General features: G+C 63.8%; 55 protein-coding genes and 1 tRNA gene (1 of these 56 cut by a window edge). 38 read left to right on the plus strand and 18 right to left on the minus strand.

Features of this window, described 5'->3' with window-relative positions; translation table 11 throughout:
* Nucleotides 1–169: 169 nt before the first annotated feature.
* From J3481_RS05115 to aroA, 12 genes are all read left to right on the plus strand, one after another.
* Nucleotides 170–1,663 (plus strand): TIGR02677 family protein, encoded by a 1,494-nt coding sequence (locus J3481_RS05115; RefSeq protein WP_206830194.1) that lies wholly within the window; start codon nt 170–172, stop codon nt 1,661–1,663.
* Entirely contained in the window at nt 1,660–2,904 is a 1,245-nt protein-coding gene (locus J3481_RS05120; protein ID WP_206830195.1) for a TIGR02678 family protein, read from the plus strand. The genes J3481_RS05115 and J3481_RS05120 overlap by 4 nt, the downstream gene beginning before the upstream one ends.
* Entirely contained in the window at nt 2,864–6,955 is a 4,092-nt protein-coding gene (locus J3481_RS05125) for a TIGR02680 family protein (RefSeq protein ID WP_206830196.1), read from the plus strand. The genes J3481_RS05120 and J3481_RS05125 overlap by 41 nt, the downstream gene beginning before the upstream one ends.
* Complete coding sequence (locus J3481_RS05130; protein ID WP_206830197.1) at nt 6,952–8,247, plus strand: TIGR02679 family protein; 1,296 nt, start codon at nt 6,952–6,954, stop codon at nt 8,245–8,247. The genes J3481_RS05125 and J3481_RS05130 overlap by 4 nt, the downstream gene beginning before the upstream one ends.
* A gap of 72 nt (nt 8,248–8,319) precedes the next feature.
* Nucleotides 8,320–8,934, plus strand: coding sequence for a trimeric intracellular cation channel family protein (locus J3481_RS05135; RefSeq protein ID WP_206830198.1), 615 nt, complete (start codon nt 8,320–8,322; stop codon nt 8,932–8,934).
* A gap of 155 nt (nt 8,935–9,089) precedes the next feature.
* A complete protein-coding gene (locus J3481_RS05140) occupies nt 9,090–9,461 on the plus strand; it encodes a TIGR02328 family protein (protein WP_236011221.1) in 372 nt (123 codons plus the stop codon).
* A gap of 18 nt (nt 9,462–9,479) precedes the next feature.
* Nucleotides 9,480–9,629 carry a hypothetical protein gene (locus J3481_RS05145; protein WP_236011223.1) on the plus strand — a complete coding sequence of 50 codons (150 nt, stop codon included), beginning with the start codon at nt 9,480–9,482 and terminating at the stop codon, nt 9,627–9,629.
* Nucleotides 9,630–9,691: 62 nt separating this feature from the next.
* Entirely contained in the window at nt 9,692–10,909 is a 1,218-nt protein-coding gene (locus J3481_RS05150) for a glycosyltransferase (RefSeq protein ID WP_206830200.1), read from the plus strand.
* Between the two features lie 9 nt (nt 10,910–10,918).
* Nucleotides 10,919–11,554 carry an adenylyl-sulfate kinase gene (gene cysC / locus J3481_RS05155; RefSeq protein WP_206830201.1) on the plus strand — a complete coding sequence of 212 codons (636 nt, stop codon included), beginning with the start codon at nt 10,919–10,921 and terminating at the stop codon, nt 11,552–11,554.
* A gap of 3 nt (nt 11,555–11,557) precedes the next feature.
* On the plus strand, nt 11,558–12,484 hold the full coding sequence (locus J3481_RS05160) for a sulfotransferase family protein (protein WP_206830202.1): 927 nt from the start codon (nt 11,558–11,560) through the stop codon (nt 12,482–12,484).
* 31 nt (nt 12,485–12,515) lie between these two features.
* The gene (locus J3481_RS05165; RefSeq protein ID WP_206830203.1) at nt 12,516–13,001 is read left to right on the plus strand and encodes a nitroreductase family protein; all 486 of its coding nucleotides are present in this window, start codon (nt 12,516–12,518) and stop codon (nt 12,999–13,001) included.
* 17 nt (nt 13,002–13,018) lie between these two features.
* Complete coding sequence (gene aroA, locus J3481_RS05170) at nt 13,019–14,353, plus strand: 3-phosphoshikimate 1-carboxyvinyltransferase (RefSeq protein ID WP_407929318.1); 1,335 nt, start codon at nt 13,019–13,021, stop codon at nt 14,351–14,353.
* Between the two features lie 261 nt (nt 14,354–14,614).
* Here the strand turns inward: aroA and J3481_RS05175 are convergent, their stop codons facing one another.
* The 7 genes from J3481_RS05175 to J3481_RS05205 form a co-directional block, all read right to left on the minus strand.
* The gene (locus J3481_RS05175) at nt 14,615–15,682 is read right to left on the minus strand and encodes an ABC transporter permease subunit (RefSeq protein ID WP_206830205.1); all 1,068 of its coding nucleotides are present in this window, start codon (nt 15,680–15,682) and stop codon (nt 14,615–14,617) included.
* Nucleotides 15,679–16,593, minus strand: a complete 915-nt coding sequence (locus J3481_RS05180) for an ABC transporter ATP-binding protein (RefSeq protein WP_206830206.1) — start codon at nt 16,591–16,593, stop codon at nt 15,679–15,681. Before J3481_RS05180 ends, J3481_RS05175 begins: the two co-directional genes overlap by 4 nt.
* Complete coding sequence (locus J3481_RS05185) at nt 16,590–17,564, minus strand: hypothetical protein (RefSeq protein WP_328702007.1); 975 nt, start codon at nt 17,562–17,564, stop codon at nt 16,590–16,592. The genes J3481_RS05180 and J3481_RS05185 overlap by 4 nt, the downstream gene beginning before the upstream one ends.
* Nucleotides 17,542–18,462 (minus strand): ABC transporter ATP-binding protein, encoded by a 921-nt coding sequence (locus tag J3481_RS05190; protein ID WP_206830207.1) that lies wholly within the window; start codon nt 18,460–18,462, stop codon nt 17,542–17,544. The genes J3481_RS05185 and J3481_RS05190 overlap by 23 nt, the downstream gene beginning before the upstream one ends.
* Nucleotides 18,462–18,878 carry a GntR family transcriptional regulator gene (locus tag J3481_RS05195; RefSeq protein ID WP_206830208.1) on the minus strand — a complete coding sequence of 139 codons (417 nt, stop codon included), beginning with the start codon at nt 18,876–18,878 and terminating at the stop codon, nt 18,462–18,464. Before J3481_RS05195 ends, J3481_RS05190 begins: the two co-directional genes overlap by 1 nt.
* Nucleotides 18,879–19,003: 125 nt before the next feature.
* Nucleotides 19,004–19,945 carry a ribonuclease Z gene (rnz, locus tag J3481_RS05200; RefSeq protein ID WP_206830209.1) on the minus strand — a complete coding sequence of 314 codons (942 nt, stop codon included), beginning with the start codon at nt 19,943–19,945 and terminating at the stop codon, nt 19,004–19,006.
* A 20-nt stretch (nt 19,946–19,965) separates the two neighbouring features.
* On the minus strand, nt 19,966–21,174 hold the full coding sequence (locus tag J3481_RS05205) for an MFS transporter (RefSeq protein WP_206830210.1): 1,209 nt from the start codon (nt 21,172–21,174) through the stop codon (nt 19,966–19,968).
* Nucleotides 21,175–21,308: 134 nt separating this feature from the next.
* Here J3481_RS05205 and J3481_RS05210 point away from each other — a divergent pair, with 134 nt between their 5' ends.
* Both J3481_RS05210 and J3481_RS05215 read left to right on the plus strand, forming a co-directional pair.
* Nucleotides 21,309–21,767: a MarR family winged helix-turn-helix transcriptional regulator gene (locus tag J3481_RS05210; protein ID WP_206830211.1), complete on the plus strand. Its 459-nt coding sequence runs from the start codon at nt 21,309–21,311 to the stop codon at nt 21,765–21,767.
* Nucleotides 21,764–23,242 (plus strand): potassium/proton antiporter, encoded by a 1,479-nt coding sequence (locus J3481_RS05215; RefSeq protein ID WP_206830212.1) that lies wholly within the window; start codon nt 21,764–21,766, stop codon nt 23,240–23,242. Before J3481_RS05210 ends, J3481_RS05215 begins: the two co-directional genes overlap by 4 nt.
* Nucleotides 23,243–23,258: 16 nt before the next feature.
* On the opposite strand, the gene J3481_RS05220 is transcribed toward J3481_RS05215, so the two are convergent.
* The gene (locus J3481_RS05220; protein ID WP_206830213.1) at nt 23,259–23,408 is read right to left on the minus strand and encodes a hypothetical protein; all 150 of its coding nucleotides are present in this window, start codon (nt 23,406–23,408) and stop codon (nt 23,259–23,261) included.
* A gap of 191 nt (nt 23,409–23,599) precedes the next feature.
* Between J3481_RS05220 and J3481_RS05225 the strand changes: the two genes are divergently transcribed.
* From J3481_RS05225 to J3481_RS05245, 5 genes are read left to right on the plus strand one after another with little or no spacing between them, the layout of a single operon-like run.
* On the plus strand, nt 23,600–24,523 hold the full coding sequence (locus J3481_RS05225; protein WP_206830214.1) for an ABC transporter ATP-binding protein: 924 nt from the start codon (nt 23,600–23,602) through the stop codon (nt 24,521–24,523).
* A complete protein-coding gene (locus J3481_RS05230; protein ID WP_206830215.1) occupies nt 24,520–25,272 on the plus strand; it encodes an ABC transporter permease in 753 nt (250 codons plus the stop codon). The genes J3481_RS05225 and J3481_RS05230 overlap by 4 nt, the downstream gene beginning before the upstream one ends.
* Before the next feature lie 39 nt (nt 25,273–25,311).
* The gene (locus J3481_RS05235; protein ID WP_206830216.1) at nt 25,312–26,487 is read left to right on the plus strand and encodes a sensor histidine kinase; all 1,176 of its coding nucleotides are present in this window, start codon (nt 25,312–25,314) and stop codon (nt 26,485–26,487) included.
* The gene (locus tag J3481_RS05240; RefSeq protein WP_206830217.1) at nt 26,484–27,086 is read left to right on the plus strand and encodes a response regulator transcription factor; all 603 of its coding nucleotides are present in this window, start codon (nt 26,484–26,486) and stop codon (nt 27,084–27,086) included. The genes J3481_RS05235 and J3481_RS05240 overlap by 4 nt, the downstream gene beginning before the upstream one ends.
* Nucleotides 27,087–27,144: 58 nt before the next feature.
* On the plus strand, nt 27,145–27,867 hold the full coding sequence (locus tag J3481_RS05245; RefSeq protein WP_206830218.1) for a metallophosphoesterase family protein: 723 nt from the start codon (nt 27,145–27,147) through the stop codon (nt 27,865–27,867).
* On the opposite strand, the gene J3481_RS05250 is transcribed toward J3481_RS05245, so the two are convergent.
* Nucleotides 27,844–28,542, minus strand: coding sequence for a uracil-DNA glycosylase family protein (locus tag J3481_RS05250; protein ID WP_206830219.1), 699 nt, complete (start codon nt 28,540–28,542; stop codon nt 27,844–27,846). The two genes, J3481_RS05245 and J3481_RS05250, sit on opposite strands and share 24 nt — an antisense overlap.
* 415 nt (nt 28,543–28,957) lie before the next feature.
* Here J3481_RS05250 and J3481_RS05255 point away from each other — a divergent pair, with 415 nt between their 5' ends.
* The 6 genes from J3481_RS05255 (at nt 28,958) to J3481_RS05280 (ending at nt 35,349) form a co-directional block, all read left to right on the plus strand.
* The gene (locus J3481_RS05255; RefSeq protein ID WP_206830220.1) at nt 28,958–29,797 is read left to right on the plus strand and encodes a cytochrome c oxidase subunit II; all 840 of its coding nucleotides are present in this window, start codon (nt 28,958–28,960) and stop codon (nt 29,795–29,797) included.
* A gap of 45 nt (nt 29,798–29,842) precedes the next feature.
* On the plus strand, nt 29,843–31,807 hold the full coding sequence (gene qoxB / locus J3481_RS05260) for a cytochrome aa3 quinol oxidase subunit I (RefSeq protein ID WP_206830221.1): 1,965 nt from the start codon (nt 29,843–29,845) through the stop codon (nt 31,805–31,807).
* Nucleotides 31,808–31,810: 3 nt separating this feature from the next.
* Entirely contained in the window at nt 31,811–32,446 is a 636-nt protein-coding gene (qoxC, locus tag J3481_RS05265; RefSeq protein WP_206830222.1) for a cytochrome aa3 quinol oxidase subunit III, read from the plus strand.
* Nucleotide 32,447: 1 nt separating this feature from the next.
* Nucleotides 32,448–32,768 carry a cytochrome aa3 quinol oxidase subunit IV gene (qoxD, locus tag J3481_RS05270; RefSeq protein WP_206830223.1) on the plus strand — a complete coding sequence of 107 codons (321 nt, stop codon included), beginning with the start codon at nt 32,448–32,450 and terminating at the stop codon, nt 32,766–32,768.
* Nucleotides 32,769–32,796: 28 nt separating this feature from the next.
* A complete protein-coding gene (locus J3481_RS05275; protein ID WP_206830224.1) occupies nt 32,797–33,801 on the plus strand; it encodes a COX15/CtaA family protein in 1,005 nt (334 codons plus the stop codon).
* Between the two features lie 177 nt (nt 33,802–33,978).
* Nucleotides 33,979–35,349 carry a D-alanyl-D-alanine carboxypeptidase family protein gene (locus J3481_RS05280; protein WP_206830225.1) on the plus strand — a complete coding sequence of 457 codons (1,371 nt, stop codon included), beginning with the start codon at nt 33,979–33,981 and terminating at the stop codon, nt 35,347–35,349.
* A 12-nt stretch (nt 35,350–35,361) separates the two neighbouring features.
* Here the strand turns inward: J3481_RS05280 and J3481_RS05285 are convergent, their stop codons facing one another.
* On the minus strand, nt 35,362–35,991 hold the full coding sequence (locus J3481_RS05285) for an O-methyltransferase (protein ID WP_236011225.1): 630 nt from the start codon (nt 35,989–35,991) through the stop codon (nt 35,362–35,364).
* 205 nt (nt 35,992–36,196) lie between these two features.
* Here J3481_RS05285 and J3481_RS05290 point away from each other — a divergent pair, with 205 nt between their 5' ends.
* Together J3481_RS05290 and J3481_RS05295 are read left to right on the plus strand one after the other, a co-directional pair.
* Nucleotides 36,197–37,258, plus strand: a complete 1,062-nt coding sequence (locus tag J3481_RS05290) for a phosphodiester glycosidase family protein (RefSeq protein WP_206830227.1) — start codon at nt 36,197–36,199, stop codon at nt 37,256–37,258.
* Nucleotides 37,251–38,147 carry a TolB-like translocation protein gene (locus J3481_RS05295; protein WP_206830228.1) on the plus strand — a complete coding sequence of 299 codons (897 nt, stop codon included), beginning with the start codon at nt 37,251–37,253 and terminating at the stop codon, nt 38,145–38,147. Before J3481_RS05290 ends, J3481_RS05295 begins: the two co-directional genes overlap by 8 nt.
* Before the next feature lie 15 nt (nt 38,148–38,162).
* Here J3481_RS05295 and J3481_RS05300 read toward each other — a convergent pair whose 3' ends face one another.
* From J3481_RS05300 to J3481_RS05315, 4 genes are all read right to left on the minus strand, one after another.
* Nucleotides 38,163–39,071: an aldo/keto reductase gene (locus J3481_RS05300; protein ID WP_206830229.1), complete on the minus strand. Its 909-nt coding sequence runs from the start codon at nt 39,069–39,071 to the stop codon at nt 38,163–38,165.
* 32 nt (nt 39,072–39,103) lie between these two features.
* The gene (locus J3481_RS05305; protein ID WP_206830230.1) at nt 39,104–40,255 is read right to left on the minus strand and encodes an iron-containing alcohol dehydrogenase family protein; all 1,152 of its coding nucleotides are present in this window, start codon (nt 40,253–40,255) and stop codon (nt 39,104–39,106) included.
* Nucleotides 40,256–40,271: 16 nt separating this feature from the next.
* Nucleotides 40,272–41,039 (minus strand): glucose 1-dehydrogenase, encoded by a 768-nt coding sequence (locus J3481_RS05310; RefSeq protein ID WP_206830231.1) that lies wholly within the window; start codon nt 41,037–41,039, stop codon nt 40,272–40,274.
* Between the two features lie 171 nt (nt 41,040–41,210).
* On the minus strand, nt 41,211–41,672 hold the full coding sequence (locus J3481_RS05315; protein ID WP_206830232.1) for a DUF420 domain-containing protein: 462 nt from the start codon (nt 41,670–41,672) through the stop codon (nt 41,211–41,213).
* A gap of 201 nt (nt 41,673–41,873) precedes the next feature.
* Between J3481_RS05315 and J3481_RS05320 the strand changes: the two genes are divergently transcribed.
* Genes J3481_RS05320 through J3481_RS05335 form a run of 4 tightly spaced genes read left to right on the plus strand, consistent with a single transcriptional unit; the run spans nt 41,874 to nt 44,855 of the window.
* The gene (locus J3481_RS05320; RefSeq protein ID WP_206830233.1) at nt 41,874–42,332 is read left to right on the plus strand and encodes a GtrA family protein; all 459 of its coding nucleotides are present in this window, start codon (nt 41,874–41,876) and stop codon (nt 42,330–42,332) included.
* A complete protein-coding gene (locus tag J3481_RS05325; protein ID WP_206830234.1) occupies nt 42,268–42,975 on the plus strand; it encodes a response regulator transcription factor in 708 nt (235 codons plus the stop codon). Before J3481_RS05320 ends, J3481_RS05325 begins: the two co-directional genes overlap by 65 nt.
* The gene (locus tag J3481_RS05330) at nt 42,972–44,528 is read left to right on the plus strand and encodes a sensor histidine kinase (protein WP_206830235.1); all 1,557 of its coding nucleotides are present in this window, start codon (nt 42,972–42,974) and stop codon (nt 44,526–44,528) included. Before J3481_RS05325 ends, J3481_RS05330 begins: the two co-directional genes overlap by 4 nt.
* Nucleotides 44,529–44,540: 12 nt before the next feature.
* Nucleotides 44,541–44,855, plus strand: a complete 315-nt coding sequence (locus J3481_RS05335; protein WP_206830236.1) for an iron-sulfur cluster assembly accessory protein — start codon at nt 44,541–44,543, stop codon at nt 44,853–44,855.
* Between the two features lie 32 nt (nt 44,856–44,887).
* Here J3481_RS05335 and J3481_RS05340 read toward each other — a convergent pair whose 3' ends face one another.
* Together J3481_RS05340 and J3481_RS05345 are read right to left on the minus strand one after the other, a co-directional pair.
* Nucleotides 44,888–45,652 carry an SDR family oxidoreductase gene (locus J3481_RS05340; RefSeq protein WP_206830237.1) on the minus strand — a complete coding sequence of 255 codons (765 nt, stop codon included), beginning with the start codon at nt 45,650–45,652 and terminating at the stop codon, nt 44,888–44,890.
* 138 nt (nt 45,653–45,790) lie between these two features.
* Nucleotides 45,791–45,866, minus strand: a tRNA-Pro gene (locus J3481_RS05345).
* Nucleotides 45,867–46,031: 165 nt separating this feature from the next.
* Here J3481_RS05345 and J3481_RS05350 point away from each other — a divergent pair.
* Nucleotides 46,032–46,586 carry a GNAT family N-acetyltransferase gene (locus tag J3481_RS05350; protein WP_206830238.1) on the plus strand — a complete coding sequence of 185 codons (555 nt, stop codon included), beginning with the start codon at nt 46,032–46,034 and terminating at the stop codon, nt 46,584–46,586.
* A gap of 21 nt (nt 46,587–46,607) precedes the next feature.
* On the opposite strand, the gene J3481_RS05355 is transcribed toward J3481_RS05350, so the two are convergent.
* On the minus strand, nt 46,608–47,111 hold the full coding sequence (locus J3481_RS05355; protein WP_206830239.1) for a GNAT family N-acetyltransferase: 504 nt from the start codon (nt 47,109–47,111) through the stop codon (nt 46,608–46,610).
* 110 nt (nt 47,112–47,221) lie between these two features.
* Here J3481_RS05355 and pcrA point away from each other — a divergent pair, with 110 nt between their 5' ends.
* From pcrA to J3481_RS05370, 3 genes are all read left to right on the plus strand, one after another.
* Nucleotides 47,222–49,492, plus strand: a complete 2,271-nt coding sequence (gene pcrA / locus J3481_RS05360; protein ID WP_206830240.1) for a DNA helicase PcrA — start codon at nt 47,222–47,224, stop codon at nt 49,490–49,492.
* A 43-nt stretch (nt 49,493–49,535) separates the two neighbouring features.
* Nucleotides 49,536–51,590: an NAD-dependent DNA ligase LigA gene (gene ligA / locus J3481_RS05365; protein ID WP_206830241.1), complete on the plus strand. Its 2,055-nt coding sequence runs from the start codon at nt 49,536–49,538 to the stop codon at nt 51,588–51,590.
* A 396-nt stretch (nt 51,591–51,986) separates the two neighbouring features.
* The gene (locus J3481_RS05370; RefSeq protein ID WP_236011229.1) at nt 51,987–53,384 is read left to right on the plus strand and encodes a gluzincin family metallopeptidase; all 1,398 of its coding nucleotides are present in this window, start codon (nt 51,987–51,989) and stop codon (nt 53,382–53,384) included.
* A gap of 80 nt (nt 53,385–53,464) precedes the next feature.
* Here J3481_RS05370 and J3481_RS05375 read toward each other — a convergent pair whose 3' ends face one another.
* A complete protein-coding gene (locus J3481_RS05375; RefSeq protein ID WP_206830379.1) occupies nt 53,465–53,611 on the minus strand; it encodes a hypothetical protein in 147 nt (48 codons plus the stop codon).
* Nucleotides 53,612–53,816: 205 nt separating this feature from the next.
* Between J3481_RS05375 and gatC the strand changes: the two genes are divergently transcribed.
* The 3 genes in view from gatC to gatB are tightly spaced (each overlapping or abutting the next) and all read left to right on the plus strand, a layout consistent with a single transcriptional unit that may run on beyond the window.
* Nucleotides 53,817–54,119, plus strand: coding sequence for an Asp-tRNA(Asn)/Glu-tRNA(Gln) amidotransferase subunit GatC (gatC, locus tag J3481_RS05380; protein WP_206830242.1), 303 nt, complete (start codon nt 53,817–53,819; stop codon nt 54,117–54,119).
* Entirely contained in the window at nt 54,116–55,570 is a 1,455-nt protein-coding gene (gene gatA / locus J3481_RS05385) for an Asp-tRNA(Asn)/Glu-tRNA(Gln) amidotransferase subunit GatA (protein WP_206830243.1), read from the plus strand. Before gatC ends, gatA begins: the two co-directional genes overlap by 4 nt.
* Nucleotides 55,567–56,730: the 5' portion of an Asp-tRNA(Asn)/Glu-tRNA(Gln) amidotransferase subunit GatB gene (gene gatB, locus J3481_RS05390; RefSeq protein WP_206830244.1), read on the plus strand. Its footprint extends 270 nt past the window's final position; the window shows 1,164 of its 1,434 coding nt (coding positions 1–1,164); the start codon lies at nt 55,567–55,569; the stop codon falls past the right edge of the window. Before gatA ends, gatB begins: the two co-directional genes overlap by 4 nt.

A 56,730-nucleotide genomic window follows, 5' to 3' on the forward strand; every position in this document is an offset into this window, starting at 1 on the left:
TCCTCGCGTGGGGGCGGGATTTTTTTACGCCTGCGCCCGTTGTTACGGAGCCAAACGTTTTCTCATCCTCACCGCTTTCCGGACAACCCGTTCGCTCCATGTCCTCGGGAATGAGGTAAGATGTGAGGCAAGGATGGTGGATGGAGCCCGTCCCCTTGGGGGTGAGCGTTTGCCAAACATCGGCCCAGAACATCTGAAGCCCTTGTCCGAATTCAAATACCTCAACGCGGAGAACGTTTCGCGTTATCGTCTGATCATGCGCGTTTTCTATGAAAATCACATGAAGCTTCGCTACTGGCTTCGCCCCTTGGACGTTCACGGCGCCGTGCTCGAAACGGGCCTCATCCAGGACTACACCCTGGAGCAGTGCGAACAGGATCTCCAGGTGTTGCACGAGTGGGGCAACCTGGAGTGTCAACAAGACAAGGCCAAATCCACAAGCATCGAGGAATTCAAGAAAAGGCGATTTCGATATCAGATGACCGCGGCGGCGGTCGAGATCGAGCGACTGTTGGAATCGCTGAAACGGGTGCAGGGATATGGCGGCGAACTCGACGCCGGGCCGCTCGAAACCATTCTGCAACGCCTGCGAGACGTGCGCGATCGCGGCACACAGATGCCTCCCGCCGAGGCCTTCGCGCTGTGGAAGGAACTCCAGGACCGATTTCGGAAGCTGCACGAGAACGCCGTCGACTACTATGCGCAGATCTCAAGCACCAAGGCAGAAGCCCTCATGCAGACGGCGGCGTTTCTCACCTTCAAAGAGGACTTGCGCCGCTATCTTCAGCGGTTTGCGCTCGGGTTGCAACAGTTCGGCGCGCACATCGAAGGCATGCTTCGGGCGCTTCCTGCCGAAACGGTTGAGGCTTTTCTTGAGCGCGTCACACGCGGAGAAATGGAGATTCCGAATCTGGAGGATGCGCGCGATTTCGACGAGCGCATCGCCGCGCACCGGGAGGAGTGGGCTTCGTTTGTGGCCTGGTTCTTGGGTTCCGACAGCGACGAGAGCGAGGTCGTGAAACTGGAACGGGCGACGAAAGAGGCCATCGGCCGCGTGGTTCGGCAGGCGCTGGCGCTGCAAGAGCAGGCGCGCGCCGGGGTCAGCCGGAGACGCGATCTTGCTTACCTCGCGCAGTGGTTCATGCGCCTGGACTCCATAGAGGACGCCCACCGCCTAGGAGCGGTCGTCTTTGGCCTGTACGTGCCGCGCCACTTTCAGGGAGAACCGCCGCGATCGACGGACTCGGCCGATTGCTCCATGTGGGAGGAGACTCCCTTGTTTCGCGCGCTGTCGCCCAAAACGCGCGGGCCGCGGCAGCGACTGGCCATCTCGCCCGTCCGGGATCGCGCGGTTCAAAAGGCCAGGGCCATGGAGGCGTGGCGCGCGTCGCAGGCCAGCGCGCGCGACCTCGAGCGCAGGTGGCTCCGGGAAGGGACGTTTGCCATTTCGGATTATGAGCAGCTCGAGCTTGAAGATCGCCAGCTGTTGCTGCAGTGGATCAGCCGGGCGCTGGCGAGACCCAATCACCGATTCCGCCATGCGGAGGGTTTTCAAATTCGCGTCGAACTTCCGCCGAAGGGAGATCGTCACCGCATTTCCTTCCCGGACGGTGAGATGGAAATGCCCAATTTTCGCTTTCATATCTGGAGGGAAGGACCGTGAGGCGAACGCGTTTGCGCGATGAGCGCGCCGAACTCCAGGAGGCGGCCCGCATCCTCTTGTCGCGACCCTGGGTCACGAAACAGGGGCAACCGGAAGAGTATCGGCTGATCTATCGTCACCAGGACGCGTTGCGCCAATGGTTTCAACGGATGGCGGGCTGGGCTCTGGTCGTGACCACGGAGATGGCCAAACTCGAGAAGCAGCCGGCTGTGCATCAGCCGTGGATGCGGATCCCGGAGTTTCTTCACCCGCGCGACTATGCGCTGTTTGCCTATGCGCTCTGGTTCCTCGAGGGACTCCAGCGCGACGAACAGTTTCTATTGTCCGATCTCATCGACGCCATCGGTGAGGAGGCGCTGAGGAACGGCGTTCACTTCGACTGGACGAGCTATGAGCATCGCCTGTCCATGGTTCGCGCACTGAAAAAGTTGCGCGATCTCGGCGTGCTTCAGGCGGTCGACGGCGAAGAGATGGGGTGGGCGCGCGATGAGAACCAGAACGTGCTGTACGAGGCGACGCGCGTCTCTCGCTACGTGATGAACCGATTTCCGCGCGACTTTGCGTCCTATCAGACCATTGATGAGCTGTACGAGGCGGACACTTTCATCGGCGCGGACGGATCGACCGAGCTCGAATCGTGGGCCGCGGCGCACAGACGACACCGCGTGATTCGAAGGTTTCTCGTGGAGCCGGTCGTGTACGACGCGGATTTCTCGGACGATGAGCGGCGATACGTCCAGACGCAGCGGAGTTTCCTTGTGGACCGCATCGAGCAGGCGACGGGGCTCGTGGGCAGGCGGTTCCGCGAGGGCCTCCTTTTCACCTGGACCGAATCGACCAGCGAATTCGAGCTGTTCCCAGGGGACTCGACGCTGTCGGACGTATGCCTCTTGGTCGCCCATGCGCTGGTGCAACGCGTGCGCGCAGGGGATGCTTCCATCACGCCGGCTGACGACGGGCGATACCACATGCCGCTCACGGGGCTGGAGGCGGTCGTGATGGAACTTCGCGAGCGACACGCCGCCCGCTGGTCCAAGGAGCTCCGCGAGAAGGGCATTGCAGCCCTGACGCGCGATTTGCTCACGACGATGGCAGAATGGCGGTTCGTGCATTGGGACGGCGCGGACGTGTGGCTTCTTCCCGCGCTTTCGCGCTACGTCGGCGCGTACATGACCGATGGCCACGAAGAGGAGGGGGCTCATGCCGGAGCGATACCGATTGTCCCGAGCGGGACTGTTTAATTTCTGGTTGTACGATGACGAGGTGCTTGAGTTCGATCACGGCCGACTGTTGCTGCGCGGTCCGAACGGCGCCGGGAAGTCCGTCACCATGCAGTCGCTTCTGCCGCTCGTCCTGGATGGCGACAAGCGGCCGGTGCGGCTCGATCCATTCGGGTCGCGGGACCGCAAGATCGAGTTCTACTTGCTCGGGGACGATCAGAGCGGAGTGCAGGATCGGATTGGCTACCTGTGGCTCGAGTTTGTGCGCGGCGAGGGAGTTCAGGCGGCTTATGTGACCGTCGGGATCGGGCTGCGAGCGACCCGCGGGCGCGCCTCGGTGCAGTTCTGGGGGTTTGCCGTCACCGATGGACGCCGGGTGGGCAAGGATTTGGTCCTGTACGACGAATCGCTCTATCTCAAAGAGGGCCAGAAATACCCCCTGGATCAGGCAAGATTGAGCGAGGTGTTGGGACAGGGTGGCCAGGTGGTGCGGTCGCAAGAGGAGTATCAGGCCCTCGTCAACCGGCTGCTGTTCGGCTACCGCGACATCAGCGCATATGAGGATCTTCTGAACCTCATGATTCAGGTCCGATCGCCGAAGCTGTCCAAGGAATTCAAACCGTCCACCATGTACGAGACGCTGTACAGCGCGCTTCCTCCCGTCGGAGAAGAAGAGCTCGCGTCGCTCGCCAATATGCTCGAAGATTTGGATGAGCATGCGGCGAACCTGGAGGAGACGGTGCAACACCGCACGTACGCGGAACAGCTGCACCGCGCGTACGACCGCTACAATCGCGTCGTGCTGTTTCAGAGGGCGCGCGCCGCGCATGAGGCGCTGAAGGCGGAGGACGAAGCGCAGGATCAAGTGCAGGCGGCGCAAAACGACTTGGGCGATCTCGTCCGCCAGCTCGGCGATCTCGAGCGGGAGATGGCGGAGGTCCAAGAGGGTGAGCGCCGCGCCGAGGCTGAGCTCGAGGCACTCGAGCATTCCGAGGCGATGGGCATCCAAAAGGAGCTCGAGCGGATTCAGGAGCAGGTGGAAGATCTGGCGAAGCAGGAGGCCCGCGCCCAAGAAACGCTTCGCAAGGTCGAGCAGGAGATCCGGGACAAAGAGGAACGACTGGATGGCGTCGAGGCCGAACGGGCGGAGAGGGCTCGGCGTATCGCATCTCAGCGGGAGACGCTGGAGGAACTTGCGGATGCGGCGGAATTTGTGGGGCACGCCGTGTACGCAAGTGCCGATGGCGAAGTGTACCCCGACGAGATATTCAGGCAATGGCTCGCCGAAGTAAGCCGGCATGATGAGCGCCTGGAACGTGCCATCTCACTGGGGCAGGAGGAACTCAAAGCCCGCGAGCGGATGGTCGAGGTCGAGCGGGCCATGGGTGAGGCCGCCAAGCAGCGGGACGCGGAAGAGGCGAATCTGCGCGCGGCCGAAAGTCGGATGGAGGAAGCCATCCAAGCGCAAGAGGACGCCGTGTTTCGCTGGTATCAAGGGCTTGTCGCTCTTCCCGCGACGGATGAGGTATGGCGGGCGTCGTTGTACGCTTTGCGAGAGTATCCGGCGACGACCTACGAGGACGTGATGCGCCCGTTCCGCAGGGTGCACGAGGAAGCCGTGATGGCGGTGACCGAACGGCAGTCCGAACTCCGCGCGGCCATGGAACAGCGCGCTAAGGCGAAGCGCGAGCTGGAGCAGGAGCTCGCAGCGTGGCGCGATCGCAAAGATCCTGAGCCATTGCGAAGTGAGGCGCGGGCCGCTTCGCGCAAGCGCCGGCAGATGGCGGGCGGTGTAGGCGCGCCGCTCTACATGGCGTGCGAGTTCCACGACGGCGTGGATCCCAGGACGCAGGCGGCCTTGGAACGTGCGCTGGAAGCCGCTGGGCTCATCGATGCGTGGATCTCGCCCGTGCCGCCCGACGTGGAGCCGGGAGAAGAAGAGGTGTGGATTGCACCCCGGCCTGCGCTTTGGGGTTACACGCTCGCCGACTTTTTGCGGCCGATGGTTCCCGAGGGTTCTGGGCTCACGGCTGCCGATATCGAAGACGCCCTGCGCACCGTCGTGATCGGAGAGGAGATGGAGGTTGGCCAGGCCGCCGTTTCGCCGGACGGACGGTATCGCATCGGGCCGCTCGTGGGTCACGTCGACGAAAAGCCGCAGGCCGAATGGATTGGCTACGAGGCGAGGCGGCGCACCAAACGCGCGCGGATCGAGGCCCTTGAGGCGGCCATTGCGGATGTGGAGGCCGAGATCGCGCGCATCGCAGCAGACATCGACGCAGCGGGCCGCCATCGCACACAGCTCGACGAGGAGTGGAGGGCGTTTCCGCCTGAGGATCCCCTGCGCCGGGCACGGGACGAGGTCGATCGCGCCAAGCTGCGCCTGGACGAGGCGGTTCGGGCCCTTGCGCGGCAGACCGAGGTGTATCAGAATGCGCGCGCGGATTGGCGTCTTCGCGAAGAGGCCTGGCTGGCGGAGCGCTCTGGATGGACCAGATGTTCGCAGCTCGACGATTTTGTCGAAGCTCGGAGGCAATTGCGGACGTATCGGGACGAGCTGCATCTTTTTCGCAGCTTGCAAACGGAATATGTCGCCCTCAGCCGCGAAGCGGAACAACTGATGAACTTTCTCAAGGAGGCGCGAGGGCGGGCGGACGATGAGCGGCAGAACCGCCTGGAGATTCGGCAAAAGCGAGAACGCCTGGATCGGAGCGCCGCGGCGCTCAGGGAACAGCTGAAGGCGCTTGGCGTGATCGACCTGTACGAGCGCCAGCGAGCGCTGCGCGGGCGCAGAGAAGCGTTACGGAAGCGGGCCGAGGAACTCAGGAGGACGCGGCAGACGTTCGACGAGAAGAAGGGCATGGCGACCGAGCGGCTCGAGCAAGCGCAGCGCGCGCTCCGGGCCCAGGAGGAGGAAGTGCAGCGCGCGCTTCAGGCGCTCGCCCGAGAATGGGCGCTTGGACTTGTGGACGGCGTCGCGGAGGATCTGCGCGAACCCGCGGGTAGGCAGGCTCTGACCCGCTTGGCGCACGTGCTGTACCGCGAACTCCGGCATCCTTACGGCTCGGAGAACGAGGGAAGCGCGCTCAGCCGCATGAGCGACGAGATCGAAAAAGCGCGCAACGCGTTGGTGGACTACGCCATCGAGGGGATGTACGACGAGGAACTGGGCCGTTTGATTGTGCGCTCCGTGCGGGATCGCAACCGGCCCTTGACGCCGTTTTCGCTGTGGCAGGACCTGTTGCGCGTCGAGCAGGAACAGCGACTGTATATTGAGGATCGCGAGCGAGAGCTGTATGAAGAGATCTTCATGCGGAGTGTCGGCCGGGCCATCCGCGACAAGATCAACCGGGCGGAGGCGTGGGTGCGCCAGATCAACCGGTTTATGTCGCAGAGACAGACGTCAAACGGGTTCGTGCTGTCGCTCGAGTGGCGGCCGCGCCCGGCGCAGGACGAAGGCGAGATGGACGTCGATCGGCTGGTCAGCCTTCTTCGCAAGAGCCCTGAACTCATGCTGCCGGAAGAAACGGAGGATATCATCCGTCACTTCCGCGCTCGTATCGAGTACGCGCGGCAGCAGGCGGAAGGCGGGGGATCGTTCCGCGAATGGATTCACGATCTGCTTGACTATCGCCAGTGGTTTGAGTTTCGCCTTTATTACCGAAAGGCAGGCATGGTGTCCCGCCGAGAGCTGACGGACTCGCAGTTCAACGTCCTGAGCGGCGGCGAGAAGGCCATGGCGATGTACATTCCGCTGTTTGCCGCGGTGGATGCGCGACTGAGCGACGCGCGCGAGGACGCGCCGCGCATCGTTTGCCTGGACGAGGCGTTTGCCGGCGTGGACGACGACAACGTGCGCGACATGTTCGCGCTCATCGTGTCGCTGGACTACGACTTTGTCATGACAAGTCAACAGCTTTGGGGCTGTTACGACACGGTGCCGTCGCTGTCCATCGTCGAGGTGCATCGACCGCAGGACGCGGATGTCGTGACGCTCATTCGCTTCCGATGGAACGGCCAGACCCGCGTGCTTCTGGATCCCGAGGTCGAGGAGGCGGTACGTCTTTCATGATCGATGCGGAGAAGACGGAGGCCATTCGGGCCGCGCTGATGAAACCCGGACTCTCGAGGTTGTGGCAAGCCGTGCGGGAAAAATACGAGATCATCGGGCGCGCGGGAGGAAGTGTCACCCTCTCCGATGCGACGCCGGAGGAGCAAGAGGACATTGGGGCGCTTCTCGGTGTCAATCTGTTTGGGGAGACGCGTATCAAGGTCTCGCTCGCGAAGCTCGAGTCGGCACTCCTGCGGTCGAGGTTTGCCATCCCACTCTCCGACGCGCTTGCCGCCCTTTACGGCAGCGTTCCGACGCGGAATGATTTGCGGGAGATGCGAGCGCGCGCCGCACGCGCTTTTTGGTCGCATCTGGAGGCGGCGGCCAGCGACGTCCTTCCTTGGCTCCAGTCCATGCGGCAAGGGCGGGCGCCGGGGAAGGGACTCATCGCCGAGTGGAAGAAGCTGTTTACGGAAACGGGCCGGGTGAGGCCGCTTGAGGAACTTCTTCCCGTGCTTCGCGCGCTCGAATCGCCGCCAGATCCCCCCGTTCGCCTGGCGATTCTGTCCGCCCGCTATCTCGGCGATCCTCACGCGCTCGATCGCCCGAATCCCTCGGGCCGAGCCTTGTTCGCGTGGTTGTGCTGGCGGTATGGCGGGGCGGACGACGAGGCGGATCCCGCCGACATCGCGGATGGCGCGGTCCAGGACGAGGGCACGTCCGAAGCGGCCCGAGCCCTGTACCAGCGCGCAGGCATTCGCATCGACGACGTGAGTCCCGTGGTCCACGTCGCCCACTGGCCGGGGATGCGAGAAGGCCCGATGGCCTTCACGCTCGCGTCGCTCGAAGGTGTCTCTTTGGATTCGATGCCGCCGCGCGTGTGGGTCGTCGAAAATCCCGCGGTTTTTGCGGAGTTGGCCGAACGCTCCACGTCCCTCATCGTCTGTTCCTACGGATGGCCCAACGCGGCCGTCCTTCGCCTGCTCGATCTCGCCACGTCCGCGGGCTCCGAGCTCTGGTACAGTGGGGATTTCGATCTCGGCGGCCTGCGCATCGGACGGTCCCTATGGCAGCGCTATGGCCCGCGGTTCGTGCCCTGGCGGTTCGACGCCTCGACCTACCGAGCGCTCGCGTCATCCGGGCGAACGCCCATTTCGGAAGATGAGAAATCTCAGCTTGGCCGCCTCCAATCGACCCTGTGGGATCCCGAACTGGCGGCCATGATGCGGGCGCGTGGTGTGAAGTTGTTTCAGGAGCAGTTTGTCGACCTGCTTGTCGAGGATGCTGGCGCGGCGGCCATGTCTCCGCGTTGAGGGCGCCCGGGTTCATGCGCTCCCTGGCGCTTCAACAGCTTGCACAAGGAGGAATGCCCCATCGTATGGAGCGTGCTTAACGTCGTCGGCACGATCGCGTTCGCCTTGAGCGGTTCGATCGTCGCCATGGAAGAGCGGTACGACTGGCTCGGCGTGTATGTGCTTGGCTTTGTCGCCGCGTTCGGCGGCGGTATGATCCGCAACCTCATCGTCGGGCTGCCGGTTGCGCAGATTTGGCATCAGCCGGTGCTGTTTCTGACGGCCGCCCTGACGATCACGGCCGTGCTCATCCTGCCGTACGGGTTCGTGCATCGTTTTCGCCGGATCGTCAGCTTTTTCGATGCCATCGGCCTCGCCGCGTTTGCCGTCGAAGGGGCGATGTACGCGTACCGCGCCCACAGCACGTTTTTGACCACGGTCGTGGCGGCGCTGATGACGGGCATTGGCGGAGGATTGATCCGCGATCTCCTCGCGTCCAGAAAGCCCCTCGTCTTTCAGGCCGAGATTTACGCCATTTGGGCGATGCTCGCGGGCGCCGCGGTGGGGCTCGGGCTCATTCGCTCGGCCTGGCAGGAGTACCTGCTTTTTGCTCTGGTCGCGGCGTTGCGCATCATGTCGGTCCGTTGGAATTGGCACCTTCCCCGCACCGGGCCGCCCGAGGAGCCCATGACCGGCGTCGGGGCGTGAGTCCGCCGGACGACATCGCCCGATGCCCCCTGCCTCGACGGCGGGCCGCCGAAATCTCAAAAATTCCTCAAGAAAATTTCAAGGTTGGACAGGTAAGCTGTCGGAGAGGGCGATTGCCCCCCAACAGCGCCATGGCCGCCAGGCGAAGGGAAGTCATGGCCGTGCGCCTCTGGCATGAAGCGCTGATTCGCAGGCTGCCTCGCGCGCAGCTTTTGGGTCAACATCGCGAGTGCTGCGCCCTCCGCGGCCTCGGATGGAATCGGCCTCACGCGACGGTGAATTACGTGTTTCAGCATCCTTACGAGTATTTGGTTCAATACCATCAACTGGTGATGGACGAAATGGAGCGCCGGGGATATCAGGTCGATCCTGCATGGCGCGATCCGCGATATCGCGGGAAGCGGGCCCCGCTCGCGGACGTTGACCCGTCTCGCTATTCCTCGTCGTCACCGGTCTACCCGGAGCACGACGACAGGTATCTGGCCGATTGTCTCGAAAACCTACGGCGCAAGGGTATCGTGCTTTGATGCGCGGAGGTTTTCGGGATGTCGTGTCCTGGATGTGAAGTCTGGCAAGGCGGCGTCACGCTGAGGGTCCTCCTTGAACTCGGCTACACATGGCAACAGGGTTACCTGTACGCACGGCCTTCTCTCGAGGTGCCGGACGGGTCCATCGCGTGGCTGCCGCGGGCGTGAGTTCCGGCAGCGGAGCGTTTCGCTATACTACGGATGTATCTTTCGGACAGGGGGAACGTCCGTTGCCGACTGGAAAGCCGACTGTTGCGGTGATTTCGTATCACGCGCCGCCCGTCTTGAACGCTGAATCGATTCTGGTGTGGAAGACGCTCAAGGTGCTGAGAACCTGGTTTCATTTGCGTCTGGTCACGGCGAGCGTCCCGTCAACCGATACGACGCTTATGCTCCCGGACGACATCGAGGTCGAACGGCTTCCCACCTGGATGCCATCCGCGTACAAGCCGCGCCGCGCCGTGGAAAAGATCCTCGGGCGTTTTGCAGACGAGGCGTGGCTGTGGGCGAGACAAACGCCTTCGTGCATGGCCGCCCCTGTCGATCTCCTTTACAGCCGATCGCAGCCGGGTGCGAGTCACCTCCTGGCGTTGCGCTGGAAGCTTCGGACGGGCCGCCCGTGGATCGCGCAGTTCAGCGATCCTTGGGCGCACAACCCGTACCACGCGGGCCGCACGGCGAGGCGCAAGGCGTTTGACGAGGCGAACGAGCGCGCGGTCGTCGCGAAGGCGGACGCGTTGGTGTTTCCCACGCGGGAGATCCTCGAGCAGTACGTGCACCTGTATCCGCAGTTTGCCGTCGCGGAGAAGTCGATCGTCCTGCCTCACCACTTCATGCCAGACCTCTACCCGGAGCGCGTGGAGCGGCCGGCCGAGATCGCGGACAAGATGGTCTTCGCCTATCTCGGCGACTTCTACGGGCAGCGCTCGCCGGAACCGTTTCTCGTGGGGCTGGCGAAGGCGCTGGAGGTGCGCCCGGAGATGCGACAACGGGTGGCCGTGGAGTTTTATGGCAACGTCGAGTCGAAGTTCGAACCGCTTGTGGCGCGCGCGCCCGTGCCCATCCGCAAGGGGCGCGTGTCGTATCTCGACAGCCTCGCGCGCATGCGACAAGCGGACGTGCTGCTGCTCATCGACGCGCCATCCGCCACAGGGCGCAATCCTTTTTTGGCGTCGAAGCTCATCGATTATTTGGGTGCTGGAAGGAAAATATTAGGGATAACGGACACGGAAGGGACTGCCGCGGACATCCTCCGCCATCACGGCCATCCCGTGGTGAGCCCGCGGGATGCGGGCGGGATCGCCCAGGCCATCGTCGAGATGATGGACGCGTACGATCGCGGCGAGTCCTTTTCGGTGCCCGTGCCCATGGCGTATTCCAGCGAAGAGGTCGTCGGAAAACTCGCGGCTCACATGGAGCGTCTGTTGGGGGAGACACATGTGAAGTGAGGGTGAGCGATGAACACCATCGTGTGGCAGCCGACGCCGGTGACCAAGGCGGACAGGCGCCGACTGAACGGGCATTCGAGCTGTGTGGTGTGGCTGACGGGACTGTCGGGATCGGGCAAGTCGACCATCGCAGGGGCCCTGGAACTCGCCCTTCATGAGCGCGGCGTGCACACCTACCTGTTGGACGGGGACAACCTCCGCCACGGGCTCAATCGCGATCTCGGCTTCTCGACGCGGGATCGCGCCGAAAACATCCGCAGGACGGCCGAGGTGGCGAAGCTGTTTGTCGACGCCGGCCTCATCGCCATCTGTGGCCTCATCTCCCCGTATCGGCGGGAAAGGGAGGCGGCGCGGTCGTTGTTCGAACCGGGAGAGTTCATCGAGGTCTTCGTCGATTGTCCTGTCCAGGTGTGCAAGGCGCGCGATCCGAAGGGGCTGTACCGGCGAGCTCTGGCGGGGGAAATTCAGCATTTCACCGGGGTGGACGATCCGTACGAGCCTCCGCTTCACCCGGACGTGGTGGTGAAGACGGATCGGATGTCCGTCAAAGAATGCGTGGAGGCCATTCTCCATCACCTTCAGGCGAAGGGTTGCTTGGGCGCGCGGGCGGAAGCCCCGGGCGATCGGGCAGCCGCGGAAAGGTAGGGGATGGACGTGGCGCGGCCCAACTTTTTCATCGTCGGCGCGGCGAAGTCCGGCACGAGTTCGCTCGACCGGTATCTGAGCCAGCACCCGGACATCTACATACCGCCGAAGAAAGAGGCCCACTTCTTCTCCATCCCCGATTTTCCCGAACGATTCACAGGCCCGGGCGACGAGGGCATGAACCTGTACACCATCCGCGACGAGGACGCATACCTGCGCTTGTTCGACGGCGTCCGCGGCGAGCGGGCCGTGGGCGAGGCGTCTGTGTTTTACCTGTTCTATCCCGGCACGGCGCAGCGCATCTACCATCGGTATCCGGATGCGAAGATTCTCATCATGCTCCGGAATCCTGTCGATCGCGCCTTTTCGGCGTACCTGCACCTGGTGCGGGACGAACGGGAGACGCTGTCTTTCCGCGAGTCGCTCGCCAAAGAGGAGGAGCGGATCCGGCAACATTACGAGCCGCTGTGGTATTATCGTGCCGTCGGCCTGTATGCGGCGCAGGTCAAGCGGTATCTCGACGTGTTCGGGCGCAAGCAGGTGAAGGTGATCCTGTTTGAAGAGTTCGCGCGCGATCCGGTCCAGGCGGTCCGCGACTGTTGCGCGTTTCTCGGCGTGTCCACCGACTTTGTTCCGGACACCTCCATCCGCCACAACGAGTCCGGGGTGCCGAAGTCGAGATCGCTCTACAACTTCATCTCGAAACCCAACGCCTTGAAGGAACTGGTGAAGCCTTTCATTCCGGCCGCGGTCCGCGAGCGACTTGGCAACCGGGCGAAATCGATGGTGCTCGAGCGGGTGGAGATGGAGCCCGACATTCGCGAGGAGCTGACCGCGTTCTTCGCTCCGGATGTGGCGCGGCTCGAGGAGATCCTCGGGCGCGACCTCTCCGTGTGGCGGAAGCCGAAGCGGGCTGCGGGATCGCAGTGAAGCGGCAGTGAACGAAGGGGAGGAGAAACCGATGGACGTATTGGAGGCGATTCGCGGGCGCCGGCACATCAAGCAGTTCAAGCCGGATCCCATCGACGAAGCGACTTGGATGAGCTGGCTGCAAGAGGCGACCAACGCGCCGAACCACAAGATGACGGAACCTTGGGAGATCATCGTGGTGGGGGACGAGGCGCGCATGAATCTGCGCCACGGCGCCAATTTCGGCGACGCGCCGGTGGTGCTGGCGGTGCTTTGCAAGCGGGGCGCCTCGCAGATCGAGCGGGATGAAAACCTGATGGCCGTCGCGTGTTTTCTCGAGAATCTGAGCCTCATCGCGGAGGCGAACGGCGCGGGCATCCGCTGGACGTCCATCGGCTGGCAGGATCACGCCCGCCAGGTGCTCGGCGTGTCGGACGAGTACGAGATCGCCAACATCATCGGATTGGGCTATCCGGCCGAGGTGCCACCGGCAAAACCCCGCACGCCCATCGCCGAGAAGATCCGGCGGGTGCCGTGATGGCGGGGGAAAAGCGCATGGCGGATCTGGAGGCGAGATCGCCCTGGGCGCTTGAGGGCTACCGGCTCGCCAGGGTGGGGCCAGTGCGAGCACCGGTCGATGCGGACGTGCGCGTGCCGGGATCGAAGAGCGTGACCAACCGGGCGCTCGTCATCGCCGCGATCGCGGAGGGCGAGTCGGTGCTCTCGGGCATTCTGCGGAGCGATGACGCGTATTGGTGCATCGAGGCGCTTCGCTCGCTCGGCGTCGAGGTTGAGGTGGAGGGAGACCGCGTGCGCATCGCGGGCTGCGGCGGGCGGTTTCCGCGGCGCGAGGCGCACGTCTACACGGGTGCGGGCGGCACGACGGCGCGTTTTCTCACCGCGGCGCTCGCGGCGTCGCAGGGTGCGTACGAGATCCGCGGCAGCAGGCGGATGAACGAGCGCCCGATGGGCGAGTTGTTCCGTGCGCTCGGCGCGCTGGGGGCCGAGATCGAACCGCTGGAGCGGCCGGACACCCTGCCCATTCGCCTCAGGGCGCGGGGGCTTGCGGGCGGAGACGTGCCGATGTCTGGCGCGCAATCGTCGCAATTCGTGAGCGGCGTCCTCATCGCGGCCCCCTATGCCGAGAGGCCTGTTCGAGTGCAGATTGTCGATCACATCGTCCAGCACGCCTACGTGCACATCACGCTCGACATGATGCGGGCGTTCGGCGCGCGCGTCGAGGCCGACGAGTCGCTCCGTCTCATCTCCGTCGAGCCGGGGGGCTATCAAGGCCGCGCCTACGACATCGAGGCGGACGCGTCGACCGCCTGCTACTTCTTCGCCGCTGCGGCGGCGACCGGCGGGCGGGTGCGCGTGGCGAATCTGACGCGCGACACGCGCCAGCCCGACGTCCACTTCGTCGATGTGCTCGCCAAGATGGGGTGTACGGTGGACTCGTCGGATGCGGGCATCGAGGTAACAGGCCCCGCCAAGCTTCGCGGCGGCTTCTCCGTCAGCATGAAGGAGATGTCGGATCAGACGCTCACACTTGCGTTCCTCGCACCGTTCGCCGACGGGCCCATCGAGATCACCGAGGTGGGACACATCCGGCACCATGAGTCGGATCGGATCCGGGTCATCGTCGAGACCCTCGCCCGCGTGGGCGTCCGCGCGGAGGAGCGGGAGGACGGCGTGGTGATTCACCCCGGCGCGCCGCGCCCCGCGGTCCTGCCCTCTTACGACGATCACCGCGTGGCGATGGCGCTCTCGGTGCTCGCGATGCGCGCCGAAGGCATCGAGATTGAAGATCCGGGTTGCGTGTCGAAGACGTGCCCGACCTTCTTTGACCATGTTCGCGCGATGGGCGTTCCGGTCGATCTCGTCCCATAAAAAAGCTGCTCCTGCGCATGGCTGCGCGGGAGCAGCTTTTTTCTCAGGAGTCGGCGCGGTTTGACGCCTTCCGCCCTGACGGCGCGGCTCTGAGTCTATGCCTGACCGCGAGGCGAGCATGGGCGTGAACGTGCGTGCCACGAAGAGCGCGGCCACGTGCGAAAAGGACACGGTGAGCGATAGGGGTCTGAAGAATTGCCCCGCGATGCCTGGCACAAAGTTGGAAGAAGGGACGACAGACGGAGGAGGAGCGAGACGCCGTCACGCGTTCAGGATGTCCTGCCTGCCGAAGCGGACGAAGGCCGCGGCCAATAGCACCACAGACCACGCGATAAGCACCACGACGCCCCCGGTGAGCGAGACGGGAGAGCCGATGGTGAAGGCGGTTCCCCCGGCGAGATCGCCATACAGGCTGAGATGCGTCGTGAACAGCCACTTGACCCACGATTGGCCGCGAGCCATGGCGGAGACCACAAAGCCGATGATCACGGCGCCCATCGCGGCGGACGTTGCGACCATGGCGGACGGAAGCAGCACGGAACAGGTGAAGGCGATGGTGGCCATGGCCATCATGGCGCCGGCCACGAGCGCGCTCTGCAGGAGAAACGCCTGCCAGGCGGGCCAGACCAGGGCGTGATCGTACAAGGCGACGGGCACAGGTTGAAGTATGCCTGGCTGCGTGAAGAAGCGCACGCTGACATTCAGCCACTCGGGCTGCATCGCTCCCTGTGGGCCGTCGACGGCGAGGGCGACGCCCAAAAACGCGAAACAGAGCAGGAAGGCCAGCACGCCGGATGAGGCGACGGACACGAGCCATTTGCCAACAAGAAGCGTGCGGCGGCGCACGGGGCGCACCACGAGCAGCTTGATGGTGCCCTGGGTCATTTCGCCGGCGACGATGTCGCCCACCAAAATCACGACGAGGAGCGGGATGAAGGTTTTCGTCGCCTCGCCCACAAATTGACTCGTATTCGACCAGCCGTTCAGCAGATTCGGCGCGAGAGGCGCGACGTCGTGGGCCAGGCGATAACGATCTTCCTGAATGCGTTGTTCCAGTGACGATCTCGTCTGCGCCTCCATCACCGAACCGCTGGACGCGCCGCTCATCTGGTTCAACGCTCGCTGCGCGGCTTGTAAATCCGCCTGCGTGCTTGCCCGCCAATCGGCGGATTGGGCCTGTGTTGCCACTCGGGCGACGATCTGCTTCTCGTGATGCTCTCCCAATGCAAACATACCCACGAGGCACAGGGCGAGCGCCACGACGATGGTCAACCGCCTGCGCCGGACGAGCTTCATCCATTCGTTCTGCACAACGTTCCACAGTGTCATGGCGCGTTCCCTCCCGACTCTGCGCCCGTGAGGGCCAGAAACGATGCTTCCAGCCCGCCTGTGCGGGCGGCTTCGTAGACCTCGAACTCCGCTTCGACGAGTTCGCGAATCAACTTGGCGGCGGCGGGGTCGTCGAGATCGACAACCGTCAATCTCCCGTCCGCGGATTCGACCTGCCAGCCCCGCGCCCTGAGCCACGCCGCGGCTTCTTCCTGCCGCGACACGCGGAGGCGGAGCGATCCGGCACGCGTGCGCAGTTCGGCGACGCTCGCCTCGGCGATGACGCTGCCCTGCTGCAGGACCGCGACGCGATCGCACATCTGCTCGACCTCGGAGAGCAGGTGGCTGGAGACGAAGACGGCCAAACCCTCCGCGGCCAGGGCTCGGATGAGTTCGCGAAACTCGCGCATGCCTGCGGGATCCAGGCCGTTGGTGGGCTCGTCGAGTACGAGCAGTTTTGGGTCGCCGATGAGGGCTTGGGCGACGCCGAGGCGCTGGCGCATGCCGAGCGAATAACGCTTCACCTTGTCGTCCAGGCGATCCTCGAGGCCGACGCGCCTCGCGACCTGACGAATGCGTTCATCGACGTGATCGACCCCGGCGAGCCTCGCATAGTGGAGCAGGTTTTGCCGCCCCGTCAAGTAGCCGTACATTTCGGGGTTTTCGACAATGGCGCCGATGTGCCGCTTGGCGGCCACGGGCTCCTCGACCACATCGTGGCCGCAGATGTGGATGGCGCCGCGCGTCGGCCGGATGAGGCCGACGATCATGCGGATGGTGGTGGTCTTCCCGGCCCCGTTGGGCCCGAGGAAGCCGTACACCTCGCCCTCGCGGACGCTCATGTTCAACTGGCGGACGATCTCGCGCGCCCCGATGCGTTTCGTGACGTCAAACAGTTGTAACACGTTCAAAGGTTTCGCCTCCTTAAGCGGGATCGTTCACGCAGGGTCAGCGCTGCAACCAGGGCCGTACAGGATGCTATCCAGATGAGCACAGCTTCGGCGGCGGCCGCTTTGCCGAAGCCGAGGCCGATGGTCTGCGCGATCCACGTGGTCACGAGAAACCCTCCGATGAGCGCGATGCCGAGCGCGAAAAACCGATGATAGATGCGAAACGGAAAGACCTCGTTCAGGTGTTCCAGGGGCAGTCGATCAAAGAGCTTTGCGCCGAGCGCCAGCCACGCGGCGGTCCAGCCGACGAACCATAGGGCATATGCCACGAGCGCTCCGCCGGTGGTCCGGTCCAGCAGCATGAAGGGCGACAGTTGCATGATGCCGTGTGAAAGGGGCGACGGACGGGGGCCATTCCACCTGGAGCTCACGTATTCGATGACCACGCCTGCGTACGCAGGTAAGCCTGAGACGCCGAGCGCGGAGAAGAACGCAATCACCGCGTGCGTGATGCTCGCGCCCGCCGCCAGTCCGACGCTCCAGGCCGCGAGATAGATGAGCAGTCGCTTCAAAACCACATGCGCGAGGAGCGCTGGGCTGGCGGGCACGCCGAGACTGGCGTTCAGGATCTCCAGGCCAAGCAGAACCAGGAGTTGGCTGACGGCGATGGTCCCTCCCGTGAGGCAGGCGTGCGCGGCGTACACGTCCCGCCGTCGCGCCGGGCCGGCGAGGACGCAAAGCATTTCCCCGCGGCGCGAGGCAAGCCCCACAATCCCCAGGACGATGCACCAGAACACGCTGGCGTCCAGCTCGTACGGGAGCTGTCCCAACGCTAGGCGCTCAAGACTCTGGCGCACCAGGTATGGCGCGTTTGAGGAGAGAAGTGTGGACAGCCAAGTTCGCCCGAGCACGAACGGCGTGGCGACGAGCCACCATCGCAGAGACCGCCACGCGTACCACCACACGGCGCTAGGCGTTTTCGCCTGGATCACGGGCGCAACCCTCCTTCTGCATCAGGAGACGGAACCAGTCGTCCAACGGGAGGCGCTCCTGGATGACGACCTGATGGATGCCCGCCGCACGAAGTCTTCCGAGCGCATCGTCCAACCGATCCCGCTCGACCATGGCGCTGAAGGAACCGCCGCCATCCCGCTCCCAGCCGAGCACATCCTCCAAAGCATCGAGCGCAGCACGACCTTCCGGTCGAACCACCAGTTTGACGAACCGCTCTTTCGCCTCGTCCAGTTGGCCCGACCACACCGAACGCCCCCGGTACAACACCGTGAGACTGTCCGCCAGGCGTTCCACGTCGTCGATGGCATGGGTGGCCACAAGCAGGGCGGCGCCGCTCTCCGCCGCTTCACCGACGAGCCACTGCCAGACCTGTCGGCGCACGATGGGATCGAGCCCTGTCGTCGGTTCGTCGAGCAGCAGCAGGCGGGGGCGAGTCGCGAGCGCGAACGCGAGCTTCGCCCGCATGCGCATGCCCAGCGAGAACCTGTGGACGCCCTGGTCCATCGGCAGGTCGAGTCCCCTCAGCAGGTTGCGGAACCGGTGGCCATCCCAGCGTTCGTACATGCGTGCTCCGTAGGTCTCCCATTCCTTCAGCGCCCACCGGGCGGGCAAGGAAACGGTCGGATCCACCCAGGCCACCTGGCTGCGCCACGCCGGTTCCTTCCAGGGAATTACGGGTCTATCCATCCAGGCGATCTCGCCGCCATCCGGCCGATAGAGTCCCGCCATGATGCGCAGAAGCGTCGTTTTGCCCGATCCATTGACGCCCAGGATCCCGTGGACGGAGCCTTCGCGGACCGAGAACGTGGCACAGGCAAGCGCCGTCTGCCCGCGGATCTGCTTTGACAGCTGGTTGACGGAGAGGATGATGTCCATTACGTCTCCTCCTTTCTCTCGCCGCCCCGCGCATCTTCCCGAGCCTGCCAGAACATCCGCTCGAATTCAGCTTCTTCGAGACCCAGGTGATACGCCTCAATCCACGCGAGCCGCAGGCTGTCGCGGAGTTTGTCCATCCGCTCCGCGACGTCTGGCGGCGGCCTTTGCCCCGGTTGAGCCACGAAGGTGCCCCGGCCTCGGACGACTTCGATCACGCGGCTGCGCTCGAGCTCCTGGTACGCCTTGGCGACCGTGTTGTGGTTGATGGCGAGCGAGACGGCGAGATCGCGCACAGAGGGGAGGCGATCCCCAGGCTGAAGCCAACCAGCCGCCACCGCGGCCTTGATGCCGTCCACAATCTGCTGATACACCGGTGTGGGCGATCGCGGATCGACCTGAAGCCACAAGGCGCTCATCCCTCCCCGAGTGCGGCGGGCAGCACAGACTCATGTCCCGTGTGTACTAGGTCGAATAGTACACCGGCATCATACGAGGGCTGGCGACAGATGTCAAGAGGGTGGAGACGCGGCCGCGGTTGGGCTCATTCGCCGCGCGGCCTGCGCGCGATCTCGTGGATCATGCCGTCGTGGGCAAGCAGCGTGTTGGGAAAAATGGCGCGGGCCTCCGCGAGGATCTCGTCCTCCTCCGCGCGCTCGTAGCGCGCGCTGACGTGCGTGAGGATGAGCAACTTCGCCTCCGCTTCCCGCGCGATCTCGGCCGCCTGGCGCGCCGTGCTGTGAAAGAACGCTGCAGCCAGGTGGGCGTGCCGATGAAGGAACGTCGCCTCGTGCACCAGGCAGTCCGCGCCGCGGGCGAGTTCCACCGCCTGCGCGCACGGCCTCGTGTCGCCGAGGATGGCGATCACGCGCCCAGGTTCGGCCGGATCGACAAAATCGGCCGCGCGCAGGCGGCGGCCGTCGGACAAGGTCACGTCCTGGCCGGCCTTGAGCTGCGCCCACACGGGACCAGGGGCGATTCCCGCGGCGCGCAGTCGATCGGGGTGAAGGCGTCCCGGAAATGGCGCCTCTTCGATGCGGTAGCCGTAGGAGGGGATGGCGTGATCCAGGCGCGCCGCGCGAATCGTGTACAAGCCGTCGCGCACGGGCGCAGGCTCCGGGGACGTCCACTCGTGAAACTGGATCTCGTAGCTCAGGTGCGTCTGACTGGTGTCCAGCGCTGCTTCGACAAACGCCCGGATTCCCGGCGGGCCGTACAGGCGGAGCGGTCCGATGTTTTCTGGGAACGATCGCGTGCTGAGGAGTCCCGGAAGGCCAAAGATGTGATCGCCGTGGAGGTGCGTGATGAAGACGCGTTGGACCCGGTTGGGGCCGAAGGGAGCGTCGAACATGCGGTGTTGCGTCGCTTCGCCGCAGTCAAACAGCCACACGGCGCTGTCGTCGCGGGTGAGCCGAAGCGCGATGGCGGTCACGTTGCGGCGCCGGGAAGGGGCCCCGGCGCCCGTGCCGAGAAAGTACAGTTCCATACCGTTCATCCTCTGCTGCGTCAGTGGGTCACGTACTGGATGTGGCGCAAATGGTTCCGACCCATCCACAGTACCATGATCGCCACGAGGACGCCTAGACATCCGATGAAAAACGGCATCGCAGGGCCGACGGCGTCGCTCAGTTTGCCGGCGAGCCACGGCGCCACGGCGCCTCCGACGAATCGGACGAAGCTGTACGCCGCCGATGCGGTGGGCCGTTCGACGGGCGCCGCCTGCATCACCGCCGTGGTGATGACGGTGTTGTTCACGCCGAGAAACGCGCCGGCGAGGATGATGCACGCCACAAGCGTCGGCCGCGAGTGGACAAAGAGGCCCATCACCAGAAGATCCAGCGCGAACAGGGCCAGGATGGTGTACATGACGGGAAGCACGCCGAACTTCTCCGCCAGCCACGGCGCCACGAAGACCGACGTGATGGCGAGCAGGATGCCCCAGCCGAAGTAGGTGTAGCCAATGCCGATGGCGGACATGTGCAGCGGATACGGACCGTAGCCGAGCAGCGTGAAGAAGCCGAAGTTGTAAAACAAGCTCGTCAGGCCGAGCGTCAGCAGGCTGAGATGGCCGAGCGCGCGGAACGGAGCCGTGATCGACGCGCGATGCGCGGGTTTGGGCACGCCGCGAAGAAACAGCAACACCGCGATGAATCCGATGGCCATGAGCGTGGCGACGCCGTAGAACGGGTAGCGCCAGCTGTGCTGCCCAAGGGTCCCGCCGAGCAGCGGTCCGAGGGAGATGCCAAGGCCCAGGGCGGCCTCGTAGAGGATGATGGCGCTCGCCGCGGTGCCTCTTGCGGCCGAAACGATGACCGAGAGCGCGGTGGCGATAAACATGGCGTTGCCGAGACCCCAGCCGCCGCGGAAGCCGACGATCTCGCCCACACTGTGCGAGCGGCCCGCGAGGAACGAGAAGACGATGATGAGCGCCAGTCCGCAGAGCAGCGTGTATTTGGGGCCGATGCGGGTCGAGATGAAGCCGGTGAAGACCATCATACAGCCGGTGACGAGCATATAGCTCGTAAACAGGAGCTCGGTCTGAGCCTTGGTGGCATGGAGTTGTGCCGAGATCGCGGGTAAAATTGGATCGACCAAGCCCAGTCCCATGAAGGCGACGACGCAGGCGAACGCGACGGCCCAGACGGGAGCGGGTTGGCGCAGAATGTTCGACTCGGCGTGATCGAATTCCTGCGCGGCATCGGGTTGCGCAGACATGCGAGATTCCTCCTTTCGATCGCTTAGAGCCTCGTGTGCGACGCATGGCTTGTTAAGGGACACGAGAAATGAAGTCTACACAACTATTGTACTATACAACTATTATGCCGAAAATGCACGTGAAGGAGGCCCTCATGGATCAGGCCCACATGGACTCGCTGGAAGCGCTGGAACGGGAGATGGCCATCTTCGCCCGCAGGCTTGAAGGCGCGCGCCAGTCGTGGCGCAAGCACCGGGAAATCGATCGCTCGGCGTACCTCATTCTGCTGGCGCTGCACGAGGAGGGAGAGCTCACGGCCGGGCAGCTCGCTACGCGGTTTTTGCTCGACATCTCGACCATCAGCCGGCAGATCGCGCCGCTCGTGGAGGCGGGCTGGATCGCCAAGGAGCGGGATGAAGACGACAAGCGTCAGCTCCGCCTTTCCATCACGGAGGCGGGGGTGGAGGCGCTCATGGCCACGCGGGCATCCCGCCTCGAATTGTATCGGGAGCTCGTGGGCGATTGGACGGAAGACGAGCGGAGGACGTTTTTAAGCTTGCTGCGCCGTTTGAACGATCGAATTCGCGCGAGGCAGCAGGCGGAGCGCCCATGAGCGCGGTGAGTGTCGTCAGCGTCGTGGTGGCTGTGGTCCTTCTCTCGGGCGTGTTCATCGCGAGCGCTCACGGCCGAATCGGCCTTCCTGCGATGGTGGGCTTCGTGGCGCTGGGATGCGGCATCGCCGCGCTCGATCCGGACCTGCTGACGGCCATTTCGCCCGGCGTGGCCACCAACCTCAGCTCCATCGCGCTCGCGATGATTCTCTTCGACGGCGGGCTTCATACCACACCCGAACGGGTGCGCCGGGCGTTCTGGCCCGCCATGTCCCTGGCCACGCTCGGTGTTCTCGCGCAGAGCGCCATCATGACCGCGCTCGCGCACGCCGTCCTGCGGCTGCCCTGGCTCTCCTCCGCCATGCTCGGCGTCGCCGCGAGCTCGACCGACGCGGCGAGCGTGTTCAGCGTGCTCGGCAACGCGTCCTTGAAGGCGCGGTTGTCCGATGTGCTCGAGGTGGAGTCCGGCACCAACGATCCGATGACGTTCTTCCTCATGACGGTTCTCATCGATCTCGCCCGCACAGGCGGGCATGGACTCCGTCCGCTGGATGTGGCAGGCCTCTTTGTGGCGCAGATGGGCATCGGGCTCTGCGTGGGACTTGGGGCGGGTTATCTCGGTCGAAAGCTTTTGCAGACGGCCCGGCTCGACGCGCCGGGGCTGTACCCGGCCGTCACCCTGGCGATGGCGCTTTTGTCGTTCGGGGCGGCGCAGATGCTTTTGGGCAGCGGTTTTCTCGCCGTCTATCTGACGGGGGTTGTCATGGCAAGCGCCCGCATGGGTGAGCGCGTGGCTGTGCTGCGGTTTCACGAAGGGCTCGCCTGGATTGTGCAGATTGTGATGTTCGTCGTGTTAGGCTGTTTCCTCGTGCCGCGCGATTTCGCGGACGTCGCGGTCCCAGGACTCCTCCTCGCGTGTGGCGCCATCTTTGTGGCGCGACCGGCCGCCGTGTGGTTGTCGACCCTGTTCTTTCGGATGGGGGCGGATGAGCGCTGGTTCCTCGCCTGGGCAGGGTTGCGCGGGGCCGCGCCCATTGTCCTCATTCTGTTTGCCGTGGAGGCGCATGTTCAGGGATACATCGCGTTGGTGGAGGTCGTGTTTTTCGTCGTGATCGCGTCGGCGCTGGTGCAGGGGATGACGGTGGAGTGGCTGGCGGAGAAACTCGGCCTCGTTCAGGCCGCCCCGTCCGAGTCGATGTGTGAACTCCTCGCCGTCGCGCGCGAAGCTGCGGTGATGGTGCCCATCGAAGTGGCGCCGGGATCGCCGAACGCCGGGAAAAAGCTGCGCGATCTCGCCTTTCCTCCGGACACGCTGTGTTATGCGGTGGTGCGGGGAGGGAAGGCCGTTGTTCCGCGCGGCAGCACGCGCATCCGGGAAGGGGATCATCTGTTGGTCCTCGCGCACGAGGGCGCGGTGAACGAGCTGGAGCGACTGTTTCACGCAGATCAGGTTGGAAAAGCGGAGGCCTTGCCATGAGCCGCATCGCCCGGCTTCAAGGCTGGCCCCGCTGAGGCTTCGGGTCCTCGTCCTCAGCCTTTGCATCGCCGAGGCCAGGCAGGTCTTCGGCCATTTCGAGCAACAGATCGTCATCATCGTCGTCGAAGTGCGGTCTCAACCAGCCCGCTTTACTGCGAACCCGCATTGCATCTCCTCGCCTTCCGTCCGCGGGTATGACTGGCAGTCTCATGATATCCCATTGCGCCGCTCTGTGAAAGCGACGCCCTGTCCTTGCGCCGCATGACATCTGTCATACGGAGCGCATGATGTCTTTCACTGGCCCGGGTTCCTCCGCTCATGTAGGATGAAGTCAGGACGTGGGTTGGAGGGATGGTTTTGGCCGCAGACGCCGTTTCGGTAGAACGTGTTTCCAAACGATTTGGCCCCACCCGAGCCGTCGATGGGGTTTCATTCGACATTCACACGGGCACCATCGTCGCCTTGCTCGGGCCGAACGGAGCCGGCAAGACGACGCTCATCTCCATGATTTTGGGCCTGACCCAGCCCAGCGAAGGTTCGGTGCGCATTTTTGGCCACCGCCCGCGCGACAGGGCCGCTCGGGAGCGGCTCGGGGTGATGCTTCAACACGTGACCCTGCCTCAGAGCGTCAAGGTGAAGGAACTCGTCGCCTGGTTTCGCAGCTTTTATCGCCACCCGCTTCCGGCGGATCATCTGATGAGAATGGCCGGGATCGAACATCTCGCCGAGCGCGAGGCGGTCAAACTGAGCGGCGGCGAGCAGCGCCGCCTGCAGTTTGCGCTCGCCATGGCCGGAGATCCGCAGTTGCTTGTGCTCGACGAACCCACCACCGGCATGGACGTCGAATCCCGCCGCGCGTTTTGGAACAGCCTGCGCAGCTTTGTGCACGACGGCCGTCGCACGCTGCTGTTAACCACCCATCATCTGGAGGAAGCCGAGTCCGTGGCCGATCGCGTCATTCTGCTCAAGGGAGGCCGTGTGATCGCGGACGGAAGTCTCTCCGACATCAAGGCCCAGGCCGGAAACCGCTACGTGAGTTTTGTCGCAGGTCCTGCGTGTACGAAGGAGCAGATCGAAGCGCTGCCGCACGTGATGAGCGTCCGGTTCAGCGGGCGCCATGTGCGCATTCAGACGGATCGCCCGGACGATGTGCTTCGAGCCATCATCTTGCGCGATCTCGACGCGTCCTCGTTCGAAGTCTCGCAGGGTGCCTTGGAGGACGCCTTCGTCACGCTGACCGAGCTCGACCATCCTTTGCAGGAGGAGGGGGCGCACGGATGACGTCCTGGCTGTTGGAGTGGCGCATCGAGGTCTTGCGCAATATGCGGAATCGCCGGTTTTTCATCTTCAGCCTTCTGTTTCCGGTGGGCTTTTATCTGTTGTACGTCCAACTGTATGGCCGGGGCGCGCAGGTGGGCGGGATGGATTGGGCGAAGTATTTTCTCATTTCCATGTCGGTCTTCGGCGTGGTGGGCACGGGCCTGAACGGCAATGCCGTGCGGGTGGCCATCGAGCGCACGCAGGGATGGACCAGCTGGATGTTGACGACGCCTCGTCCGGCGACACAGGCGGTGACCACCAAGATCGCGGCCAACGTGGTGGTGAACGTCATCGCGGTCGCCATCGTGTTCTTGGTGGGTGCGTTGGTGGAACATGTCGACATGTCGCTGGGCCAATGGCTGACGTGTGGCTTGTCCACGGTGTTTGGCGCGCTCGTCTTCACGGCGCTCGGGATTTTGGTCGGCCATGTGGGTGGACGGGAGGCTGCGCAGATCCTGTCGAGCATCGTGTACTTCCTCATGTCCATCGCGGGGGGGCTGTGGATTCCCGTTCAGGTGTTGCCGCCCTTCCTTCATCACCTGGCGCTGTGGATGCCGACGTATCGTCTCGCGGACATCGCTTGGTCGGTAATCGGCAACGGGACGGTGAAATGGGCTGACGTTGCGGTTCTCGGGGGGTATTTCCTGGCCTTCGTGTTGCTCGCCGCATGGGTTTCCACGCGCCCGAGAGAAATTCGTTCGGTCGCTTGAAGGGTTCGAGCAGAGCGGCATCGACGGGAGGCTGACGTCATGAGGCGGAAGCTCGGCCGCGGCGCCATGGAAACGATGATCTTCTTTTTGCTTCAACTCGTGTATCCCGCCTCCTTTCTCTTCGGGCTGCCCGCGCGGTCCATGGCCATAGGGCTCGCGGGGTTGGCCGCCTTCGGGTGTCTGTATGCGGTAACGTTTTTCACGCCAGGGAAAAGTGCGTGGAGAGTCGCCGCGTGCCTCGGGCAGGTTGCCATCCTCCTGATGCTCATGGCCGTCTTCAGCATGGATTACGTCTACCTGCTGTTCTATCCGGTCGCCACCATGATCCAGGCGCCCCTTCGCCGAACGCTGGCCATGCTCGCACTCCTCTGTGCGAGCGTCGGCGGGTTGATTGCCGTGAGGTGGGCGATGCACGACCTGTTTCCACAGGGGTTTGTCTACCTGTCGTTTGGCACCTTGTTCGGCGGAAGTGTCATGATCTTCATGATGCGCGCCTGGATGGCGCTCCAAAGTACGAATGCGCGGCTCAAGGCGGCCCAGGACGAGATCGCGCGGCTGAGTCAGGCGGAGGAGCGAGCGCGCATCGGGCGGGACCTGCATGACCTTTTGGGGCACCAGCTCTCGCTCATCACGTTGAAGGCGCAGGTGGCCGGGCGGCTTCTGGAGCGCGCCGGGGACGTGGAGCGAGCCCGCCGGGAGATCGGCCAGATCGAACAGGTCAGCCGCGCGACGCTGGAGGCGGTGCGCGCTTATGTGGCGGACATGCGCGCGACGGATTGGGGCGACGCGTGGCGTGCAGCGGGGGAGGTGTTCGCGGCGGCCGGCATCCATGCGAGCATGGATTGCGAGATCGACCGGTTGCCTGCCGAGTTCGAGCATGCCTATGCGATGTGTCTGCGCGAAGCGGTGACAAACGTGGTCCGCCACAGCGGCGCCCGGCGATGTGCGGTGCGCATGTGGAGGGAAGCGGACTCGTTGGTGCTTGTCGTCGCGGATGACGGCGCGGGAGGATCCGGCTCCTCGGCGCGCGGGGCGTGTGGTGGCAGCGGGATCTCGGGCATGCGTGCGCGCATGGCGCAGATCGGGGGCGTGTGCGAGGTCCTCAGCGGGCATCAATGGCGGAGGCAAAGCGGCATGTGGCCTGAGTTCGAGCCGGGATGGGTCGTGATGATGAGGGCGCCTGTGCCGCGTTCGGAAGGAGAGGGTGTCGGATGATTCGCGTCGTGCTGGCGGAGGATCAGGGCCTGGTCTCCGATGCGCTGGCGACGCTTCTCGCCTTCGAGGGCGATTTTGAGATCGCGGGCACGGCCGGTGACGGCGAGGATGCGGTGAGGCAGGCGAAGGCGTTGCGGCCGGATCTGGCGCTTTTCGACATCGAGATGCCCAAGATGAGCGGCCTTGAGGCCGCAGAGATCCTGCTGCGCGACGTGCCCGACGTGAAGGTCGTCCTGTTGACCACATTTGCGCGCCCTGGCTATCTCAAACGGGCGCTCCAGGTGGGCGTTCATGGATACCTTCTGAAAGACGGAAAGGTCGAGCAGCTGGCGGCTCACCTTCGCGCCATCGTTGGCGGGCAGCGCGTGTTCGATCCCGGCCTCATGCTCGCCGCGATGGAGACGGACAATCCGCTGTCCGCCCGGGAGATCGACGTCCTGAGGCTGGCCAAGCGGGGGCTCAGCACGCGCCAGATGGCGAAGGAGCTGTTTCTCTCCGAGGGCACGGTGCGGAACTACCTGTCCGGCGCCTTGGCCAAGCTCGAATGCGCGACCCGCCAGGAGGCGATTCGCAAGGCGGACGACCTGGGTTGGCTGTGACGCCGACCATGGCCACCCAGGCGCCCTACACCCGAATGCGGAAAGAAGGGGATGAAAGATGCGGCTTGCTTTCATTTCGGATGTCCATGGCAATGAACTGGCGCTCGACGCGGTGATCGCGGATCTGCGATCCGCAGACTGCGATCGCGTCTACGTTCTCGGCGACCTGGCTTTTCGGGGTTACGCCCCGAAGGCGTGCATCGAGAAGGTGGCGGAGATCGCGCACGCCGTCATCCGCGGAAACGCCGACGAGTGGGTGGTGCGCGGCGTCCGCGCCGGGGAAGCGCCGGAGGAGAGGCGAGCGGGCATGGACGAAGAGGCCGCGTTCGTCCGCGGCTGTCTCACGTCACGCGAACTCGAGTACCTCGCCAATCTGCCGCTCCTCATCCGTGAAGAGGCCCCTTTTGGGCCTTGGATCGGCTTTCATGCGACGCCTTTTGATCCGTTTCCGGTGATTGCCGCGGACGCGCCGGACGAGGTGATCGAGTCGCGGATCACGGCAGGTGTCGACGCCCGGCTCTACCTGTACGGCCACATTCACGTGCCTTACGCTCGAAACGTCGGCGGGAAGATGGTCGTCAATCTCGGCAGCGTCGGCATGCCCTTTGACGGGGTGCCACAGGCGTCGTATGTCATTGTCCATGCCGAGGGAGACGCGTTCCGGGTCGAGCACCGACGGGTGCCGTACGACGTGGAGGCCGCGTGCAGGCGGTATGACGAGATGGGCTATCCCGCGGCGGAGATGATGAAGCGAGTTTTACGCGCCGCGCGACCCGTTTGATTCGAGCCTCACGGCGAGTTCGGCGCCCGCGAGGCCCACGGCCTCCACAACCCGCTCCACGGCCCTGGCGTATTGCGCGCGATCCCAGCTGTTGTAAGACGGGTGCGGAACGCCGTCGATCACGTCCCAGCAGTCGTCGCGGACATCGGCGAGCGCGAAGAACTTCTGCGCAAATCGCCCGCAGGGCACGAAGATGGTTCTACGGCCCCGGTATCCTTCGAGCTTGTGCCGCAAGTGAAGAGCCAGATAGGACTGGATGTCCTGTTGCCGCGGGTCGGCAAACGACCATTTCTGGTTCTGGGTGCGGACGGCGTTCATCGCGTCGAACCAGTCCGCGTATTGCACCTGAATCTCCCGCGGGTATGCGGCGGCCTGCAGGGGGATGTTGCACACGTTGACCAGTCCTATCGCGGAGAGGCGCGGCCGTTGCGCGCCCGTCTCCGCGTTTTTTTTGACCATGCGGCCCAAGGGAAGGTGTCCATATTCCGGGCCGAAGATGTGCCGCGACATGGTGGCGCCCGAAGCGCCCGCCACAGGCGCGCCGTGGCGCAATTCCTGAATATGCGGGGATTCGAGGATGAAGATCACGGTCGAAGTCTCCAGCACGATGTCCGGCACGTGGTAGTCTCGCGAGAGGACATCGACGAGGTCGGCAAAGGTCGTCACATGCTCCATGGCCATCCCGCCTTTGCAAGAGATCACGGGTGCGCCGTGCGGCCTGCACCCTGTGCGACACGTTCATTGTAACATGGTTTAAATTGCCTTCCCACAAGCAATACTAGGAGGCGGGATTTGTGGCGCCATCAGCGGATACTTTTGGGGATCAAGGCACGAGGACCTTATCGGTCAGCGCATGTTTTGCTTATTGAACGTTTTTCAAAATCGTCATATTGTCAAGCGCGCCGCTCCGCGAAATATGTCGGGCCAAGTGGTATCATCAACTTGGCGATGGAGCGCGCTGCGATGGCCCGCAGACTGCGATGCGTGCAATCTTTCCGGTTGGATGGTTTCGTTGTCGATCGTCGTCTGCAAACGGGGGGCGCCGCGGAAGTTTCGCAAGAGACAGGACAGAAGGGAGACGAAAGCGACGATGAAGCCGAAAGGGCGTCGAGTGGGAGGTCTGATCGCGCTCATTGGGTTTACCGTACTCGCACTCACGGGATGCGACAGCCCGAAGTATTGGCCGGTTCTCAGTCCGCAGGGGCCGGTGGCTCGGAGCGAGTACTACCTCATCATTTATTCGTTCATTTTGATGTTGCTTGTCGTGTTGGCCGTGTTCATTCTGTTCTTCTGGGTGATTATCAAGTACCGTGCGCGGCCTGACAACGCGGACTACGTGCCGCCGGAGATCGAGGGCAACGCGAAGCTCGAGACGCTGTGGACCGTCATTCCGATTCTGGTCGTCATCGCGCTCGCGATTCCGACGGTCGCCGTGACGTACAAGCTCGTGTATCCGCCGAAGGTGGAGGCCGCGACGGCCAAGGTAGTGGGCAAGTCCATCACCATCGACGTCATTTCGGAGCAGTGGAAGTGGGTGTTCAAGTACCCCGCCCAGAATATCGAGACGGTGAACTACGTGAACATCCCGGCGGGTGTGCCGGTGGACTTCGAGCTCACGTCGAGCGGCCCGATGAACACGTTCTGGGTGCCGGCGCTCGGCGGCATGGAGTTCACGATGCCGCACATGAATCTGAAGCTGTGGCTTGAAGCGGATCATCCGGGCAGCTACCTCGGGCGCAGCGCGCAGTATTCAGGCCGCGGTTTCGCGAACATGACGTTCACGGTCAACGCGCTCTCGCCGACCGACTTTGAAAACTGGGTCAAGAGCGTGCAGCAGACCGCGCCGAAGTTGACCCAACAAGCCGCAGCGCAGATCAACAAACCGGGCCTCATCGGCAAGCTGACCTTCTCGTCGACGACGCCAGAGTAAAGCTCGTTCGCACGTGCGAATTCAGGGATGAAAGGGGAAGCGAGCATGCACGGAGTGGTCAACTGGGCCGTACATTTCTTCATGCTCGACGAAGGTCCGCTCATTTGGCTGTCCGACTTCTTGATCATTTGTGCGTCGCTCGGCATCTTGGCGGTCCTCACCAAGTTCCGGCTGTGGAAGTGGCTGTGGGACGAGTGGCTGACGACGGTTGATCACAAGAAGATCGGTATCATGTACATGATTGCGGCCATCCTGATGCTGTTCCGCGGAGGCACGGACGGCCTCCTCATGCGCGCGCAGCTGGCGTGGCCGAACATGCACTTCCTGAATGCGGATCACTACGATCAGATCTTCACCACGCACGGCACCATCATGATCCTGTTCATGGCGATGCCGGCCATCATCGGGTTCTTCAACGTGGCGGTTCCGCTCCAGATTGGCTGCCGAGACGTCGCGTTCCCGTACCTGAACGCCATTTCGTTCTGGCTGTTCTTCTTCGCGGCGCTGTTGTTCAACCTGTCCTTCGTCGTCGGCGGTTCGCCGGACGGCGGCTGGACCAGCTATCCGCCCTATGTCGAGAACCAGTTCGATCCGGGCCCCGGTGAGAACTACTACCTGGTGGCGCTGTCCATCACCGGTATCGGCACCATCGCGACCGGGATCAACTTCCTGGTGACGATTCTGCGGATGCGCGCGCCGGGCATGACGTTCATGCGGCTGCCGATGTTCACCTGGTCCGTGTTCGTCACGTCCGTGATCATCCTGTTCGCGTTCCCGGTGCTCGCGGTGGCGCTGGCGCTGTTGCTCATCGACCGCGACTTTGGCTCGCACTTCTTCACGGTGGATGGCGGCGGGGCGCCGATGCAGTACGTGAACCTGTTCTGGTTCTGGGGTCACCCAGAGGTGTACATCGTCATCCTGCCTGCGTTCGGCATTTTCTCGGAGGTCATCAGCACCTTCTCGCACAAGCGGATTTTCGGATATTCCGCCATGGTCGTGTCCATGGTCGCCATTGCGATTTTGAGCTTTATCACCTGGGTCCACCACTTCTTCACGATGGGCGCGGGTCCAGGGGTCAACTCGTTCTTCGGCGTGTCCACGATGGCTATCGCCATCCCGACGGGCGTCAAGGTGTTTAACTGGCTGTTTACCATGCACAAAGGCCGGATCGAGTTTAAGACGGCCATGCTTTGGGCCATCGGTTTTATCCCGAACTTCCTGATCGGCGGCCTGACGGGCGTCATGCTGGCCGTGCCGCCGGCAGACTACCAGTATCACAACTCGTACTTCCTGATCGCGCACTTCCACTACGTGCTGATCGGCGGTACCGTGTTCGGCGTGTTTGCGGGTCTCTACTATTGGTGGCCGAAGATGTTTGGCGTGCTGCTGAACGAGAAGTTGGGGCGTTGGCACTTCTGGACGTTCATGATAGGCTTCAACGTCTGCTTCTTCCCGCAGTTCTTCCTCGGCTTCATGGGGATGACGCGGCGCATGTACACGTATCCGGCCGGTTACGGCTGGGGCGTGGTGAACCTGATCTCGACCATCGGCGCGTTCCTGATGGGCGTTGGGTTCATCATCTTGGTGTACAACATCCTGTGGAGCGCGCGCTACGGCGAGCGCGACGTCACGGGGGATCCGTGGGACGGCCGCACGCTCGAGTGGGCGACCACCTCGCCTGCGCCGCACTATAACTTCGCCATCATCCCGACGGTCAAGGGCCGCGACGCTTGGTGGCTGATGAAGCAGAACGGCGAGTCCATCAACGGACCGAAGGGCGTGCCGTTCCGGCCGATTCACATGCCGAACAACTCGGGCCGTCCGTTCATCATGAGCCTGTTCTTCTTCATCCTGGGTGCCGGGTTCGTGTTCCAGTGGTGGATCCTGGCCATCATCGGCTTCGTCGGCGTGCTCGTCTGCATGGCGCAGCGGTCGTTCGAGTATGACGACTCGCACTACATCCCGGTCGAGGAGATCGAAAAGACCGAGGCCGCGGCGGGGAGGTTGTAACGCATGTCGAATGCGCACACGGCGGTTCACGGGGAACACCACCCTGTGGACCCCAACGTTCCGCTCGAGTATCAGGGAGAAGAAAACAGCCTGAGGGTCATTGGTTTCTGGCTGTTCCTTGCCCAGGACATGATCCTCTTCAGCAGCCTGTTTGCAACGTACATCGTGATGCACGGGCGCGTTGCCGGCGGGCCGACGTCTCAAGAGCTCTTTGACGTCACCGGGTTTACCATTGAGACCATCGCGCTGTTGTTCTCGTCCTTCACCTGCGGTCTCGCGACGTACGAGATGCGGCGCGGCCACCGCGACGCGATGATCGGTTGGATCCTTGTCACGATGGCGCTCGGCCTTGTGTTCCTCGGCTTCGAGGTCACCGAGTTCATCCACAACGTGGGAGAAGGCGCGACCCTGCAACGGAGTGGGTTCTTGTCGGCGTTCTACATCCTGGTGGGCACGCACGGCAGCCACGTGACCGTCGGTTTGCTTTGGGTGACGCTGCTCATTTTCCAGCTGCTGCGCCGGGGCATCACGCCGGTGACGGCGCGCAAGGTGTTCTTGTGGAGCATTTACTGGCACTTCCTCGACGCCGTCTGGATTTTCATCTTTACGGTCGTATACCTCACCGGGAAGGTGATCTGACGTGGAAGCCAAGGAGCACAAGTTCCACCGCGAGGAGGGCTTTCCCTGGAAGCACATCCTCGGGCTGTTTTTGTCCCTGTTGTTGACCGCCATCGCGTTCTGGCTGGCGCTTGCGACGCACCAGCCGCCAGCTCTGGTCATCACGATCATCGTCATCCTCGGCGTCGGGCAGTTGCTCGTTCAGCTGTACATGTTCATGCATTTCACGGAGAGTGACGATCGCGCCTGGCAAGTTCCGGCTCTCTACTTTGGGTTGTTCATCGTCTTTTGCGTGGTCGGCGGATCCATCTGGATCATGACCTTCAAGTCGATTGTGGCGTGACGGAGGGTGCGGACGGGGAGGTGAGAAGGTGGTCAGTAGCCGCGGTTTCGGCGTGTTCGTGTTGGTCGTCGCCATTCTTTCTGCGGTGCAGAACTTCATCGTGAACGGCATCGGCTTTCTGGACGCCTACACGGGCTCTGCGTTCGGCTGCGGGCACGAGTGGTTCCTGTGCAACGGCCAGGTGGTGCCAAGCCTCGAGGCCCTCGAGAAATCGCTCAGTATGTTCATCGAGTTCATGCACCGCGTCGGCGTGCCCATCCTCACGGTTCTGTTGCTCGTTTCCGCGGTCGGCGCGCTGCTTCGATATCGAGGATGGCGCGAGATTCCGCTCTTCGTGGGCCTGAGCATCTTCTTTGTCCTCCTCGAGGCCGTCCTCGGCGGGCTCGCGGTGGTCTACAATGAGCCCGCGTCCGTGATCGCGACCCACTTCGGCGTCTCGCTCCTGGCGTTTGCCTGCACCGTGCTCCTGGCGATTTATGTGCGCCGCGCCGAGCGCGTCTACGGCGAATACGTCGCGACGGGCGTCAAGCTTCCGCTGCGAGATGCCGCGCCGAGCGCCGGTTTTCGCTGGTTCGCCTGGCTGGGTGTGCCCATCCTGTACCTCGACATGTACATCGGCGCGTACATCTCGTCGAGCGGCGCGGGCGACGCGTTTCGCGGATTGCCGTTTCCTACGGAATCCGGCATCGATTTTCATCACGCGCTGCTGTTGGATTGGGTGCACCGCTCCTTCGCGCTGTTTCTCGTGCTTTGGATGATCGCCCTGGTGATGTGGACGAACCGAATGAAACGCGAACGGCCGGATTTGTTCCGGGGCGCTCTGTTCGCGCTCGTGTTTGTCGTCCTGCAGGCATTTTCGGGCGTCTATCTGATCACGTCGCACGTGAGCATTCAAGCGTTCATGCTGCACGTGTCCATCGTGTCGGGTCTCTTCGTGTCACTTTTGTTCGTCGCGTTTCAGTCGGTACCTCCGTTCGTACCGGTTTCGAGCCGGGAAGCGCTGGATTTGGGCCGGGAACGAACGGCGCATTGAACGCCTTCCTTTGAGCCCGCGCAGTGCCGCACGGCGTTGCGCGGGCTCTTTTTGACTTGGCGTTGGACAAAGGCGGCACTAGTCAAAGCCCCCCTCAAACCTCTAAACTAGGGGATTAGAGCGCGCGTGATGCGCGACGCGTTGAACGAAACACGGTGCTGGAGGTGGCTCGGTCGCATGACATCTCGTTTCATCCGCCTTGGGTGCGCCGCGCTGGCTGTGGCCACGTCGCTCCTCCTGGGCGATCCCGCGGTGCAGGCGGATTCCTCGCTATCGCCTCCGGTTGCGGCCGAGTCGCTCATTCCTCGTGAAGACGTGCTGAATGTCGAACACGGCCCCATTCCCTATGTCGTCGGTGAAGACGCCTCCGCATGGCCTTCCGTCATGTCACAGGCGGCCGTGGTCATGGACATGACGACGGGCGCCGTGGTCTACGCCAAGGATCCCACCACGCCTCATTATCCCGCCAGCATCACGAAGATCATGACCGCGCTTCTCGCCCTGCGCCTTGGCCACCTGTCCGACGTGCTGACCGCATCTCCTGAAGCCGTCAACCAGCCGCCGGACAAGCTCTACATGCGCGTGGGAGAGCAGGCGACGCTGAAGGATCTTCTCTACGGGCTGCTGATCGATTCCGCCAACGATGCGGCGGTCGAGATCGCGCAGCGATACGGCGGCAGCGTGGCGCATTTTGCCGACATGATGAATGCCGAAGCGCGGGCGCTTGGCGCGGATCACACGCATTTCGACAATCCGAGCGGATTGCCGGATCCGCACCACGTCACCACCGCCTACGACATGGCCGTGATCGCCCGGGCGGCCATGCAGATCCCTGAATTTCGCGCCATGGTCGACACCCGGTCCTACGAATGGAAAGGGAGCGCTTGGCAGGCGACGCTGACGAACCTGAACCGCATGCTGTTCACGTATCCCGGCGCCATCGGCGTGAAGACGGGGTTCACAAGCGTTGCCCACGAGACGCTCGTCGTGGCGGCGACACGCCATGGGACGACATTTCTCGCCGTGCTCATGGACTGTCCCACCGATGCGCAGATCCGCCGCGATGCCACGAATCTGCTGAATTACGCCTTTGCGCACTACCAAACCGAGCGCATCCTGCCCGCAGGCTACCGTGCGGGCTTTGTACCGTCGCGGGAAGGGAGAGACCCGGTCGTCACCGCCGAGCCGGTCCTCGCCACCGTGCCCCTCGGGCACCCGCTGGATGTGACCGAGCGCCTGCTTGTGAAGGCGCCGCTCGCTCCTGCGCCGCGCGGGACGGCGGCAGGACAGCTCGATCTCGTCGATGCGGCGACGGGAAAGAAGCTCGGCTCCCTGCCGGTGGTGTTGGGCGCGCCGTACGAACCAGTTCTGAAACCCATCGCGTGGCCGCGCCTTGCGGCACCTGCCGCCGCGCTCGCCGTATTGCTCGCGGGGCTCTTCCTCGGCTGGAGGCGGCGCAGGCGATCCCGCCCGCCCCTGCGCGCGACCTTGGTCCGCGTCCAGCCTTGGCAGGAGCATTGGCAGAGCCAACGGCGGGGCCGCCGGTAGCGCATCGGCTCGTCACGTCGCGACGCGCGCGATGGCGACCCCGTCGAACATGGGCAAGAGCGTGCTCACGAGCCGAGGGTTCTCAAACAGCTTGCGGTGGAGCTCTCTGAGCGCGGCGGGCGTGGGGCTCGTCGCGGACGGATCAAACACCCGATCCCGCCCGAAGGCGTTGTCGAAGACGATCAGGCCGCCCGGATGGAGGATGTCCAGCACGAGATCCAGGTAGCGCGGGTAGCTCGGCTTGTCGGCGTCCACAAAGGCGAGATCGAAACGGCGGCCTTCCGCCTTGAGCCGCCCGAGCGTCTCCGCGGCGTCGCCGAGCGCGATCTCGACGCGATCGCCAAAGCCGGCGCCTTCGATGTGCCGTTTGGCCAGATGGGCATGCTCGGCGCGGGACTCGAGCGTGACGAGCCGGGCGCCGGGGCGGAGACCGCGCGCGATGCAGATGGCGCTGTAGCCGGCGTACGTGCCGACTTCAAGCGCGGAGTGAGCGCCCATGGCGAGCTGCGTCAGGAAGCGCCCGAGCGCTTGTGGGACGCACATGTCCGGCCATCCGCGCTCGAGCAACGCGCTCCGGATGGCGCTGCGCAACGGATCGGGGGGCAGCACGGCGTCGACGTGCCGATTGCGATCGCAGGACAAGATGTCTCCCTCCTTCGCATACGCTGCGAGTGTACGCGTTTCGCGCACCGATGTCACGCAGGAGCGAACGGCTTGCTTCTCTCGCGCGTCTATGAGTTGGTGCGGATGCGCTTTCGGTTTAGAATGTTGTTGATTGCGCGCTGGGCGCGGCCACGGCCGCTGCCCTATCACGGGCCACCCTGGCCGAAACGGGTGAATTCACAGAATGGACGAGCGTCGACCATCCCGCACGCGTCGGGAGCCAAAGCAGGAAAAGGCGGCGGTTCCGCGGAAGCCGCGCCGGGCCCTGCGCGCGCTCCTGTACGTGGCGTTTACGCTGGTGTTTGGTTACGTGTCCACAGTGTTGTGGATTTTTGAGGGTCCCTTTCCCAATCTGAAGAAGTACATCATCGAGAGCGTGGATCAGACGCGGCACGCGTACCTGTTGCGCCCGCTGTCCCTCTTTCTGGTTTCGGAGGCGACCATCAAGAAGTACGCGCTGCCGGACAACCTGAGCGGGCCAACCATCCCGATTCAGGACATTCAGCGGCGCGATTTCAGCCACATCAACGATCCGACCGTGCAGATGATCACGCTCCGCGAACCGACGTTCAACGCGTACATCCTTCTGGTGAAAGATCCGAAGCGGATCCGTGTGGTGGCGACGAAGTACTTGCACGTGCGCGGCGAGACGGTGATGCAGATGGTGCAGGACGCGGGCGCCATCGCGGGCATCAACGCGGGCGGCTTCGTCGACACCAACTGGCAGGGCACGGGCGCGTACCCGCAGGGAATCACCATCACCGACGGGAAGCTCGTGTCGATGACGGGATCGCCCAGTCAGCCGCAACCGGTCATTGCCTTCACCAAAGAGGGGCAGATGATCGCGGGCACCTATTCGCTCAATCAGCTGCGTTCGCTCGACGTGTGGCAATGCGTCGGGTTTGGGCCCGTGCTCGTCGAAAACGGGAAGCCGACCGTGTCGGCCGAGAACTACGCGGCCAATCCCCGCACGGCCATCGGACAGACGAAAGACGGCACGGTCATTCTGCTGGTGACGGACGGGCGGTACGCCACCGGTCCGAACGACGTCGGCGCGAGTTTTGCGGACGTCGCGCGGATCATGCTGCAGTTCCACGCGGATATCGCCGCCAATCTCGACGGCGGATCGTCCTCCACGTTTGTCTACAAAGGGCGCATGTGGAATCGGCCGGTGGACATCCTTGGGGCTCGCGCCGTGGCCACGTCCATCGTGGTGATGCCGGAAGGCGGTGGAAAGCGTGGCTAAACGGGTGTGGCCAAAGCTCGTGGGCATTGCCGCCGTGATCACGGCGCTGCAGCTGCCGCTGTTCTACCATTACAACCGCCTGCTCGGCGCGAGCGCCAACGCCGTGGACAACATCACCGTGTCGCCTTCCGAGGAGCGGGCCGAGCAGAAGGAAATCGCCGCGCTCAAGAAGCAGTACCGGTTTGTCACCGTGTCGGCGGACGGCCAGTACGTGGCGTACCTGGACGCGAAGAACGTGCTGCATGTGATGCAGCTCTCCAACCAACAGGAGGTCTGCGCGGCCAATAATCCGTACACCGTTCAGTACGTCGAGTGGATCCAGGACGAGCGGTTGTTCGTCGGGGAACAGGTTCAGCCGGGCGATCTCGAACTGAAAACCGTCGACGTGCCGAGCGGGGTGCAGACCATCGTCACGCGCTTCGAGGGTCTGGCGCCTGACGCGTCGTTCACGAAGATCACGTTCAGCACGTACACGAACGACATCTACATTCTCATCAACAGCGGGATGACGAGCGCGCTCTACCACATCGGCACCATGAGCAACGTGTCGCTTGTGCCGACGGGCGGGCGGTACATCAAAAACATCGCCATCACGCAGACCGGCAGCAAGCTGTACTTCGAAGACTATGCGGACGGGAGCTTCAACGTCCTGTCGCTGGACGATCAGGGGACCATTCGCCTCGTGAAGCGCGACGCGGCGCTCGTCGCGGTCGTCGGCAACACGCTCTACTACGGCGAGATCAACGACCAAGGGCTCGTGACGGCCGTGTACCGGTACGACGCCTCGACCGGCAACTCCACGCTCGTCAAGACCCTGGCGGCGCCGACGCTGGCGGCGAATATCGAAATCACCGACAGCGGCGGCGTCGAGGTGAACGCGCCCGCCTGATTTGACCGCGGGAACTCAGGCGGGGCGGTGTTCGGTGTACACCTTCGCCGGGTACGCCTCGCGCAGTCGCTCGAGCTGTGCGGTGGAGAGCGGCGCAAGCTTGCCCGCCTGCGCGTTTTCGCGCAGCTGTTCCATCCGCGACGCGCCGGGAATGGCGCAGCAGACGGCGCTTGGCGCCAGGGAGAACTGAATGGCCGCCTGGGCCGGGGTCCGATCCGGCGCGACCTCCTTGAGCAACTGGGGCGCTCGGGCGAGATCGGCCGCGCCATAGCCGAGATACGCGTCATCCGGTGTCGGCACCTTGCTGCCCGTCAACCAGCCGTTCGCCACCGGTCCACGCGAGATCACGCCCACGCCTTTCGCCTCGATCTCCGGGAACCATTCCTCCGGCCGCCGATCCAGCAGGCTGTACCGCATCATGACGGTGGCGATGTTGGAGCCGTTCAGGTAACGGCGGATGACGTTCGGTCGGATGGACGAGATGCCGTAGGCGCGGATGACGCCCTTCTCGACGAACCGCTCCATCAAATCCACCAGGTCATCGAACGGATCGTCCATCGTGCCGCCGTGCAGCTGGTACAAGTCGATATAGTCCGTTCGCAGGCGGCGGAGGCTGGCTTCTATCGCCCGCTCGATATAGGCGGGCGACGGGTCCCAGGTCCACCCGGGCTTGCCGGGCTCGAACCGGTTGCCGACTTTCGTCGCGATCACGACGCGCTGGCGCACGGGCGCGAGCGCCTCTCCGACGATCTCCTCATTCAGCCCTTGCCCATACAAATCTGCGGTGTCGAACAAGGTGATGCCGAAATCGACGGCCTCGCGGATGATCCGAATGGCCTCCGATCGATCCGTCGGTAAGGTCATGCAGCCAAGGCCCACTTCGCTGATGGCGATCCCGCTTCGACCAAGCCTGGATGTGCGCATGTTTCCTCCTCCTTCCGCGGCAAATGCCTGCCTCATTCGGCAAACGCCATGTCGAGCACCGTCCGATAATCGCTCACCGCCATGGGCCGCGGGTTGCTCGGCGTCGACGTGTTCTCGTGCGCGAGCTCGGCCAACCGGTCGAAGTCGGCGCTGTTCACCCCGGGCAGATGGCGCAACTTCGGTATACCGATCTCGTCGAGCCACGCCTGAATCCCCGCGAGGAGCGCCTGAGCGGCCCGCTCCGCGACGTCCTCTTCGCGCGCCAGGCCCATGGCGCGAGCGACCCACGCGTACGCCTCCATGGCGTAGGGAAGATTGTAGCGCAGCACAGGCAGCAGCATCACCGCGTTGGCCAGCCCGTGAGGCGTGCCGTAGAGACTGCCCAGGGCTTCCGCCAAGCAATGCACGGAGGCCACGTCGGTCGATCCGAACGCGAAGCCCGCGAGCAGGCTGCCGAGCAACATGTCGCGCCGTGAGGCCGGATCGCCCAACTTCACGGCCTTCGGCAAGGCGCGGTAGATGAGGCCCAGGGCCTCGCGCGCATAGGCGCGGGCGATGGGATGCGCGCCTTTGCACGTCGCTCCCTCGATGGCGTGCACCAGCGCGTCGACGCCGGTGTGGGCCGTGACATCCGGCGGAAGGCTCGCGGTGAGGGCCGGATCGCACACCGCAAGGGGCGGGCGCAGGCACTCGTGCTTCAACGTGATCTTTCGATGCGTCCCGCGTTCCGTGATGACGGCCGATCTCGTCACTTCCGATCCGGTGCCCGCGGTGGTGGGGACGGCGCAGACCGGCGCGGGCTCCCCGTACGGCCGCTTGTTGTGTGCGTAGTCGCTCGGCGTGCCGCCCTGGCGCGCGAGGAGCGCGACAGCCTTGCCCGCGTCCAAACTGCTTCCGCCTCCGACGGCCACGACGCCGTCCGCGCGGTGTGCCAGGAACGCGTCCCGGCCCGCGAGACAGACCTCCTCGTCTGGATTCGGGCGCACCTCGGCGAAGACGCGGGGCACGAAGCCCGCGCGCGCCAAGATTTCCGCGATCCGATCCGCCACACCCGCCTGCACGAGCCCCGGATCGGTGACGACGAGCAGCCGCCGCCCAAATCCTCGCGCCACGAGGGCTTCGGGGAGGCGATCGACGGCGCCGTCGCCGAATTCGATATGCGTGTTCATGGCGTAGGAGAACATCAGGCTCTTCCCTTCGTCATTCCGCGTAGATCATCTTGATGGTCATACCGCCGTCCACCACGAAGTTTTGACCGGTGATGAAGGAGGCGCCGTCGGAGGCGAGGAATCGGCAGACTTCCGCGATGTCCTCGGGCCTGCCGACGCGCCCCGCCGGGTGCTGGGCGTGATCGATGGGGCGCAGGTCGGGCACCGTGCGCAGGGACGATTTTTTCCACTCGGACACTTCAATCCATCCGGGCGAGATGGCGTTGACGCGCACCTCCGGTCCGAGGCTCACGGCGAGGGCGTGCGTGAGCGCGAGCACGCCTCCCTTGGATGCGGAGTAAGGCTCGGTGTTCGGCTCCGACATGAGCGCGCGGGTCGAAGCGATGTTCACGATGCTTCCGCGCGCCTTGCGCAGAAGCGGGGCGGCGTGCTTGGCCATGAGAAACGGCCCGCGCAGGTTCACCGCCAGGATCCGGTCCCATGCGGCGACGGGCAGTTCCTCCACTGGAATGCCTGGAAAGCCTAGGCCCGCGTTGTTGACGACGAGATCGATCCGCGAAAATGCCTCCTCCACCTGGCGGATGAGCGACTGGACGGACGCCTCGTCCGCGACATCCGTCGGAATGAACCGCGCCTCCACGCGGCCTTCACCCGCGCCCATCTCCGATTCCGCCTCGCGGCCGGCCTCTTCATCCACTTCGGCGATCACGACCTGCCAGCCGTCCTCCCAGAACGATTTCGCGATGGCGCGGCCGATGCCCTGGCCGCCGCCCGTCACAATGGCCACTCGCGTGTCCACGACGTTCACCTTCTTTGCGAACTGGGTCTCTCTTTCACCATAGCGCAGAAGCGGGCGCGTTCCAAGACATGGCGGGGTGGGTGCGGAGGTTCGCGAAACGAAAACATCCTCCTGACCCAACGGTCAGGAGGATGGGACGAGCGCACGCGACGGTGCGGGCACGTTCATCCGCTATTTGCCAAGGTAGGAGTACAGCAGGCCGGCCGCCTGACCTGGGGTGTACACGATGTACAGCAGGATGAACACCACGAGGCCGGTCGCTGCGGTCACAAACCACGTCACGAGCGTCCAAGGGGCGATTTTGCGGTGACGCGAAAACCTCGCGCGCGACGCGTACACCAGCGTGATGATCCCGAGGATGGCCGCCACGGTGGCGAGCACGGAGTGAACCTGCAGAAACCCGTAGTAGAACGGGCGCACGGATTTGGGCCCGCCGAACTCGTTGTCGCCAAGAAGCACCGTCTTCAGCGCGTAGATGATGAAAAACAGCGCCGCAAACAGGACCCCTCTCAACATCCATCGCCGATGCACCCGGACGCGGTGGTGCCGGATGTGGATCCAGCCGACGATGAAACAAGCCACGCTGATCAAGATGCACGCTTCGTTGATATACGAAAAGACAATCGCCAACACGCGCCTCACCTCTCGATTCTGCGCGTATTGTAGCACGCCCGGCGCGGACGCGCATGGACGAAGGGGCCCCACGTCCGAGCGCGTTTCGCACATGTCAGACTTCGTTCGGAATCCGCGGCCGTTTCAGGAAGCCTTCAGATTTCGCTCAGCCGCCATTCAGGCCTGGGGTGTAGGCTTGGGTCGACACCCTGAGGAGCGTGAGTGGCCGTGCGTTTCGAGCGATCTTTCGGCCTGAGCCGCCAGATTCTCGTGTTTGCGTTGGTCGGCGTCTTGAACACCGCCGTCGACGCGGCTGTCTTTTTCGCGCTCGCGGCGCTGTGCCACGTCGCAGCAGCCGTCGCCCAGGTGATATCCTATGGCTGTGGAATGCTGAATAGTTTCGCCTGGAATCGCGGCGTGACCTTTCGGGCGGGGGCGTTCCGCTGGCCCGAGCTCGCGCGCTTTGCGGTGGTGAACGGCGTCTCGATGGCCCTGTCCGCTGTGGGCGTCGAACTGCTTTCTCGCAGCGGGTGGCCGCTCCTTGCGGCCAAGGCCATGGTCACGATGGGGACTTGGATCCTCAATTTTGTTGGATCGAAATGGTGGGTTTGGCGTCATGCCTGCGGACAATCGAACGCTTCTCTACGATCCGTCGAAGGTTCGGGTGCTCGTCGTCGATGACGAGCCAAGCATCGTCAAGTTTCTCGAATTCGGCCTGCGCCGCGAAGGATACGAGGTGCAGACGGCCGAAGACGGGGTGTCGGCCATCGCCAAGGCGCGGGAGTCGATGCCCCATGTCTGCATTCTGGACGTGATGATGCCTGGCCCCGACGGCTTTGAGGTGTGCCGGATGCTGAAAAGCATGGGCAACGTCGCCGTCATCCTGCTCACGGCGCGCGACGCCATCGACGATCGCGTCAAAGGCCTTCTCGGCGGCGCCGACGACTACGTCGTGAAGCCGTTCAGCTTCGAAGAGCTGCTCGCGCGAATTCACGCGCGGGTGCGCAACCAGTTTCCCAATCTCCTCAAGCAGCAGGAGATCGGTCCGTTTGTCGTCGACGATGCGCGCAAGGAAATCCGGTATCGCGGCGAAGTGCTGAAGCTGTCCTCGACCGAATACGAACTCCTGCGATATCTGTTGCAGAACCACGGCCTGGTGCTCAGCAAGGCTCAGATTCTCGATCACGTCTGGGGCTACGATTTCAACGGTCAGGACAACATCGTGGAGGTCTACATCAGCGCGCTTCGCGAGAAGCTCGGCGACAGGGATCGGACGCTCATTCGGACGCTGCGCGGCCAAGGCTATCGGGTGGACCTGCCATGAGGCCGGGAACGCGCATCATGGGCGCGGTTTCAGCGGCTGCGCGCCGAGGGATGGGCGCCATCGGCGCCATCCTCGAGCGGTTTCGCTCGGCGACGCTCGCCCTTCACCTGTCGCTCGTCACCTACGCGGTGATGATTGCGGCCATCGCGCTCGTCGGGGCGCTGCAGGCGCTGTTTCTCCGCCAGTTCTTGTTTGCGGAGACGGCGCGATCGCTTCATCAGGAACTGATGAATGTGCCCGTGCAGGCGTGGCTGTGGCTGGCCAACGCGCCCGGCTCCGCGGCCGCGGACGGCCCGCCGTTTCGGCTCGGGCCGCTGCCGTTTCTCGACGCGCGCGGCAGCCTCGCCTACGTCGATCCGACGGGCCAGATCCACGCCATCTATGCCCCGCACGGGCTTCCCGTGCTGTCGCGCGCGGCCTACGAAGCGATGTTGAATTTTGGCGTGCCGGCATCCGCGTATCAGTTGGCCTCGACGAGTCACGGGCGTGATCTCGTCGTCACGGCCGTGATCGGCCCGCCGGACCGGCCGCTGGGACTGGCCCAGGCGAGCGTGCCGACGAGCGTGATCGACGCGATGGTGGCGCGGCAGATGCTGCTCTACGCCGTGGTGGCGTTCGCGGTGCTGGTGGCCGCACTTGCCGCCTACCGGGCGCTCATCCGGCGCGCCCTTGTGCCGCTGCGCCGCGTGGTGGAGCACGCGCAGCGCATCGACGCCGGCAACCTGGACGAGCGGTTCGACGTGGGTCCCAACATGCAGGCGGAGGTGCGCTCTTTGGCGGCCTCGTTCAACGGCATGCTGGATCGCCTGGCGCACGCGTTTCGCGCCGAGCGGGACGCCAAGGAGCGCATGCGGCAGTTTGTGGCGGACGCGTCGCACGAGTTGCGCACGCCGCTCACCGCCCTGAGCGGCTACCTCGAGGTGCTGCAAAAGGGCGGCGAGTTCTCCGAGGAAGAGTGGCGGGAGGCCTTGCAGCAGATGCACGGCGAGGCCAGGCGCCTCGCGGGCCTGGTCGAGCAGATGCTCAGGCTGGCGCGCGCGGAGGATGTCCGCGCCTCGTGGGCGGACGGCCGCCGCGAACGGGTGCGGCTCGGCTCGCTCGTGACGTCGCTCGACGCGCTGTGGCGGGGGCTCTGCGGGGCGCGACAGCTTGTGTACGACATCGAAGGCGATCCGGCCGTCTTCGCCGATCCGGACGCCATCAAGCAGGTGTTGTTCAACCTGGTGCAGAACGCCGCGCAGCACACGCCGGAAGCTGGCGGGCGGATCGCCATCTCGGTGCGAAGCGACGGACGCGAGGTCAGGCTCGCGGTGGCCGACAACGGCGCCGGGATTCCCAAGGCGCATCAGTCCCGCGTGTTTGAGCGATTCTACCGAGTGGACGAGGCGCGATCGCGCGCGAAAGGCGGCGCCGGGCTCGGGCTCGCCATCTGCAGGGCGATTGTGGAGGGGCACGGCGGCAACATCGAATGCGAGAGCGAGCCTGGCGCAGGCGCCGTGTTCACGGTCACGCTGCCCGCGGCGAGGCCGGGCGGCGATCGCGACGCCGAATAGGAGGGGATACGGGTGGAAGTGAAGGTGACGGACGCGGCGAAGTCGCGGCTTGTGGCGATGGGCGTCCCGGAAGGCAGCCGCCTTCGCCTCACGGCCGATATCGAAGCGCACGTGAGCTGCGCCTGCCAGTACGACATCCACATGATTGCGGACGGCGCGCCGCCGCTCGCGGTGTCGCTGAACTACGACGTGCGGATGGACGACGCGGCGAAGAACCTGCTGACAGACGAGGAGGAGCCGCTTGTCCTCGATTACATTCCCCTGAGCGGCCTGGTGCTGCGATCGCCCAACGAGACGCTCGCGCACAACATCCAGGTGAAGATGTGAAGAGCGGGGCGCCGAAAGCGCCCCCTCGTGTGTCAATAGGCCGTCCAGCCTGCGTCCGCGACGATCACGGCGCCGTTCACGAAGCTCGCCTCGTCCGACGCGAGGAACAAGGCCACTTGGGCGATTTCTTCCGGCTTGCCCGTCCGCGGATTGAGGCTCATCCCAGCCATGGCCGCCTGCACGCCGATGGATGCCGGATCGACATTCGGGCTCGAGCCCATGATGTTCGTCTCCACGCCGCCCGGGGCAATGGCGTTGCAGCGGATGCCAAAGCGCGCATACTGGTAAGCGACGTTCTTGGTCAGGCCCACGATGGCGTGCTTGGAGGCCGTGTACGCCGCGCCCGCGCGCGAGCCGAACAGCCCGCCCACCGAAGCGATGTTCACGATGGCGCCGCGTCCCTTATCCATCATGAGAGGAAGCGCCTTACGGATGGCGCGCATCGGACCCGTGACGTTGACGGCGAACACGCGCTCCCACAATTCGTCCGTGACCTCGTGCGCCGCCTTCATGCCGTCCATGATCCCCGCGTTGTTGACCAGGATGTCCAAGCCGCCGAACACGTCGACGGCGCGCTGAATCATGTGGTCGACATCATCTGCCGATGCCACGTTGGCGACGCATGTCTCGACAGAACCACCCGCGCTTCGAATCTCGTTTGCCACCGCTTCCAGTCCTTCGGCCGCGATATCGGCGGCGAGCACGCGCGCGCCCTCCTGCGCAAAGCGGATGGCCATGGCGCGGCCCATCCCTGACGCGGCACCGGTGATCACTGCGACGCGATCTTGGAGACGCAAGGGCAAGACCTCCTTAGGGGAGTTTTTTTATCAAGTAAAGCATTCGACCCCGCGTTTCGAAATCCTGCCGCTCCCTGTCCCCGAAGGGGACTCGCGCGATACGAAAAACGCCGCGCACAAGCCGTGCGCGGCGTTTGATGGTCGGAATGACAGGACTCGAACCTGCGACCTCACGGTCCCGAACCGTGCGCTCTACCACCTGAGCTACATTCCGTCATCGATTTGAAGTCCTTCAAAGCGGACAGCAATGAATATAGCAGACGTCACACCCCTCGTCAAGCTCAATTCCTGGAATGTGCTTCTGGGTGGGATTCAGCAGGAACCTTTCCTCGGATGCAGAATGATCTGTGGATACGTCGGAGTACCGAGGAGGCACGGCATGTTTTCTGCACCCATCGATAGCGATCTCCGCCTGCGGCTGTTGGAACCCAGGGATGCAGACGTGGTGTTCCGACTCCTGGACAGCTCGCGCGCCTATCTGCGCGAGTGGTTGCCGTTTCTGGACGCCACTCGGAGTTCGGCAGACACGCGAGCGTTTATTGAGTCGGGGCTTCAGCGCTATGCGGCGCAGAACGGCGCCGAGATTGGCCTGTGGTACCGAGGCGAGTTGGCCGGGGTATTGGGCCTTCACTTTATCGATTGGGCGAATCGGTCGACGAGCTTGGGTTATTGGCTCGGCGAGCCATACCAGGGAAAGGGGATCATGACCCGATCTTGCAAGGCCGTGATCGACATCCTGTTTCGCGAATACGGTCTGAATCGCGTGGAGATCCGCGCCGCGACAGGAAACCACAAGAGCAGGGCCGTCGCGGAACGGCTTGGCTTCCAGTATGAAGGTTGCAAACGACAAGCCGAGTGGTTGTACGACCACTACGTCGATCACGCCGTGTACAGCCTCTTGGCGCAGGAGTGGAAAACCACGCAAGCCACGTGACATCATTACAAGGCCGCACGCCTACCACGCTTTCCGCATCTCGATCTCGTCGTGCAACGGGATGCCATCGAGTCCCAGGTGGGGAATCGACGGTTTTCGCTTTCGCGCCTCGTCGATGGCGCCCACGCGCACGGCGTGAAATCGATAGCCGCGCCGCTGGTAAAATCGCATCGCCTTCAAATTGTCGTTCGAAGTGATGAGCGTCACGCGCGACACGTTGGCCTGTTTCGCCGCATCTTCGACCTCCTGCAGCAGTCGCGTCCCAATGCCAATACCTTCCGCCAGGCTGTTGAGACTCAACAGCTCGCATTCATCGCCGAGGATCACGAACGTGGCAGCTCCCGCGTAGGCACCGCCTTGCGCCGCGATCACGGCCTCGACGTCTTCAAGTCGATAGACTCTGCCGCGCGAAACCATCGTTTCTCCGCCCCATTCGCGCTTCCAGAGATCGAGGAGCCACTGTCGATCCTCCTCGCTCCGCGGCCGGAAGACTCGCACAGGCGAAATGGCGTCCGGGTGGTTCATGGTTCGCCGTCACTTCCTTTGCGTTTTTTTGATACGAACACGTGATCGCGTTCGTTGGACAGACCTGCTATACTGAACAATAACACAAGGGTGCGTGCGAAGGGTGATGGATGGTGGCCACGGCGGGAACGAGCGACATCCTGAAGGGGCTCAACGAACGACAGCGGGAGGCGGTCATGGCGACCGACGGGCCGGTGCTCGTCATCGCCGGTGCGGGTAGCGGCAAAACGAGCGTGCTCACGCGGAGAATTGCGTACCTTATCGCCGAGCGCCGCGTGCCGCCGTGGGCGATTCTCGCCATCACGTTCACCAACAAGGCGGCGCGGGAGATGGAAGAGCGAATCGAGCGCCTGGTCGGGCCTGGCGCCTCCGACATCTGGACGTCGACCTTCCACGCGATGTGCGCGCGCATCCTGCGGCGCGACATTCATCACCTGGGATACACATCGGCTTTCACCGTGCTCGACGCCGCGGATCAGGTGTCCCTCGTCCGCCGGCTGATGCAGGAGATGAACATCGACGTGCGCAAGTTCGAGCCGCGGGCGGTGCTCTCCGCCATCAGTCAGCACAAGAACGAGCTGCGGTCGGCGGCGAAGGCGCTCGATCTCGCCGGATCGCCGTACGACAAGATGGTGGGCGACGTGTACCTGGCGTACGAGAACCGGTTGCGCGAAAACCAGGCGCTCGATTTCGACGACCTTCTCGTGAAGACGGTCGAATTGTTCCGCAAGGTGCCGGACGTCCTCGCGTATTACCAGCACCGGTTCAGCCATATTCATGTGGATGAGTATCAGGACACCAACCATGCTCAGTACGTCCTGGTCAAACTCCTCGCAGAGCGGCGGCGCAATCTGTGCGTCGTCGGCGATTCGGATCAGTCCATCTACGGCTGGCGGGGCGCAGACATCCGCAACATCCTTGAGTTTCAGCGGGATTACCCGGATGCGCGCGTCATCCGGCTCGAGCAAAATTACCGATCCACTGGCCGCATTCTCCGCATCGCGAACCAGGTGATTCAGCACAACCAGATGCGCCTCGAGAAGAACCTTTGGACGGATCGCGGTGAAGGCGAAAAGGCGAAGCTGTTCGTGGCGCCGGACGAGCGGGTGGAGGCCGAGTGGGTTGCGGACGAGATCGCCCGCATGGTGGCCGATGGACGGCGGTACAGGGATATCGCCATCTTGTACCGCACCAATGCCCAGTCGCGCGTGCTGGAGGAGGCCTTTCTGCAGCGCGGAATTCCGTATCGCATCTACGGAGGACTCCGGTTCTACGAGCGGCGCGAGGTGAAGGACGTGATGGCGTACCTCCGCCTCATCGCCAATCCGAACGACGATGTGTCGTTCCTTCGGGTGGTCAACGTGCCGAAGCGGGGGATTGGCGACACGACGCTCGAGAAGCTGGCCGATTACGCTCGACAGCATCATGTCTCGCTGTTTGAGGCGGCTCTCCACTCGGCGGAGGCGGGGATTTCAAAGAAGGCGGCGACTGCGCTCCAGTCGTTCGTGGAACTGATTCAGACCTTGCAGCTGCAGCGCGCGTTTTTGCCGCTGACGGACCTCACGGACGAGGTTCTGGAGCGCTCCGGTTACCGAGAGGCGCTGCGCGCCGAGCGGACCCTGGAAGCGGAAGCCCGTCTGGAAAACCTCGACGAGTTTCTTTCGCTCACGCGCGAGTTTGACGAAAACGGGGCGGAAGAAGGAGACATGGGCGCGCTTGAGCAGTTCCTCACGCAGGTGGCGCTCGTGTCCGACGCGGATCTCCCCGGCGGGCAACCGGGGCGGCGCGAGGATCTGGACGAGGTGTCCATGATGACGCTTCACGCCGCGAAGGGGCTTGAGTTTCCCGTGGTGTTTCTCGTCGGCCTGGAGGAGGGCGTGTTTCCGCACCGGCGCGCGCTGAACGGCGGCGAGGAACTCGAGGAGGAACGCAGGCTGTGCTACGTCGGAATCACGCGCGCGATGGAGCGGCTGTATCTCACCACCTGCCGATCCCGCATGTTGTTCGGTGAACGCCGCTCGTTCACGCCGTCGCGCTTCCTGTCGGAGATGCCGGCGACGGACCTGGAGCGCTTCGGCGAGGAGGAGTCGGCGTTTGGGCGCGGCGTTCGCCGCGACTCGCCCGCGGGCCTGCGCGTTCCCACCCATGCCGCGGCCGACGCGGCTGCACCGAGGCTCAGCGTGCCGCGATCGTTCGGCGCGGATCTCTCTGTGCCCTACGAACCGGGCGATCTCGTCGAGCACCGCAAGTGGGGGCGCGGGGTGATTGTGGCCAAGTCGGGAGAGGGCGAGTCGCTCGAACTTGTCGTGCGCTTTGAGGATCCCATCGGTGAGAAGCGGCTGTTTGCCAAGTTTGCCCCGATTCAAAAGGTGGATCCCTAAACGGATGTCCTAACAGACCATGCAGTTCGTGCTTAGGAGTGTGATGCGTGCCGTGGATGGCAAGTCGGCCCTTTCCTTGGAAGAGGCGCGAGCGCGCGCCAAGGTGCTCCGGGAACAGATTGAATACCACAACCGCAAGTACTACCTGGAGGACGATCCCGAGATCTCCGACGCGGAATGGGACGCATTAATGCGCGATCTCATCGAGTTGGAGCGGAAGTACCCGGAGCTCGTCGATCCGGCCTCGCCGACGCAGCGGGTGGGCGCCCCGGCGCTTGAGGGGTTTGCCAAGGTCGTGCACGAGGTTCCCATGCTGTCGCTCGCCAACGCGTATTCGACGGAAGATCTGCTCGATTGGGATCGGCGGGTGCGCCAGGCGGTCGGCGACGACGTGCGCTACGTGTGCGAGTTGAAGATCGACGGCTTGGCGGTGGCGCTCCGCTACGAGGAGGGTCGGCTCGTGCTCGGCGCGACGCGCGGTGACGGATCGGTGGGAGAGGACATCACGACCAACATCCGCACCATCCGCAACGTGCCGCTCGAGCTTTCTGAACCCGTGTCCATCGAGGTGCGGGGAGAGGCGTACATGCCGAAGCGCGAGTTCATGCGGCTGAACGAGCTTCGCGAGCAGCAGGGCGAGCCGCTGTTCGCCAATCCGCGCAATGCGGCGGCCGGATCGCTCCGCCAGCTCGATCCGGCCGTGGCGGCGAGCCGGAGGCTCGGCGTGATCGTGTACCAACTCGTGCGCGCGGACGAGCGCGGCTTTGCGACGCACAGCGAGGCGCTCGACTACGTGGCGCGCCTCGGCCTGCCGGCGCACCGTGAGCGGCACGTGTGCGGGAACATCGAGGACGTGATCGCCTATATCGAGGCGTGGGCCGATAAGCGGCACGATCTCCCCTACGCCACGGACGGCATGGTGGTGAAAGTCGACTCGCTGGCGCTTCAGGCGCGCCTCGGAGCCACCGCGAAGAGCCCGCGCTGGGCCATTGCGTACAAATATGCGGCGGAGCAGGCGGAGACGACGCTCCGCGCCATCGAGCTCAACGTCGGCCGCACCGGCGTGGTCACGCCGACGGCCGTGTTCGATCCCGTTCAGCTGGCGGGGACCACGGTTTCGCGCGCGTCGCTGCACAACGAGGATTTGGTGCGCGAGAAGGACATTCGCGTGGGCGACGTGATCGTGGTGCAGAAAGCGGGCGACATCATTCCCGAGGTCATTCGATCGCTGCCGGAGCGGCGCACGGAGCCTTTGCCGGAATTTCGCATGCCGGAGACGTGCCCGCAGTGCGGATCGCGGCTCGTGCGACTCGACGGCGAGGTGGCGTGGCGCTGCATCAATCCCGACTGCCCGGCGCTTCTGCGCGAGGGACTCATCCACTTCTGTTCGCGCGACGCGATGAACATCGAGGGGCTCGGTGAACAGTGGATCACGGTGCTCTTGGAACGGGGATTGGTGCGCACGCATGCGGATCTCTATCGTCTCCGCAAGGCCGATCTCGTCCAGCTCGAACGGATGGGCGACAAGCTCGCGGATAAGCTGCTGCACAACATCCAGGAGAGCAAGCGGAACTCGCTCGAGCGCCTGCTTTTTGGCCTCGGCATTCGCCACGTCGGCGAAAAAGCCGCAAAAACCCTGGCGGAGCACTTCGGCAGCATCGACGCGCTCATGACCGCGACGGAGGACGAGCTGATGGCCATCCCCGACATTGGCCCGAAGGTCGCACAGAGCATCCGCCAATACTTTGACACGCCTCGCGTGCGTCAGCTGATCCAGGAACTGAAGGATCTCGGCGTGAACACCACCTATCTCGGGCCGCAGAAGGTGTCGGACGGCCCTCTGGCGGGAAAGACGGTGGTCCTGACCGGCGTGCTTCAGGCGGCGGATCGCAAGCAGGCAACCGAGTGGATCGAGCGGATGGGGGGCAAGGTCGCCTCGAGCGTGAGCACGAAGACCGACGTGCTCATCGCGGGCGACAAGGCGGGATCGAAGCTGGCGAAAGCGCAGGAGATCTTGCAAACGCATCCGGATGCCAAGCTCGAGATCTGGGATGAAGCCGCGTTCTTGCGCCTCGTCGACGAAGCGGGACTGCGCTGAGCACAAAAAAGGGGCTGGCCCGTGCCAGCCCAAGCTTGAGGATGGGTTGCGGTGTTCGTCCCCGGGCGCGTGCACGCGTGCATGGTGCCTTCCCGCGATGATCCCCGGCACCTTGAGCATGCCTCGAAACGAGTCATAACGCAAATCGATGTTTTATATACAATCGATAAACAAAATCTTATTTTGCATGACATCTTCCTGTAACCAAACCGCGGTACACTTAAGTTGAGCGGTGAAACGCGCGAGGTGCGTAGCGCCTTCAATTCTTCGATGTCTTCGACATTTGCATATTGACGTTTGCGAGGTGCGTTGCCACAATAATCGCAGCGAACGCGGATTTGGAGGTCAATCGCTTACATAGGTTGTGACTCGTGACGCTGACAGGGTGATTGGAACATGCGGAGTCGCTGGATAGGCGGGGTATTGGCCGCGGGCCTTCTTGGACTCGGGGCCATCAGCGCAGCTTGTAAGAACGCGGATTGCAGTTCGGATTCTCATCGGCAGGCGGCATCGTTGGCGGATGGCGGCAAACAGGCGCAGCAGGCGTCCCGGCCAACATCTCCCGATGCGAAGGGCGTTCACTTCTCTCTTCCCTTTTTCTTCGGACCTCCGGTTCAAATCGTGACCTTTGGCTCAGGCATCCCATCTTCCGAGGTCACGCATATCCAAAACCTTCTCAATCGCGTGAACTCGATTCAGCGCATTCGCGATTTTCTTGGCGTGCGCATGAATCACACCGCGACCATCGTGCTCGTGAAAAACGCGGCGGATTACCAGGCGGAACTTCGCCAGCTCGGGGTCAAACCGAGCGATGCATCGAGTCTCTCCGAGGATTCGAACGGTTTCACGCTGGGCAGCACGGTGGTCATTCCCCTGTTTCAGAATCCTACGGATGTCGATCTCGCCAACGTACTGACGCATGAATTGACCCACGTCGACATCAATCAGCACATCTCGAACATCCCGAGCTGGATGAACGAGGGCATGGCCGTGTACATGGGGATGAACGGTCAGAAGGCCATCGAAAATCCCGTGGATTTTGCGAGCGATGAGAAGCAGGACGCCGAGGACATCTTGCAGGTCGTGCAGTCCAATCAATTGGTTCCCTTGACGGCCAGCGAGGCCGCCATCCTGTCTGGACAGGAGACCTACGACTATGAACTGCAGGACTGGCTCGCCGTGTGTTACCTCATCGCGCACCACGGCAAGTCGTCGATTCAAACGCTGGTTCGGCACCTTGAGTCGGAAGACCCGAACCAGGCGTTCTACGACACGTACGGCGAAACCGTTTCGGCGTTCAACGCGCAGTTCACCAAGGCGCTGAAACAGTCCGCCAGTGTGGCAAACGCCGGGGTGTCGTTCGACATCAGCATCTCGCCGACGTATCACGGGGAGATTTTCGTGCAACCGGCGAACCAGCCCGTCGGACATGAATTCAAAGCCATACCCGGCAAGCATCACGTCACCGTGACGGCGTCCGGCCAGGTTCAGGCGGATCTTCCGTCCATCGGAACGAAGAAGAGCAAAATCCCGCCCACGCCCGGTACGATGTACGTGTCGCTGATCCCGCAAAGATTTGGGAATGTGGATGGACAGAAGCTGTTGGATGCGGAGATGGAGATCCAGATTCAGAACGGCCTTTATACCTTCGAAAACGCGTGGGAGGAGCTTGAAAGCAACCCCATGTATGATCCGTCCTATCTCCCGGAGGTCCTCGGCGTGAGCATCACAGCCATCCACGACGATGCGCCGAACGATCCCATTCTCACCATGCTGAACGCCGAAAACGACTGAGACCCAACCGACAGCAACGAGAGGCCACCTCGCGAAGTTCGCGCCGAGGTGGCCTCTCGGTGTCACGCGCGAGGCGCGGTTCAGCTGCGGGATCGCAGAAATTCCTGCACCGTGAGCTTCTGCTCTGCACGCGCGTGGAAGAATGCGATCCGGTTCGAGTAGCGGCCGGCGATGAAGGACGCCGGGATGACGACGGCGAGGGTCACGAGCAGGTCATGCATGGACAAGGTCATAGGCCCCTCCCTGAAATGTGGTCCTCCATTCGCTCTATGTCTATGAAATCCGGATGACGGACATGACTGAACGGGGAATGCACGCTGTCGCCAGGAGAAAATCGGCATGGGCTCCTGGCCTGTGCTATAATCCCGAGAGGAACTTCGTCTGACAAGCCTCATCGCCACCCGATGGCTTCACAGAGAAGGAGGATGTTCGTTGAAGATCACCGATGAAACGGTGAGCCACGTCGCCAAGCTGGCACGGCTGTGGCTGGATCCTCAGGAACTCGCGCAACTCGTTCCCCAGTTGAACGACATTCTCGAGTACGCCGCACAACTGCAGCGTGTTTCCCTGGACGGCGTCGAGCCGACCAGTCATCCGTTCCACGAGGTCAACGTGGTCCGCCCCGACGTTGTGCGCGAGAGCCTGGCGCGCGAAGAGGCGCTCAGGAACGCGCCGGACCAAGATCAGGGCATGGTGCGCGTGCCCGCAGTGCTGGAAGGAGGGGGCGGCGCATGAGTCTGCCGACGGTCAAGCAAATCCTGCAATCCCTCGCCGCGGGGGAGACCCGTGCGCGCGACTGGGTCGAGATGTCCCTTCGCGCGATCCGCGAAATCGATGGCCGCTTGAAGGCGTTCCTGTGGGTGGACGAGGAACAGGCGCTTGCGGCAGCGGATCGGATCGATCGCGCCAAGATGTATCAGAACGCGCCGCTCCGCGGCGTGCCGTATGCGGCCAAGGACAACATCGTCACTCGGGGTGTGCGCACCACGGCCGCGTCGCGCATTCTGGAGAATTACATACCCCCTTATAACGCGACCGTGATCGACAAGCTGAACCAGGCGGCGGCCGTGATGGTCGGCAAGACCAACATGGACGAGTTCGCCATGGGTTCGTCCACGGAGACGTCGGCGTTTCAAAAGACCGCAAATCCGTACGGCGAGGATCGCGTGCCGGGCGGATCGAGCGGGGGCTCGGCCGCGGCGGTGGCGGCGGGGCTCGTGCCCTTTGCGCTGGGATCGGATACCGGCGGCTCCATTCGCCAGCCGGCGGCGTTCACCGGCTGTTTCGGGCTGAAGCCGACCTACGGGCGCGTGTCCCGATATGGGCTCATCGCGTTTGCCTCGTCGCTCGATCAAATCGGCCCGTTCACCCGGACGGCGGAGGATGCGGCGCTCGTGCTGAACGCCATCTGTGGGCATGACCCCATGGATTCGACGTCCAGCCGGCAGCCGGTGCCGGATTTTGCGGACGGGATCGAGCGCGGCGTCAAGGGCCTGCGTGTGGGCATCGTCCGCCATCTGCCGGAAGAGGGACTGGAGCCGGGCGTGAAGGAGGCCGTGGAGCGGGCCATTCGCCAGCTGGAGGCCGCGGGCGCCGAGATCGTGGAGATCGATCTGCCGCACATGGAGTATGCGGTGGCGACGTATTACTTGATCGCGCCTGCGGAGGCGTCGTCCAACCTGGCTCGCTACGACGGCGTGCGCTACGGCCGCCGCGCGGAGGCGTCAAGCCTCATCGAGATGTACGAGAAGTCGCGCAGCGAGGGGTTCGGCATGGAGGTGAAGCGGCGGATCATCATCGGCACGTACGCGCTGTCCTCCGGCTACTACGACGCGTATTACAAGCGTGCGCAGCAGATGCGGACGCTCATCCGCCAGGACTACGAGGAGGCGTTCAAGGCGTGTGACGTGATCGCCATGCCGACGGCGCCGACGACGGCCTTCAAACTCGGCGAGAAGCTGGACAACCCGCTGCAGATGTATTTGAACGACATCTACACCATCCCGGCCAATCTCGCAGGCCTGCCGGGCGCGAGCGTGCCGTGCGGGTTTGTGGACGGGCTGCCGGTGGGGTTGCAAATCATCGGCAGGCCGTTTGACGAGGCGACCGTGTTGCGCGTGGCGCACACGTACGAACAGGTGCGCGACTTCGCGTGGCCGAAACCGGTGCTGGGGGTGGCAGAATGAACTACGAGACGATCATCGGCCTCGAGGTGCACGTCGAGCTGAAGACGGACACCAAGATCTTCTGCGGCTGCCGAAATGACAGCAAGTCGGAGCCCAACACCAACGTCTGTCCCATCTGCCTCGGCCACCCCGGGACGCTGCCGGTCCTGAACGAGCGGGCGCTGGAGCTGGCGGTGAAGGCGGCGCTCGCCTTGAACTGCAAGATCAACCAGAGGTCGAAGTTCGATCGGAAAAACTACTTTTACCCAGATCTCCCGAAGGGGTATCAGATCTCGCAGTACGACAAGCCCATCGGTGAGCACGGGTACATCGAGATCGAGGTGAACGGCGAGACCAAGCGAATTGGCATCACGCGCCTGCACCTCGAGGAGGATGCGGGCAAGTCGATGCACGCCGCGGACGGATCGCACACGCTCGTCGACTACAACCGGACCGGCGTGCCGCTCATCGAAATCGTGTCGGAGCCGGACATCCGCTCGCCGGAGGAGGCACGGCTCTACCTCGAGGCGCTCAAGAGCATCATGGAGTACTGCGACGTGTCCGATTGCAAGATGGAGGAAGGATCGCTGCGCTGCGACGCCAACATTTCGCTGCGGCCGGTCGGCGCGAGCGAGTTCGGCAACAAGGTCGAGCTGAAGAACATGAACTCGTTCCGGTTCGTGCAGCGCGCGCTGGAGTACGAGGTCGAGCGCCAGCGCGAGAGGTACGAAAACGGCGAGCCGGTGATCCAGGAGACGCGCCGGTTCGACGAGGCGACCCAGACCACGGTCTCCATGCGCACGAAGGAAGAGGCGCACGACTACCGCTACTTCCCCGAGCCGGATTTGGTCGATCTCGACATCGACGACGCGTGGCTCGAGCGCATCCGCGCGTCGCTCCCCGAGTTGCCTTCGGCCAAGCGCCGCCGCTACATGGAGGAGCTCGGGCTGCCGTCGTACGACGCGGGCGTGCTCACGTCGGATCCGAAGATGGCGGCGTACTATGAGGCCGTGATCGCGGCGGGGGCAGACGCGAAGCAGGCCTCGAACTGGGTGATGAGCGACGTGTCCGGCGCATTGAACGCGCAGGGCAAGTCGTTTGCGGAATGCCCCTTGAAGCCCGAACACCTCGCGGGGCTCATCGGCGAGATGGCAAGTGGAAAGATCTCGTCGAAGCAGGCG

Origin of the sequence: Alicyclobacillus fructus (assembly GCF_017329605.1) — a bacterium.
Classification (GTDB): domain Bacteria; phylum Bacillota; class Bacilli; order Alicyclobacillales; family Alicyclobacillaceae; genus Alicyclobacillus; species Alicyclobacillus fructus.

Excerpts from the sequence above, each read along its gene's own strand:
- qoxC (WP_206830222.1), top strand. The coding sequence starts at position 31,811 with ATGTCGAATGCGCACACGGCGGTTCACGGGGAACACCACCCTGTGGAC.
- J3481_RS05350 (WP_206830238.1), top strand. The coding sequence starts at position 46,032 with ATGTTTTCTGCACCCATCGATAGCGATCTCCGCCTGCGGCTGTTGGAA.
- J3481_RS05125 (WP_206830196.1), top strand. The coding sequence starts at position 2,864 with ATGCCGGAGCGATACCGATTGTCCCGAGCGGGACTGTTTAATTTCTGG.
- J3481_RS05140 (WP_236011221.1), top strand. The coding sequence starts at position 9,090 with ATGGCCGTGCGCCTCTGGCATGAAGCGCTGATTCGCAGGCTGCCTCGC.
- J3481_RS05355 (WP_206830239.1), bottom strand. The coding sequence starts at position 47,111 with ATGAACCACCCGGACGCCATTTCGCCTGTGCGAGTCTTCCGGCCGCGG.
- J3481_RS05165 (WP_206830203.1), top strand. The coding sequence starts at position 12,516 with ATGGACGTATTGGAGGCGATTCGCGGGCGCCGGCACATCAAGCAGTTC.
- pcrA (WP_206830240.1), top strand. The coding sequence starts at position 47,222 with ATGGTGGCCACGGCGGGAACGAGCGACATCCTGAAGGGGCTCAACGAA.
- rnz (WP_206830209.1), bottom strand. The coding sequence starts at position 19,945 with ATGGAACTGTACTTTCTCGGCACGGGCGCCGGGGCCCCTTCCCGGCGC.
- J3481_RS05325 (WP_206830234.1), top strand. The coding sequence starts at position 42,268 with ATGCCTGCGGACAATCGAACGCTTCTCTACGATCCGTCGAAGGTTCGG.
- J3481_RS05240 (WP_206830217.1), top strand. The coding sequence starts at position 26,484 with ATGATTCGCGTCGTGCTGGCGGAGGATCAGGGCCTGGTCTCCGATGCG.
- J3481_RS05145 (WP_236011223.1), top strand. The coding sequence starts at position 9,480 with ATGTCGTGTCCTGGATGTGAAGTCTGGCAAGGCGGCGTCACGCTGAGG.
- J3481_RS05330 (WP_206830235.1), top strand. The coding sequence starts at position 42,972 with ATGAGGCCGGGAACGCGCATCATGGGCGCGGTTTCAGCGGCTGCGCGC.
- J3481_RS05195 (WP_206830208.1), bottom strand. The coding sequence starts at position 18,878 with ATGAGCGCCTTGTGGCTTCAGGTCGATCCGCGATCGCCCACACCGGTG.
- J3481_RS05160 (WP_206830202.1), top strand. The coding sequence starts at position 11,558 with ATGGACGTGGCGCGGCCCAACTTTTTCATCGTCGGCGCGGCGAAGTCC.
- J3481_RS05370 (WP_236011229.1), top strand. The coding sequence starts at position 51,987 with ATGCGGAGTCGCTGGATAGGCGGGGTATTGGCCGCGGGCCTTCTTGGA.
- J3481_RS05210 (WP_206830211.1), top strand. The coding sequence starts at position 21,309 with ATGGATCAGGCCCACATGGACTCGCTGGAAGCGCTGGAACGGGAGATG.
- J3481_RS05130 (WP_206830197.1), top strand. The coding sequence starts at position 6,952 with ATGATCGATGCGGAGAAGACGGAGGCCATTCGGGCCGCGCTGATGAAA.
- J3481_RS05230 (WP_206830215.1), top strand. The coding sequence starts at position 24,520 with ATGACGTCCTGGCTGTTGGAGTGGCGCATCGAGGTCTTGCGCAATATG.
- J3481_RS05205 (WP_206830210.1), bottom strand. The coding sequence starts at position 21,174 with ATGTCTGCGCAACCCGATGCCGCGCAGGAATTCGATCACGCCGAGTCG.
- J3481_RS05190 (WP_206830207.1), bottom strand. The coding sequence starts at position 18,462 with ATGGACATCATCCTCTCCGTCAACCAGCTGTCAAAGCAGATCCGCGGG.
- qoxB (WP_206830221.1), top strand. The coding sequence starts at position 29,843 with ATGCACGGAGTGGTCAACTGGGCCGTACATTTCTTCATGCTCGACGAA.
- J3481_RS05220 (WP_206830213.1), bottom strand. The coding sequence starts at position 23,408 with ATGCGGGTTCGCAGTAAAGCGGGCTGGTTGAGACCGCACTTCGACGAC.
- J3481_RS05305 (WP_206830230.1), bottom strand. The coding sequence starts at position 40,255 with ATGTTCTCCTACGCCATGAACACGCATATCGAATTCGGCGACGGCGCC.
- aroA (WP_407929318.1), top strand. The coding sequence starts at position 13,019 with ATGGCGGATCTGGAGGCGAGATCGCCCTGGGCGCTTGAGGGCTACCGG.
- J3481_RS05175 (WP_206830205.1), bottom strand. The coding sequence starts at position 15,682 with ATGACACTGTGGAACGTTGTGCAGAACGAATGGATGAAGCTCGTCCGG.
- J3481_RS05250 (WP_206830219.1), bottom strand. The coding sequence starts at position 28,542 with ATGGAGCATGTGACGACCTTTGCCGACCTCGTCGATGTCCTCTCGCGA.
- J3481_RS05245 (WP_206830218.1), top strand. The coding sequence starts at position 27,145 with ATGCGGCTTGCTTTCATTTCGGATGTCCATGGCAATGAACTGGCGCTC.
- J3481_RS05280 (WP_206830225.1), top strand. The coding sequence starts at position 33,979 with ATGACATCTCGTTTCATCCGCCTTGGGTGCGCCGCGCTGGCTGTGGCC.
- ligA (WP_206830241.1), top strand. The coding sequence starts at position 49,536 with ATGCGTGCCGTGGATGGCAAGTCGGCCCTTTCCTTGGAAGAGGCGCGA.
- cysC (WP_206830201.1), top strand. The coding sequence starts at position 10,919 with ATGAACACCATCGTGTGGCAGCCGACGCCGGTGACCAAGGCGGACAGG.
- J3481_RS05300 (WP_206830229.1), bottom strand. The coding sequence starts at position 39,071 with ATGCGCACATCCAGGCTTGGTCGAAGCGGGATCGCCATCAGCGAAGTG.
- J3481_RS05290 (WP_206830227.1), top strand. The coding sequence starts at position 36,197 with ATGGACGAGCGTCGACCATCCCGCACGCGTCGGGAGCCAAAGCAGGAA.
- gatA (WP_206830243.1), top strand. The coding sequence starts at position 54,116 with ATGAGTCTGCCGACGGTCAAGCAAATCCTGCAATCCCTCGCCGCGGGG.
- J3481_RS05255 (WP_206830220.1), top strand. The coding sequence starts at position 28,958 with ATGAAGCCGAAAGGGCGTCGAGTGGGAGGTCTGATCGCGCTCATTGGG.
- J3481_RS05215 (WP_206830212.1), top strand. The coding sequence starts at position 21,764 with ATGAGCGCGGTGAGTGTCGTCAGCGTCGTGGTGGCTGTGGTCCTTCTC.
- J3481_RS05235 (WP_206830216.1), top strand. The coding sequence starts at position 25,312 with ATGAGGCGGAAGCTCGGCCGCGGCGCCATGGAAACGATGATCTTCTTT.